Annotated in this window: 36 protein-coding genes and 3 pseudogenes; 12 read left to right on the top strand and 27 right to left on the bottom strand. The window is 69.7% G+C overall.

Translation table 11 applies throughout. From position 1 onward, the window contains the following. The first annotated feature begins 181 nt into the window (after positions 1 to 181). Positions 182 to 1612: a hypothetical protein gene (locus VG296_RS21195; protein ID WP_325568245.1), complete on the top strand. Its 1431-nt coding sequence runs from the start codon at positions 182 to 184 to the stop codon at positions 1610 to 1612. A gap of 28 nt (positions 1613 to 1640) precedes the next feature. Here the strand turns inward: VG296_RS21195 and VG296_RS21190 are convergent, their stop codons facing one another. From VG296_RS21190 to VG296_RS21145, 10 genes are all read right to left on the bottom strand, one after another. Next, complete coding sequence (locus VG296_RS21190) at positions 1641 to 2432, bottom strand: enoyl-CoA hydratase/isomerase family protein (RefSeq protein ID WP_325568243.1); 792 nt, start codon at positions 2430 to 2432, stop codon at positions 1641 to 1643. A 12-nt stretch (positions 2433 to 2444) separates the two neighbouring features. Next, positions 2445 to 4790, bottom strand: a complete 2346-nt coding sequence (locus VG296_RS21185) for a CoA transferase (RefSeq protein ID WP_325568249.1) — start codon at positions 4788 to 4790, stop codon at positions 2445 to 2447. A 298-nt stretch (positions 4791 to 5088) separates the two neighbouring features. Beyond that, complete coding sequence (locus tag VG296_RS21180; protein WP_325568241.1) at positions 5089 to 6606, bottom strand: AAA family ATPase; 1518 nt, start codon at positions 6604 to 6606, stop codon at positions 5089 to 5091. Positions 6607 to 6819: 213 nt separating this feature from the next. Next, positions 6820 to 9417 (bottom strand): discoidin domain-containing protein, encoded by a 2598-nt coding sequence (locus VG296_RS21175; protein WP_325568239.1) that lies wholly within the window; start codon positions 9415 to 9417, stop codon positions 6820 to 6822. Between the two features lie 602 nt (positions 9418 to 10019). Continuing rightward, complete coding sequence (locus tag VG296_RS21170) at positions 10020 to 11663, bottom strand: glycoside hydrolase family 13 protein (protein WP_349259650.1); 1644 nt, start codon at positions 11661 to 11663, stop codon at positions 10020 to 10022. A 152-nt stretch (positions 11664 to 11815) separates the two neighbouring features. After that, a complete protein-coding gene (locus VG296_RS21165; protein ID WP_325568235.1) occupies positions 11816 to 12709 on the bottom strand; it encodes a carbohydrate ABC transporter permease in 894 nt (297 codons plus the stop codon). Positions 12710 to 12713: 4 nt separating this feature from the next. Continuing rightward, positions 12714 to 13664, bottom strand: a complete 951-nt coding sequence (locus VG296_RS21160; protein WP_325568233.1) for a sugar ABC transporter permease — start codon at positions 13662 to 13664, stop codon at positions 12714 to 12716. Positions 13665 to 13767: 103 nt separating this feature from the next. Next, entirely contained in the window at positions 13768 to 15150 is a 1383-nt protein-coding gene (locus VG296_RS21155) for an ABC transporter substrate-binding protein (RefSeq protein WP_325568231.1), read from the bottom strand. A 222-nt stretch (positions 15151 to 15372) separates the two neighbouring features. Continuing rightward, a complete protein-coding gene (locus VG296_RS21150) occupies positions 15373 to 16383 on the bottom strand; it encodes a LacI family DNA-binding transcriptional regulator (RefSeq protein ID WP_325568229.1) in 1011 nt (336 codons plus the stop codon). A 124-nt stretch (positions 16384 to 16507) separates the two neighbouring features. Further along, on the bottom strand, positions 16508 to 16657 hold the full coding sequence (locus tag VG296_RS21145; RefSeq protein ID WP_325568227.1) for a hypothetical protein: 150 nt from the start codon (positions 16655 to 16657) through the stop codon (positions 16508 to 16510). Positions 16658 to 16804: 147 nt separating this feature from the next. Between VG296_RS21145 and VG296_RS21140 the strand changes: the two are divergent. Then, positions 16805 to 17179: pseudogene (locus VG296_RS21140) on the top strand (hypothetical protein); the annotation flags it as partial. A gap of 22 nt (positions 17180 to 17201) precedes the next feature. On the opposite strand, the gene VG296_RS21135 reads toward VG296_RS21140, so the two are convergent. The 3 genes from VG296_RS21135 to VG296_RS21125 all read right to left on the bottom strand — a co-directional run bounded on the left by VG296_RS21135 (position 17202) and on the right by VG296_RS21125 (position 18917). Next, a complete protein-coding gene (locus VG296_RS21135; RefSeq protein WP_325568225.1) occupies positions 17202 to 17948 on the bottom strand; it encodes a phosphotransferase family protein in 747 nt (248 codons plus the stop codon). Between the two features lie 160 nt (positions 17949 to 18108). Continuing rightward, positions 18109 to 18591: an SRPBCC family protein gene (locus VG296_RS21130; protein ID WP_325568223.1), complete on the bottom strand. Its 483-nt coding sequence runs from the start codon at positions 18589 to 18591 to the stop codon at positions 18109 to 18111. Continuing rightward, on the bottom strand, positions 18588 to 18917 hold the full coding sequence (locus tag VG296_RS21125; RefSeq protein WP_325568221.1) for a metalloregulator ArsR/SmtB family transcription factor: 330 nt from the start codon (positions 18915 to 18917) through the stop codon (positions 18588 to 18590). The genes VG296_RS21130 and VG296_RS21125 overlap by 4 nt, the downstream gene beginning before the upstream one ends. A gap of 183 nt (positions 18918 to 19100) precedes the next feature. Here VG296_RS21125 and VG296_RS21120 point away from each other — a divergent pair, with 183 nt between their 5' ends. The 3 genes and pseudogenes from VG296_RS21120 (at position 19101) to VG296_RS33270 (ending at position 20777) form a co-directional block, all read left to right on the top strand. Beyond that, positions 19101 to 19673 (top strand): redoxin domain-containing protein, encoded by a 573-nt coding sequence (locus tag VG296_RS21120; RefSeq protein WP_325568219.1) that lies wholly within the window; start codon positions 19101 to 19103, stop codon positions 19671 to 19673. Between the two features lie 6 nt (positions 19674 to 19679). Continuing rightward, a pseudogene (locus VG296_RS33275) lies at positions 19680 to 20178 on the top strand (MOSC domain-containing protein); the annotation flags it as partial. A 197-nt stretch (positions 20179 to 20375) separates the two neighbouring features. Continuing rightward, a complete protein-coding gene (locus tag VG296_RS33270) occupies positions 20376 to 20777 on the top strand; it encodes a 2Fe-2S iron-sulfur cluster-binding protein (protein ID WP_325568215.1) in 402 nt (133 codons plus the stop codon). A gap of 94 nt (positions 20778 to 20871) precedes the next feature. Here the strand turns inward: VG296_RS33270 and VG296_RS21105 are convergent, their stop codons facing one another. Beyond that, entirely contained in the window at positions 20872 to 21126 is a 255-nt protein-coding gene (locus tag VG296_RS21105) for a Smr/MutS family protein (protein ID WP_325568213.1), read from the bottom strand. Between the two features lie 167 nt (positions 21127 to 21293). Then, the gene (locus VG296_RS21100) at positions 21294 to 22205 is read right to left on the bottom strand and encodes a helix-turn-helix transcriptional regulator (RefSeq protein WP_325568211.1); all 912 of its coding nucleotides are present in this window, start codon (positions 22203 to 22205) and stop codon (positions 21294 to 21296) included. 179 nt (positions 22206 to 22384) lie between these two features. On the opposite strand from VG296_RS21100, the gene VG296_RS21095 reads away from it, so the two are divergent. Then, on the top strand, positions 22385 to 23326 hold the full coding sequence (locus VG296_RS21095; RefSeq protein ID WP_349259648.1) for an alpha/beta hydrolase: 942 nt from the start codon (positions 22385 to 22387) through the stop codon (positions 23324 to 23326). Positions 23327 to 23362: 36 nt separating this feature from the next. Here VG296_RS21095 and VG296_RS21090 read toward each other — a convergent pair whose 3' ends face one another. From VG296_RS21090 to glnT, 8 genes are all read right to left on the bottom strand, one after another. Then, complete coding sequence (locus VG296_RS21090) at positions 23363 to 23857, bottom strand: universal stress protein (RefSeq protein WP_325568207.1); 495 nt, start codon at positions 23855 to 23857, stop codon at positions 23363 to 23365. A gap of 39 nt (positions 23858 to 23896) precedes the next feature. Further along, a complete protein-coding gene (locus VG296_RS21085) occupies positions 23897 to 25411 on the bottom strand; it encodes an APC family permease (protein WP_325568205.1) in 1515 nt (504 codons plus the stop codon). A 176-nt stretch (positions 25412 to 25587) separates the two neighbouring features. Continuing rightward, the gene (locus tag VG296_RS21080) at positions 25588 to 26205 is read right to left on the bottom strand and encodes an XRE family transcriptional regulator (protein WP_325568203.1); all 618 of its coding nucleotides are present in this window, start codon (positions 26203 to 26205) and stop codon (positions 25588 to 25590) included. A gap of 9 nt (positions 26206 to 26214) precedes the next feature. Next, the gene (locus VG296_RS21075; protein WP_325568201.1) at positions 26215 to 27351 is read right to left on the bottom strand and encodes an FAD-dependent oxidoreductase; all 1137 of its coding nucleotides are present in this window, start codon (positions 27349 to 27351) and stop codon (positions 26215 to 26217) included. Then, on the bottom strand, positions 27348 to 28691 hold the full coding sequence (locus VG296_RS21070; RefSeq protein WP_325568199.1) for an FMN-binding glutamate synthase family protein: 1344 nt from the start codon (positions 28689 to 28691) through the stop codon (positions 27348 to 27350). Before VG296_RS21070 ends, VG296_RS21075 begins: the two co-directional genes overlap by 4 nt. A gap of 15 nt (positions 28692 to 28706) precedes the next feature. Beyond that, positions 28707 to 29417 (bottom strand): hypothetical protein, encoded by a 711-nt coding sequence (locus tag VG296_RS21065; RefSeq protein WP_325568197.1) that lies wholly within the window; start codon positions 29415 to 29417, stop codon positions 28707 to 28709. Then, positions 29405 to 30301: a hypothetical protein gene (locus VG296_RS21060; protein WP_325568195.1), complete on the bottom strand. Its 897-nt coding sequence runs from the start codon at positions 30299 to 30301 to the stop codon at positions 29405 to 29407. Before VG296_RS21060 ends, VG296_RS21065 begins: the two co-directional genes overlap by 13 nt. 28 nt (positions 30302 to 30329) lie before the next feature. Next, positions 30330 to 31658 carry a type III glutamate--ammonia ligase gene (gene glnT, locus VG296_RS21055; protein ID WP_349259647.1) on the bottom strand — a complete coding sequence of 443 codons (1329 nt, stop codon included), beginning with the start codon at positions 31656 to 31658 and terminating at the stop codon, positions 30330 to 30332. Positions 31659 to 31858: 200 nt separating this feature from the next. Here glnT and VG296_RS21050 point away from each other — a divergent pair, with 200 nt between their 5' ends. After that, the gene (locus tag VG296_RS21050; protein WP_325568191.1) at positions 31859 to 32194 is read left to right on the top strand and encodes a YnfA family protein; all 336 of its coding nucleotides are present in this window, start codon (positions 31859 to 31861) and stop codon (positions 32192 to 32194) included. On the opposite strand, the pseudogene VG296_RS21045 reads toward VG296_RS21050, so the two are convergent. From VG296_RS21045 to VG296_RS21035, 3 genes and pseudogenes are all read right to left on the bottom strand, one after another. Further along, positions 32169 to 32671 (bottom strand): annotated as a pseudogene (locus VG296_RS21045) (DUF5010 domain-containing protein). The gene VG296_RS21050 and the pseudogene VG296_RS21045 sit on opposite strands and share 26 nt — an antisense overlap. 73 nt (positions 32672 to 32744) lie before the next feature. Next, positions 32745 to 32888 (bottom strand): hypothetical protein, encoded by a 144-nt coding sequence (locus tag VG296_RS21040; RefSeq protein ID WP_325568189.1) that lies wholly within the window; start codon positions 32886 to 32888, stop codon positions 32745 to 32747. A 181-nt stretch (positions 32889 to 33069) separates the two neighbouring features. Beyond that, positions 33070 to 36999, bottom strand: a complete 3930-nt coding sequence (locus VG296_RS21035) for a glycoside hydrolase family 2 protein (RefSeq protein ID WP_325568187.1) — start codon at positions 36997 to 36999, stop codon at positions 33070 to 33072. Positions 37000 to 37268: 269 nt separating this feature from the next. Here VG296_RS21035 and VG296_RS21030 point away from each other — a divergent pair, with 269 nt between their 5' ends. After that, complete coding sequence (locus VG296_RS21030; protein ID WP_325568185.1) at positions 37269 to 38570, top strand: PucR family transcriptional regulator; 1302 nt, start codon at positions 37269 to 37271, stop codon at positions 38568 to 38570. A 110-nt stretch (positions 38571 to 38680) separates the two neighbouring features. Here VG296_RS21030 and VG296_RS21025 read toward each other — a convergent pair whose 3' ends face one another. Continuing rightward, the gene (locus tag VG296_RS21025) at positions 38681 to 39814 is read right to left on the bottom strand and encodes a lipocalin family protein (protein ID WP_325568247.1); all 1134 of its coding nucleotides are present in this window, start codon (positions 39812 to 39814) and stop codon (positions 38681 to 38683) included. A gap of 237 nt (positions 39815 to 40051) precedes the next feature. Here VG296_RS21025 and VG296_RS21020 point away from each other — a divergent pair, with 237 nt between their 5' ends. The 4 genes from VG296_RS21020 to VG296_RS21005 are packed head-to-tail and all read left to right on the top strand — an operon-like array spanning position 40052 to position 44546. Beyond that, positions 40052 to 40903, top strand: coding sequence for a fumarylacetoacetate hydrolase family protein (locus VG296_RS21020; RefSeq protein WP_325568183.1), 852 nt, complete (start codon positions 40052 to 40054; stop codon positions 40901 to 40903). 1 nt (position 40904) lies between these two features. Next, complete coding sequence (locus tag VG296_RS21015) at positions 40905 to 42794, top strand: acyl-CoA synthetase (RefSeq protein ID WP_325568181.1); 1890 nt, start codon at positions 40905 to 40907, stop codon at positions 42792 to 42794. Between the two features lies 1 nt (position 42795). Next, the gene (locus tag VG296_RS21010; RefSeq protein WP_325568179.1) at positions 42796 to 43716 is read left to right on the top strand and encodes a VOC family protein; all 921 of its coding nucleotides are present in this window, start codon (positions 42796 to 42798) and stop codon (positions 43714 to 43716) included. A gap of 32 nt (positions 43717 to 43748) precedes the next feature. Next, a complete protein-coding gene (locus VG296_RS21005) occupies positions 43749 to 44546 on the top strand; it encodes a TetR/AcrR family transcriptional regulator (RefSeq protein ID WP_325568177.1) in 798 nt (265 codons plus the stop codon). Positions 44547 to 44703: the final 157 nt, after the last annotated feature.

The following is a 44703-nucleotide window of genomic DNA, read 5'->3' as shown; positions in this document are numbered from 1 at the left end:
GACCGTCACCTCGATGAGCGCCGACTGACGCCCCGTCTCCCCGGTTTTCGTAAACACCGTGCGCGCGGTTCGCTGAGCGGACCGCGGAACGGACGCGAGCGCGACGGACGGCCGAATAATCGGGTAACCCCCGATGACCGTACCGCCCTTGATCCGGGGTTTTCCTTCTGGAGGCTATCGCATGCTCGGCGGCGACACGGCAAGAACGATCGACGACAACTCACTGACCCCGGTGCCCCGTGAAGAGCGCAAGTCCGGGACATACCTGTCCTGGCTCCCCGCGGGCGTGGCCACCTCCCTGCTCCAACTGACCATCGCGGGCGACATCACCGCGCTGGTCGGCTCGCAGTGGGGCCTGCTGGCCGGCGCGGTGGTGGGCACGCTGGTGCTGATCCTCGGCTGGCTGTTCTGCAACATCGCCTACCGGGAGGGTCTGTCGAGCACGGTGCTGCCGCGCTTCTACGGGCTCGGCCTGCGCGGCTCCGCGCTCTCCTCGGCCGCGTTCGGCATCATGATCATCGCCTTTCTCGCGAGCGAGAACGTGCTGCTCTACAACGGAACGCTGTTCGCCTTCCACTGGCACGACACCACGGGTCTACGAATCTTGATCTACGGCGTGCTCACGATCGTCTGGGTGGCGCTGAGCACCTTCGGCATCAAGCTGGTCACCCGCACCTCCTCCGCGCTCGTGATCCTGTTCATGTGCCTGCTGGCCTACATGGTCTTCCACATCTACCACGGCTCCTCGACCAGCCTCGGCGACTCGTTCACCCAGGCCAACACCGTGCTGACCGGCTCGGGTTCCTCGCGCTTCGTCACCGTCATGGGCATCCTCGGCGGCCAGGGCGGCGCGCTGATCCTGGTGAACGCGGACTACACCAGGTACGCGCGCAGCCGCAAAGCGGTCGGCGCGGTGAGCCTGTCCGGCGCCATCATGCTCGACATCGTCGGCATCGCCCTCGGCATCCTGGTGCTGACCGGCGGCAACCCGATGGTCGCGAAGTACCTGGTGCTGCACGGCACCGCCACGGCCGCGACGGCCCCCGCCCAGGCGGCGGCGCTCGCGGCGACCAACACCGGCGCCTACTTCGTCATCATCGCGGGCGCCGCCGGATTCGCGCTGATGTACGTCGCGCAGACCAAGGTCCAGGTGCTCAACACGTACTCGGGGTCACTGGCCCTGTCGAACCTCTACTACGTGCTGACCGACCGGCACCCCAACCGCTTCGTGATGATCGTGCTGTCAAACGCCATCTGCCTGGCGATGATCGCGGCGGATGTGTTCGGCAGGCTCTCCGGGCTGCTGAACGTGCTCGGGATGGTCGTGATGGCCTTCATCGCACTGGCGATCGCGGACTTCTACATCGTCGCCCGCTCCCGGGCCCGCGACACCTCCGCCGAGGTCGAAGCGGTCAACTGGGCGGGTGTCATCACCTTGATCCTCGCCTCGGGTGCCGCGTACGCGCTGTATCGCACCGGCGTGTTCCAGTACGGCTTCCTCGCCTCGGCGGTGATCGCCATCGCGTTTTACCCGCCGCTCCGGATGACGGTGTTCAAGCCGGCGGTCCGGGCCCCCGAATCACCGGCGCACGCCGCGGAGGCGATGTCGTAGCGACATCGCCTCCCGAGACCTCGCCACGTCAGCGGCCTGCGAACTTCGCAGGCCGCTTGTCGAGGAAGGCCTGCAGGCCCTCGGCGGCGTCGGCCGTCCGCGTCAGCTCGAACACGCCGCGCTCCTCGTGGGCGAGCGCGTCCTCGATCGGCAGATCGCGGCCCGCGTCGACGACCCGCTTGAGCAGGCCGACGGCCGCCGTCGGCTTTTCCGCGAGGCGACGGGCCTCGGCGGCCACCGACTCGGTGAACGCCGCCGCGTCCACGACCGCGTCGACCAGCCCGAGTTCGAGGGCGCGCGGCGGCGGAAGGATCTCGCCGTCGATGATCAGGCGGCGGGCCAGATGCGGACCGACGAGCCGCGGCAGCCGCTGGCTGCCGCCCGCTCCCGGGAACAGTCCAAGCGTGATCTCCGGGAAGCCGAAGGTGCCCGTGCTCGACAGGATCCGCACGTCGCAGGCGAGCGAAAGCTCCGCGCCGCCGCCGAGCGCGTGGCCGTTGAGCGCGGCGACCACGGGCTTCGGCGCCAGCTCGATCACCCGCTGCACGTCGATCCAGCGGCGCATCCTCGCCTGGTTCGCGTCCGAGAGATCGCGCATGACGGCGATGTCGGCGCCGGCGATGAAGAACCGCCCGGTGCCGATGATCACGATGCAGCGCACCTCGGGGTCCTCGGCCAGCGGCGGCAGCACCCTGAGGAACTCCTCGATCATCGCCGGGTCGACGGCGTTCGCCTTCGGCCGGTCCACGCGCACGGTCGCGACCGCGCCGTCCCGCGTCACCCGCAGCACCGACGGTGCCGCATCCGCATCCGCACTCATCTCAAATCCCTTTCACTCGGTGACGCCCGCGGCGGCCAGCGCCGCCAGGTCCTGCTCCGACAGGCCGAGCAGCTCGCCGAGCACGGCCGCGGTGTGCTCGCCCAGCAACGGGGCCGGACCGGTGAGCGCGCCGGGTGTGGCAGTCAGGCGCGCCACGACGCCCTCGTGCCTGACCGGCCCCGCGATCGGGTGCTCCAGCACGGGATAGAAACCGCGCGCGGCGAGCTGCTCATCGTGCTCGACCAGGTCTTGACCGGTGGCGACGAGAGCCGCGGGGATCCCGGCGGCCTGCAGCCGTCCGGCGAGCGCCGCCGGCTCCCGGTCCGCGGTCCACGCCGCGATCAGCGCGTCGATCTCGTCTTCGCGCACACGTCGTTCCGCCTGGTCCGCGTCCCGCAGTTCCGCCGTCGCGCCGATCAGCTCGGCCAGAGCGCGCCAGGCGCGGTCATCGAGCACTGAGATCGCGATCCACCGGTCCGTGCCGGCGGCGCGATACACGCCGTGCGGCACCGCGTTCGCGCAGCGGCTCGGGTGTTCGGCGGTGCGCGGATCGGGTTCGCCGGCCGGGCGTACGCTCTCCAGCAGAGCAGGACCCATCGCCGCGGCCATCGCCTCCAACTGCGACAGGTCGACATGACCGCCGGAGCCCCGTGCCAGCATGTCCAGCACGGCCAACGCCGCGGCATTGCCCGCGATCATGTCGCCGAGCCCGAAGGCGAGCCCCTGCGGCGCCCCACCGGGCTCGGCCGTCTCGTGGGTCAGTCCCGACATCGCCCCGAGCGTGTCGGCGAAGGTCACCGCGTCGCGCCACGGCCCGGCCTGTCCGACTCCGGCCATCGACACCAGGACGACGTCCGGGTTGACCGCACGCAGTGAGTCGTAGTCCATTCCCCAGCGCGCGAGCACTCCCGGGCTGAAATTCTCGATGACGACGTCGCAGCGCGGAACCAGTTCGCGCAGCAGCCGCTTGCCGTCGCCGGTGCGGAGATTGAGCGCGACGCTCCGCTTGCCGCGATTGAAGTTCAGGAAGTACCCGCTGTCGTCCGGGCCGGCGCCGGGACGCAGCCGCATCGAGGGCGCGAACCGGGTCGGGTCCTGCCGGTGCCGCGACTCGATCTTGATGACGTCCGCGCCGTGTTCGGCCAGCATCTTCGTGGCGTAGGGCCCGGCCAGCACCCAGGTCAGGTCGAGAACCCGCACCCCCGCCAGCGGCCTCGGATCGCCCGCCTTCCCCAGACGCGTCCGGCGTCCGCGCGGGCCCGGCGAACTCCAGGCCGCGGCCCGCGACACCTCGCGCAGCGCACGCAGCGTCACCGGGCGCGGAAGTCCGGGTGCCTCCCAGGCGAAGCCGACGTCCTCCGCGTCTTGTTCGTCCCCTGTCACGGTGACGAAGAACCGCCGATCGCGAAGCTGCGGATTCGTCGTCAGATCCGCGCACGAGGCGACCTCGGCCCACGGCAGCGCACGCGCCCGGCCCTGCGCGGCCAGGTCGGCCGCGGCGCGTTTGGCCGTGAACCGCGCGATCACCTCGTCCACATGGACGCGGGCCTCCCAGCGCAGAACCGGATCGCGGTATCGGGCGTCCGGCAGATCCGCTGCCTCACCCTCCTCGGCGAGCCAGGACAGCAGGTCGGTCCACATCCGATCGCTGCCCGAGTAGCCACCCGCCACGAATCCGTCGGCAGCCGGAAAGGTGCGATGCGCCACGTGCCCGTAGACCCCGCCGGTGCGCACCGGATACCGACCGGCGTGGATCCACCCGATCGCGCCCGTCTCCAGGGTCGCTGCCACCGCCTCGCACGCCGATATGTCAATGAGCTGCCCCGAGCCGGTGCGGTCACGCGCGAGTACGCCGAGCAGAGCCGCGATCGCGGCATGCATTCCGCCCGTCTGCACCGCCTGCTCGCGCGGCGGCGCCTTGGGCGCACCGTCCGGGCGTCCGCACAGCCACGCCATCCCCCCGGCGCCGGCCAGCACCAAGTCGTCCGCCAGCCACTCGCGCCGCGGACCGGTCAAACCGAACGGCGTGACCACCACGTGCACCGCGTGCGGCCAACGCGAGGAACCGTCGGCGAGCACCCCCCGGAGCGCACGGAACCGACCGCTTTCCAGAACGACGTCCGCTTCGGCAGCCAGTGCGTCGAGTGCGCTCCGATGGTCGTCATCGCGGCCTGAGTCGGTCTCCGACAGCCGGACCCGGCGCTTGCCCGCGTGCCAATGAGCCCGAGCCGCGGGATCGAGACCGGCGGCGCGGTCCACGCGCAGCACATCCGCGCCCAGCCCGACAAGCATGCGCGCCCCTTGCCACGCGAGTTCGTCCGTGAGGTCGAGTACACGTAGAGGCGCGGGATCAATCATGGTGCGCAAGCTCTCTCCTCGCATGGCATCGACGTACGGTCCGACCGCCACGAGACCCGCCGGCGCGCCCGGCCCGACACGCGGATCGGGCCGGTGGACCACGAGCGGCTCGCTGCCACGGACACGCCCTCGGGCTTGAGCACGCACCACGATCCTGCGCCCCTGCGCCGCAGCTCGACAGCCCGACGTTCCGCTCACCAGACCGCGGCGGCGTAGGCGAAGGCAGAACGACCATTCGTGTGCGCCGCATACGACGGCCGCGTCACTACCGTGAGAGCGCCGGAATCACGGCGGAGCCTCACGGGTTCGCGTAGATCTCCTCGAGCCCGGTGAGCAGGATGCGGCGTCCGGGCCGCGAGGCTTCCGCGGCCAGTTCCGGAGTGAAACCGGTCGTGCTGAACAGTCCGAGCGTCGCCCCGGTCGCATCATGGCCCGCCGCGGTCAGCAGGTCGCTCAGGTGCTCGAGGCGGCGCAGTTCGGCCAGACCCGGACGGCGCTCGCGTGACTTGGCCTCGGCGAGAAAGGCGATCGGCGCCCCGGTCGTACGCGGCCTCGCTCCCCGGGCCAGAGCGAGCACGTCGATCTCGTGGCCGGTCTTATGCTCGCGGCAGGAGACGACGGACTGGCCGACCGCTCCGACCTCGAGCCGGGCCTCGTCCTGCGCGTAGCGTGCGGTCCATTCCGCGGCCAACGCCTCGAAGTGCGGGCCGAGGATCTTCGATTCCACGGTGTGCTGCACCTCAGCCCACACGCGCTCGGCTCGACCCGCCTCCAGATCGCCGAGGTAAGGCTCGATCACCAGGTGGTGCAGACGCACGATCGGGTCGGTAATCGTGATCACCGGCCGTCGTTCGAGCAGCAGATCCTGGCGACGCTCGATGAACCCGGCAGCCTCGAGCATGCCGAGCTGGTAGTTGAGCGAGGTGGCCGGTCGGCCGAGCAGGCCGCCGATCTTCGTCGGCGAACTCTCCCCCGCGGCCACCGCGGCCAGGATGGAACCGTACGCGGCCGAGTCGCGGATCCTCGGATCCTCGTGCACCACCCGTTCAGCCTCACCGAACAGCGGCACACTCGGACGCAGCACATTCCGGGAAAGCCAGGCGCCGGCCTGCTCCACCGATTCCGGAAAGCGCGGATCGGGCGTCAGTTCCCGGTATCCCGGCGTCCCACCGATGAACGCGTTGTGCCGGAAGGCCGCCTCGATGTTCTCAATCCCCCAGTACGCGCGGGCGTGACGATAGCCGAAGGGCTTGATGCGCAGTTCCAGCGCACCCCGCCCGCGCAGCGCCTTGGTCCCCGAAAGCAGCCCGGACATCACCGAGATCGCCGAGCCGCACAAGACGAGCTTGAGCGGGGGCGCAGCCCCCACCGCGCCCGGACCGATCCGGTCGTAGAGCCCCTGCACGATCGAGGCGAGCCCGGGGCTCTCGTGCGCGAGATAGGGGAATTCGTCGATGACCAGCAGGGCAGGCGCCCGGCCCTGCGACGCGCCACGGTCGCGAGTGGCCATCAGCTCGGTCGCGGTACTCAGCGCCGACTCCCACCCGTCGAAGCCGAAGCTGCCCGCGGGCAAGCCGTACCAGGCGGCGAGCGTGTCGGCGAAGCGACCCAGCGACACACTCTCCACCTGCTCGGTCGCCAGGTGGTAGATGCCGCCGCTCGCCTCGGCCAGCCTGCGCAGCAGGTAGGACTTGCCCTGGCGGCGTCGCCCGTAGACGATGGCGATACGCAGCCCCGGCTGCGCCGAGGCGGCGAATTCGGCCAGGTCAGCCCATTCCTCGTCTCGATCGAAGACATCGAGGGGCTTGTCCGCCATCAGCACCTCCGGCTAGCTTGAACGTACTTAAGCTAAGTATAGTCATGCTAACCGAGGATCCTGCACTCTTGTTGACATTCCGCTTGCCGACTTGAGCCGATAATGGCCGCTGGCCTGGGGTTTGTCCCAGGCCAGCGGTTTGTCTCTCTGGCACACCTCACGATCCAGCGCGCCGTAGCTGCTTTTGCCGCTGTTGTTACGCGTAGACGTCTGTTACGCGTAGACGCCGAGCTCGGCCACCTGGGCTCCGTTCTGGACGTTGTTCGCGGTGAAGTTCAGCTCCACGTACCTGTCGTTGCTGCCCGACGGGAGCGTGATGCTCACATCGTTGCTGTTCGACGAGCTCCAGGTGTACGTCGCAGAGCCCACCAGCGTCGTCCAACTGCTGCCGTCGGTACTCCCCAGAACAGACAACGTCTGAGTCCTCGTCGGCCAGCCTGACGGCAGGGCGATGGTGACGCTGCCGAGTGCGTCGGAAGCGCCGAGGTCCACGGTCAAGGTCGCGGGCCAACTGCCGTCCGTGCTCTCCCAGTACGAACCCGTATTACCGTCGACCGCGTTCGACGCCGGAAAGCCGCTCGTCGCGGTGCTCGCGGTCACCGACTTGTTCAGTGCCAGGTCCGTTGAGCCGCCGCCGCTGCTACCCGTCGCGGTGCCGATCAGCTGCAGCGTCGCCGTTGTGGACTGGCTGCTTGCGACACTCAGCGTTCCGATGGTGGTGCCGGCGGCCGCCGGGGTGAAGGTCACGTCGACCATGCACCAGGACGCCGCGTCGGTCACCGCCGCAGCGTCGAGGCTCGAGCCGCAGGGATATGTCGGGTCCCGCTGCACGCTGAAGCCGCTGGAGGCGCTGATGGTGCCGAGCGTGGTGGCCGCGCTGGAGGTGTTCATGATCGCCACCTGCTGGGCCGAGGTACTCTGGCCGACGGTCGCGCCCTGGAACGTGGTCGGGCCGGGGTAGACCCACAGCGGGCTTGCCGTCGGCATCGCGCATGCGGTGGACGTGAAGCCCGAGTCGCCGCTGCCCTGGTTGAGGGTGAAGCCGGAGCCGCAGGTGAAGATCCCCGCATCGCCGACGCCGGTGGCGGTCGTTCCGCTGACCGTCGCGCTTCCGGGTGCCTGGTCCTGGAAGACGAAGGTGCCGACGTTCGTGACGGTGTTGTTCTGGATACTGACGCCGGTGACGCTGTAGCCGGTGTTCGGCGCGGTGAGTGTCGCAGAGCCCGAGTAGTGGTTCGAGTTCTGGAACATGAAGGCCTCGTACGGGCTGTCCAGGATCGTGTTGCCGGTGATGTTGATCGTCGAGCTCATATTCGCCTGCGCCGGGTAGATCCAGATCGCACCGGTGCCGTAGTCCCAGCCCGGGTCGAACTGCCCTGTTCGGACGAGTTCGTTGCCGCTGACGGTGAGGGTGCCGGAGAACGCCACGGCGCCGTAGTTCTGCGCGATCTCGATGCCGCCGCCGTATTCCACGGTGTCCTGGAGCAGGTTGTTCGTGATCTGATCACCGCTGCCGCCGCCGTAGACGCCGAGGTTGTTGGCGAGGTTCGGCGAGTCGACCGTGTTCTGGGTGACCGTGTCGGAGGTGTCGGCGTAGCTCTGCGACCACAGGGCGATGCCGTCGTCGCCGGTGTTGCGCAGGAAGTTGTTCTGGATGGTCGATCCGGTGACGGCCCCGTTGGCGGCGTCCAGGTTGATGCCGTCGGCGGTCAGGTCCTGGATGCGCATGTTCTCCGCGGTCAGGCCGGTGGCCGGCCCGAGGTCGAAGATGCCTGATTTCTCGTTCTGGATCCAGACCTGGTTGATCGTGGAATTGCTGAACCCGCCATTGAAGCCGGTGTTCGCCGAGGAACTGTTGTCCCGGGTGTCGACCTGGCCGAACAGTGCCAGATTCGAGACGTTCACGTTCGTGCTGGCCGGGTTCTGGTTGCCGCTGAACTCCACGTTCGAGCCGGTGAGCGTGGTGTACCACTCCCCCGCGCCCTCGATGGTCACGTTGTCGACGTTGAGCGGCGAGCTGACTTTGTACGTGCCCTGCGGCAGGTACAGCCCTTCGCCCGCCGAGGACGCCGCGTTGATGGCGTTCTGCAGCGCGCTCGTGGAATCGTTCGCGCCGGTCGGGTCGGCGTCGTAGGGCGCGGCGGTGGCGCTGATGTAGCCGGGAGGCTGGGCGATCGGGGCGACGGTCTCGAAGTCGGCCGTGTCGATCGCGTACCAGGGTGCGGCGTCGCCCGAGTCCACCTGGAGCTTGACGACGGTGCCTTGTGCGAGGGTCTGGGGGAAGATGTAGCGCACGTCGTTGTAGAAGTCGTGCGGCACTTCGGAGCCGGAGGTGCCTCCGGGCTCACCCACGCTCGGCGTGTTCGAGTACGGATACGCGCCGTAGAGCCAGGAGTAGTTCGAGGTCAGGCTCAGCGCGGTGCTGAGCGTCCCGCCGGCGTAGAGGTCCAGCGGCTCGGTCAGGCCGCCGCCGCTCGAGGAGTCGGGGATCGCATAGTGGATGTCGACGGCGTTCGCCGAGCTGGTGAGGGTGAACTGGACGTACTGGCCCTGCGCGGTGAGCTCGACGGCCTGGCGTCCGGTGGCCTCGGCCTGGAGGGTGCCGAGGCGGTATCCGGCCGGGAGGACGGTGCCGTTGGTGGTCGCGTTCGACGCGGCGAGGTATTCGGTGAACGGGACGGAGGCGCCGGGCGTGGTCGCGGCGTGCGCGGCCTCGGCGGTGGAGAGACTGAGCGGGGCTGCCGCAAAGAGTATTGCGGCTGTGACTGCCAGGAGCCGCTTGATACGGCTCCCGGCGCACAGTACTGACATGGTTGGGTTCCCTTCGCTGATCGCCATTGATCTTTTTCTCGGGAGTCGCCGGTCAGCCGAAGATCTCGAACTCCGAGATCTGTGCGGCGTCCCAGCCGGTGTTGCCGGTGACGGAGATCCGCAGGTAGCGCTCCTGGGTCCCCGCGGGCAGCGGGATCGTCACCGTGTCCTGACTGTTGGGGTCGAAGGTGTAATCCGTGGTGGGTACGAGTGTTGAGTAGGCGGTGCCGTCCGTGGATCCGAGGGCGGCGATGGATTCGGCGCGCGCGCCCCAGGTCGGCGGTCAGCGTCTGCGGCCAGGCCGCGCCGAACTCGACGTACGTCCCCTGGCCGGCGAGCCGTACGGCCTGTCGCCTCGGCCTGCAGTGAGCCGTATTGGAATTCGGGTGCGAGCACGGTGCCGTTCGGGTGCGCGTTCGTACTCGTCGCGGCGTTGTACTCGGTGAACGGGACCGACGCCCCGGCCCGGTCCGCGGAGCGCGCCGGGGCTGCCTGCGCGGATGCGCTGCCGGCCGCCCCGGCCGGCAGGGGAACGGCGAGGAGCGGCGCGACGAGAGCGCCGAGGAGGCGCGCGGAGCGCGAGGACGGTCTGCGCATCGCCGTCAACCGACTTTCAGCCAGGCCGCGCAGTCCGACGGCAGCAGGCCGCCGTCCGTCAGCGGCGAACTCGTGAGCAGGACAGCCTCGTGCGGGGGCAAGGCGATCGGTTCGGCGGAGAGGTTGACCACACACGCGGCCGTGTCACCGCGGCGGAAGGACAGGACCTCCTCCGCGGAATCCATCCAGCGCAGCGGATCCCGCTCGCTGCCGAAACCGGGCTCAGTGCGGCGCAGAGCCAGGGCACTGCGATAAAGCTCGAGCATCGAGTCCGGGTCGTCGAGCTGCGCCTGGACCGTGTACTCGGTCCAGGCGACGGGCTGCGTCGGAAGCCAGGGCTCCGCCTGGCGGTCCCCGGCCGTGCTGAACCCGAACGGCGGCCGCGCACCCGACCACGGCAGCGGCACCCGGCAGCCGTCGCGGCCCGGGTTCACCCCGTCGGTGCGCTCCCACATCGGATCCTGACGCAGCTCGGCCGGGATGTCCTCGACCTCCCACAGGCCGAGCTCCTCGCCCTGGTAGAGGTATGCGCCGCCGGGCAGCGCGAGGTAGAGCAGCGCCGCCGCGCGGGACCGGCGGGTGCCGAGCTCCAGGTCCACGGGACGGCCGTGGCCCCGGTCGTCGAAGTCGAAGGTGGTGTCGGCCCGGCCGTAGCGGGTGACGTGCCGGGTCACATCGTGGTTCGAGAGCACCCAGGTGGCCGGCGCGCCGACCGGCCGGTGGAAGACCACCGTCTGGTCGATCACCGCGCGCAGCGCCCGCGGATCCCAGGCGCACCGCAGGAAGGGGAAGTTGAACGCGGCGTGCATCTCCTGCGGGCGCAGATACTTCGCGAAGCGCTGCGGGTCGGCGATCCAGACCTCGCCGAACAGGACACGCGGCTCGTCGTAGGAGTCCGCGACGGCCCGCCACTCCTGGTAGATCTCGTGGATGCCGTCCCGGTCGTTGTACGGATGCGGCTCGCACGGCCCGGCGTCGGGGTCGAGGTCTGGCAGCAGCGGGTCCTTCATCAGCACCGCGGCCGAGTCGATCCGGAAGCCGTCCGCTCCGCGGTCGAACCAGAACCGCAGGGTCTTGACGAAGTCCGCGCGCACCTCGGGGTTCTCCCAGTTGAAGTCCGGCTGCTCCGGCGCGAACAGATGCAGGTACCACTGGCCGGGGGTGCCGTCGGGCTCGGTCACCCGGGTCCACGCCGGGCCGCCGAAGTAGGACTGCCAGTTGTTGGGCGGCAGGTCGCCGCCGGGGCCGCGGCCGGGCCGGAACCAGAACCATGAGCGCTGCGCGGAGCGCGGCTCGGCCCGCAGCGCCTCCTGGAAGCGCGGGTGCCGGTCGGAGCAGTGGTTGGGCACGATGTCGAGCAGGACCCTGATGCCGCGCTCGTGCGCCCCGGCGATCAGCGCGTCCATTTCGTCGAGGGTGCCGAATGAGGGTTCGATCTCGCGGTAGTCGGCGATGTCGTAGCCGGCGTCGGCCATCGGCGAGGGGAAGCAGGGGTTGAGCCAGATCGCGTTCACCCCGAGTTCGGCGAGGTAGCCGAGCTTCTCGCGGATGCCGCGCAGGTCGCCGATCCCGTCGCCGTTGCCGTCGGCGAAGCTGCGCACGTACACCTGGTAGGTGACCGCGTCACGCCACCAGGGGTCGGCGAGCAGTCCGGCCGGCGCGGCGGCCGTCGGGGCCGGCTGGGCAGGGGCGGTGAGGTGCGGAGTCAAGGCGTGGATCTCCTAGCTCTAGGCAGGGCGGTATCGCCGGACGGCGGTGCGGCGCCGCCCGTGCTCGTCGGTACGTACGGGGTTGTGCGGGCTCAGCCCTTGAGGCTGCCCGCGGTCAGGCCGGACATGATGTTGCGCTGGAAGATGAGGAAGAAGACGATCGTGGGCACGGAGGCGATGGCCAGGGCCGCGATCAGCACGTTCTGCGGCAGGCCGACCGCGAGCTGGTTGAGGCCGACGTTGACGGTCTGCGCCGAGGTGCTCGGGAGCACCAGCAGCGGCCAGAGGAAGTCCTTCCACACGTTGACCACCGCGAAGATCGAGACGACGCCCAGGATCGGCCGGGACATCGGCAGGATCACCGACCACAGCGCCCGCAGCGGGCCCGCGCCGTCGATCGACGCGGCGGCCAGCAGTTCCGCCGGGATCGAGTCGAAGAAGCGCTTGAGCAGCAGGATGTTGAAGGCGTTGCTGGCCACCGAGGGCAGCCAGATCACCCACGGCGTGTTGAGCAGGCTCCAGTGCAGGAACGGCAGGTTGTTGGCGGTCAGGTACGTCGGGAGCGCGAGCACCGTGGTCGGGATCATCATCGTCGCCAGCATGGCGAACATGATCGCGTTGCCGAATACCGGGCGCAGCTTGGAGAACGCGTACGCCGCCCCGATGTCGAAGACCAGCTGGAAGAGCAGCGCGCCGCCCGCGTACAGCGTGGTGTTCCACAGCAGCCGACCGAGGTCGCCGTCGGTCCAGGCGGTGGAGAAGTCGGACGGGTGAGGGTGCGAGGGCACGATGCTTGGCGGGACCTGGATGAGCTCCTGCGGAGACTTGAGCCCGCCGGTGACCATCCAGTAGAGCGGGAACAGGAAGGCGAGCGCGAAGAGCGCGATCATGATCGTGAGCGTGGACCAGTAGGCGGCCTTGCCGGCCGGCCGGCCGAGCTGCGCCCGGGAGATCAGGGTGCGCGAGGTGGATTCGATGGCGGCCATGGCGTCAGTCCTCCTCGACGGAACGGGCCAGCTTGAGGTAGACGGCGGCGAAGCCCATCAGGACCACCAGCAGCAGGATGCCGAGCGCCGAGGCATTGCCGTAGTTGTTGAAGTTGAAGGCGTAGTCGTAGATCTGGTAGACGACGCTGGTAGTGCCGTTCGAGCCCCCTGTGATGACGTAGGGCTCGAGGAAGACCTGCATGGTGTTGACGACTTGCAGCATCAGCATGAGCGAGAGGATCAGCCGGGTCTGCGGCACCGTGACGTGCCAGATCCGCTTGAGCACGCCGGCGCCGTCGAGCTCGGAGGCTTCATAGAGCTCCCCCGGCACGCCCTGCAGCGCGGCGAGGTAGATGAGCACCGAACCGCCCATGTTGGCCCAGGTCGAGAAGAGCACCAGGCAGAGCACGGCGAGCGAGTGCGAGCTCTGCAGCCACTGCACGTTCGGCAGGTGCAGTGCGGTGAGCACCTCGTTGAACATGCCGGAGTCGTCGGCGCGGTAGAACCACCGCCACAGGAAGGCGGCGGCCACCGGCGGCATCATCACGGGCAGGTAGACCAGCAGCCGGAAGTAGGACCTGGCGTGCCGCAGCTCATTGAGGACGACGGCGGTCAGGAACGGCACGACGAAGCCGAACAGCAGCGCGAAGAGGGTAAACAGCCCGGACGTGCGCCAGGCGGCCCAGAAGTCGGGGTCGGCCATGATGTGCCGGTAGTTCTCGAATCCGACCCATCTGGTGTCCCCGGCGAAGTTGGTCTTCTGGAAGCTCATGATCACCTCGCGGATCATGGGGTACCAGGAGAACAGCGCGAAGCAGAGGACCGCGCCGAGCATGAACAGGTAGCCGGTGCCGTGCCGCCGCAGACGGCGGCCGAGCGGAGCCTTGCGCCGGGTGCGGGCCGCGGCGCGGGCTTCGTGGGCAGTGGCCGCGGAGACGTTGATGATGGTCGCCATGGGTATCGGTCCCGTTCTTCGTCCGCCGACTCTCTCTCCTCGTGAATCCGCCGCCGTCCGCCGGGCCCGGGGTGCTGAAGAACCCGGCGGACGGCGGCAGGGCTTACTGCGTGTTCGCCAGGATGGTGTCGGCCTGGCTCGCGAAGGTGCTCAGCAGTTGCGTGATGTCCGCGTTCGGCTTCGTGAGGACGGCGAACATCGCGGCGTCGCCCTTCGCGTAGATCGCCTGCGCCTGCGGCGGCTCGATGAGCAGCTTCATCGTGGGCAGCGCGGCGACGTAGGCCGAGAAGTTGGCCGTCGGGATGTTCGCGTACTTGGCCTTGGCGGTCGCGTCCGCGTTGGCGACGGCGCCCTGCCACATGTCCGGCTCGGGCAGCCCGACCGGCTGAGCCTCGGCGGCCAGCCGCCGGTAGTCGAACTGGCCGAGGCCCGAGGTCTCGAACTCGTAGTTGATCCACTTGATGCCGGCCTGGATCTGCGCCGACGTGTCGTCCTTGTTGAACATGTAGCCGGAGCCGCCGAGGAGCGTGGCGCTCTCTCCGGGCATCGGGCCGACGGCGAGGTTCGTGTACGGGGTGTTGTACTGGCTGTGGATCGAGGTGAGGGTGCTCGGGTCGCCGACGTACATGCCGAGCTTGCCCGAGGCCATCATCTGCAGCAGGTCGTTGTACTGCAGGCCCTGGTTGGTGCCCATCACGTTGTCGGTGAAGCGCAACCTGTGCAGGTATTGGAGCACGGCCTGGCCGTCGGCGTTGTCGAAGTTCGCGGACTTGCCGTCCGGGCTGACCGCGGTGCCGCCGCGGGAGTAGAGCTCCGCGACGAAGTGCCAGCCGCCGGTGTTCTGGGCGCTGTAGTCGGCGTAGCCGATGTCCCCGCGGCCCAGCTTGGAGATCGCGATCGCGTCGGTCTCCACCTGGTCCCAGGTGGTGGGCGGCGAGTTCGGGTCCAGTCCGGCCTGCTGGAAGAGCGCCTTGTTGTAGACCAGACCGAGGCTGTAGTTGCCGGTGGGGATGCCGTACAGGTCGCCGGAGGACGAGTTTCCCTGGCGGTAGACGTTCAGCAGCGAGGACTGGATCGAGCTGTAGTCGTTGATCTGCTTCGCGTACTGCTGGATGTCCGCGGACTCCCCGGAGGAGATGACGTTGGCGGCGTCCGTGAAGTACGTGTAGAAGACGTTGTCCATCTTGCCGCTGGCGAGCTTGGCGTTGAAGGTCGCCGGGTCGTCGCAGGGGTTCGTGTCGTCGCTCTTGACGGTGATGTACGGGTAGAGCTTCTCGAAGGCCGTGACGTCCTTGACCCAGTCGGAGCGCGAGAGCGCCTTCGAGGTGGGCGGTTCGCAGCCGACTGAGATGGTCACCGGAGCGCCGGGCGTTGACCCCGCGGCTGCCGCGCTGTTCGAACTGCTCGCGCACCCGGCGGCGCTCGCCGCGACCGTGCAGGCCGCGAGAGCCGCGGCTATCGTCTTGCGTCGGTGGAAGACGTGCATACTCTGGTATTCCTCCTTAGGGCGGACCGGGCTGCGGGACCGCCCGGTCGCGGACGCGGTACGGCTTGAGGTTTCAACGAGTTTGCGGCCCGGCGGCCGCCGTGTTTCCGGCCGCCGAGGCGTAGCAGGGACAATACGAGCCCGGCCCCCACTTGTCCATGGCTCAGTGCAGAAAATAGAGAACTCGTCGTCGAAATCTTGCAGGAAGCCAAAAAAACACGACTACGCGCGGGGGCGGCGGGGGCCGGTGGAGGCCCGCACGATCAGCTCGGGCTCCAGCAGCAGTTCCTCGCCCGGCACCGCCTGCCCGTTGATCTGCGCGTCGAGGAGCTTCACGGCGGCGGCGCCCATCGCCCGCACCGGCTGGCGGATCGTGGTCAACGGGGCCTCGACCACGGACATGTAGGTCGAGTCGTCGAAGCCGACGACGGAGACGTCCCCGGGACAGGCGAACCCGCGCCGCCGGGCCGTGCGGATCGCGCCGAGGGCCAGGGCGTCGCTCGCGCACACGACCCCGGTCACTCCCTGGGCCAGCAGCCGGCCCATCGCCACGCCGCCGCCCTCCATCGAGAAGTGCACGTGCGCGACCAGCTCACGCCAAGACTGGTCTTCGGGGGAAGAGCGCACGTGGCGGACGTACGCGCCGAGCTTGCGGGCCGAGGGCACGTGCCCCTCCGGGCCCAGGATCAGCCCGATCCGCTCGTGCCCCAGGGAGGCGAGATGGGCGAGCGCCTGCTCGGCCGCCGCCTCGTCGTCCACGCTGACCCGGGCCACGTCGTCGTTCTCGTCCGCGGCGTTGACCAGGACCAGCGGGATCTCCCGCTCGCGCAGCTCCTTGCCGTACTCCGGCCCGGCGTCGGCGTAGCTGCCGCCGATGAACACGATCCCGGCCACGTCGCGGCGCAGCAGCAGCTCGATGTAGTTGGCCTCGGAAACGCCGTCCGCGGTGCGCGTGCACAGCGCCGTCATCAGGCCGAGCTTGACCAGCCCGATCGAGACCGCCTCGACCAGCGCGGGGAAGATCGGGTTCTGCAGATCGGGGACGACGAGGCCGACCAGGCCGTCTTTCGCGGTGCGGAACTTGGCCGGCCGGTTGAGGCCGAACACGTCGAGCGCGGTGAGCACCGCGGCCTTGGTCGCCGGCGCGATCCCCGGCTTGTCGCCCAACACCCGCCGCACCGTCGCCACGCTCACTCCGGCGAAAGCGGCCACATCCGCCAACCTCTTGGTCACGAACCCAGCGTACAGCGATCAATGCAAAAAGTGCCATGATCATGCAAGATCTCGGCCGAAATCCGGGGTCACCTGCCCGCTTCACCGGCCAAGGGCGGCATGGATTTGGACATGCCTCTTCCGTTCAGGATTCATCGCGGCTGATGGCCAGGGTGGCGAGGCCCGCCAGGATCCGCGGCAGGGTTCTGCCGGGGTGTTGTTCTCGCCGGTCGCTGATGCCGAGGTCAGCGCCGGGTTTGTCCGCGGCGAGTGGAGTACTGGAACCCTGCATCACGTCAGTGACGTCACCTACTCGCGGGGCGTGCCCAGCACACTCGCGTGCCGGAACTCAGATCGTCGGGACAGGTTCCGGAGTGCGGGCGAATAGGGCACTCCGGCCGATGGGAGCCACCAAGCGGCGGCGTTCAGCCACGCGCGGCAGGCGGCCTGTCGCCGACAGCGCCTGACCGCCGGTGCGCACCCGGAAGACCCCGCACTCGCCAAACTCATCGGCCGACTGACCATGGCCAGCACCGAATTCCACGCGCTATGGGCCGACCAGCGCGTCCAGGCGTGCGCTACCGCAGAATACGAACTACACCACCCCCAGATCGGCCGACTGACCGTCACCCAGCAGACGCTGCGCGCCCTGCAACAGCCCGGCCAGACCCCCATCACCCATACCACCGCACCCGACTCCGCCTCCTCTCACGCCCTGACCATGCTCGCCCAACTCGTCGGTGACGAGCCGGGGCAGAGCATTGACGCAGTGCGAGCCGCTACCTCACTAGCGGCCTCGTCCGTGACGGATCACTAGCGGCCGTCGGGCTCCGGCGGCCTCAGAGACGGGATCTCAGCACGTCGACCTCGCAGCCCGGCGAGGACGGGTCGAAGCCGTGCTCGACCAGCCAGCGGACCACCAGCAGGCTTCGCAACGACCACCACGCGCGGATCACCTCGAGGTCGACGTCGCTGCCGTAGCCGGCGACGACGTCGTCGAGGTGATCCTCGTGCCCGAGCGTCAACGTGGCGAGGTCGTACAGGGCGTCGCCCTGGCCGGCTTCGGACCAGTCGATCACGCCGGTGATCTCGTCGCCGTCGGCGAATACGTGGGCGATCTGGAGGTCGCCGTGCGTGAACGCCGGTGTCCACGGCCGGAGCGCAGCCTCGGCGACGCGGCGGTTGTGCGTCACCAGTTCGGTCGGAAGCACGCCGTTCGTGATGAGCCACTCGCATTCGCCGTCGAGCCGCGATGCGATCTCCTCGAGCCTCTGGCCGGGCCACGGCGGCAGCGGCGCGTCGTGCAGCATCCGTATGGCGGCGCCTGCAGCGGCCCATGCCGCAGGCGACGCGGTCGACGGCTCGCCGAGGCGGCCGAGCGCCGTTCCTGGGAGGGCGGCGAGCGCGAGCACGGGCGCCTTGCGCCAGAGGACTTCCGGAGTCGGGATCGGCGCCATGGCCATCGCCTCGACTTCGACGTCGGTGCGCTTCTGATCAGTGTCGATCTTTAGGAACACGTCGCCGACACGCAGGGTCGCGCGCTCGTTATGAGCGACGACGACCTCGATTTCCGCCACGTCGGCCATTGTCGCGGGATGGCCACCGATTGTCGCCGGATTAATCGCTGGGCGTCGAGGTCCTCAGAGCTCGTACGCAAGAACCACGCGTTGGCCAATGTCGGTGGCGTATGCGAAGACCTCTCGGGCCGACCCGTTCACGTCGGTGCTCGTGGTGACAGGCGGCATGTCAGCTGCCCTCGCCGAACAGGGCGCCGTACCGGGAGAGGTACAGCGGCCATCCGGCGTCGTTGCCGACGCCGTCGGCCACGGCCTGCCAGCCCGGGCCGTGCCGGTCGATGTTGCGATGCTCCAACTCCACCCGGGTGCGCCCCGGAGCCTCGGCGATGAATCGGACCTCGACCTCGCTGGTGTTCTCCAGCTCGGTCTCGATCTGCCACTGCGGGCTGATGTCCCAGCTGAACACGACGCGGTCCGGCGGCTGGTAGGCGAGGATGCGCGCCCAGCGGCACTCGCTGCCGTCGACGGCGCGGTCGTAGATGTGCCCGCCGACCCGGGGCTCGAAGACCGTCTCGGCGATCGGCGCCTTCAGCAGGTTGTGTTCCGGCGGCTTGAAGTCGCCGAACCGCTCGGTGAATACGGCGAAAGCCCGCTCGATCGGCGCCTGGACGACGATCTGCCGGCGGACCACTGTGCTCGTTGCCTGGCTCATGGCTTGTCCACTTCCTGATCTGGTTGTTCGACGAAGTCCTGGTAGTTGGCCAGCGCCCGGACCCAGAACGTCTCGAGCTGATCGCGCAGCGCGGCCACCCCGGCCGGATTGAGCCGGTAAATGCGACGGGTTCCCACCGCGCGCTCGGTGACCAGACCCGCCCCCTTGAGCACCTTCAGATGCTGCGAGACCGCAGGCCTGCTGACCGGCAGTTCGTCGGCCAGTTCACCGACCGCGCGTGGCCGCTCGGCCAGGCACGCGATGATCGCGCGCCTCGTAGGGTCGCCCAGCGCGCCCAGGGCGTCGCCGGATTGGTAAGTGTCCACGAACGGTAAGTATAGACTTACGGATAGGCGGCGGGTCAAGAGCCGGCCTCCACGAGGTGCGTCTCGACCGGATCGCCGCCCGACGGAGCCGGCCTTGTGGCGCAACCGGTGCGGCGGAGGCAGCCTGGTAGACGTGAGAGTTCCCCGACGACCCAGGGCCACGCCCGGAGACGGAGTTGCCCCATGCGTGCCGATATCGTGCCCGGTGCGGTGTTTCCCGACTACGAACTGACCGACCACGCCAAGACCCGGCGCCGCCTGAGCGAACTCCAGGGCGGTGATCCCATGATCCTGCTGCTATCCCGCGGGCACTTCTGCCCCAAGGATCACCAGCAGCATCTGCGTCTGGCGGCGCACTATCCGGAGATCGCAGTCGCGTACACGCAGATCGTCACGATCGCCACCGACAACATCTTCGAAATCAACGAGTTCCGCGCCTCGGTCGGGGCGCAGTGGACCTTTCTGTCGGACGCGGGCCGCAAGGTCCAGAAGGACCTGGACATCCAGGAGTACACCGACCCCACCCACGACCCGATGGTCCCGCACACCCTGGTGCTCAAGCCGGGTCTGGTCGTGCACAGCATCTACAACGGCTACTGGTACTGGGGCCGCCCGTCGGTCGAGGACCTTCGCCGCGACTTGCGCGAAGTGACACGCGAGATCCGCCCCGATTGGGACCCGACCCTCCCCGAACTGCGCGCCGCCTGGGATAAGGGCGACCATTCACGGCACTACCCGTACAAGCAGGGCGAGTAGACCCGGATGGCCGCGCTGGCCTCCGTGAACGTCGGGCTGCCGAAGGACGTCGCCTGGCACGGCAAGATCGTCCACACGGGTATCTGGAAGCAGCCCGTCGCCGCGCCCGTGATGGCGCGGCGGCTGAATGAATCTGGACGGCGACGGGCAGGGCGACCTCTCCGGGCACGGCGGCGAGCAGCGCGCCGTGCTGGTCTACCAATTGGATGCCTACAGCTACTGGCGGGAGCAGCTGAAGCGGGACGACTTCAGCTACGGCCAGTTCGGCGAGAACTTCACCGTGGACGGGCTCGCCGACGACGAGGTGCGCATCGGCGACCGCTACCGGATCGGCGAGGCCGTATTCGAGGTCACCCAACCGCGTGTCACGTGCTACCGCGTGGGGTTGCGGCTCGGGGAACCGCAGATGGCCGCGCTGCTCGTGTCTCACCATCGCCCGGGCTTTTATATGCGTGTTCTCACGGAGGGCCTGGTGCGCGCGGGAGATGAGAACCACCCAATCGCCGAAGAAGCGCGTGAGCTCCTCGCGCGGCTGCCGGCGGGCCGGTCGCTCATCTTCCACAGCCAACCGCGCAGCGTTGACCGGCCCCGGGTATCGACTACGCCCTGAGCGGGCGCCTCGACCTCGAGCGAATCCGCGAACTCGAACCGCCTCAGGACGCTGACGCCTACATTTGGCGACCGGCCGGGTTCATGCGGGACATGACCGCCGCCCTGGGGGGCTGCGGCCTGGCGTCCTCCAGGATCCACACCGAGGTCTTCGGAGCGATGGCCGCCACGAACCCCCCGCGTGCTGGCGGAACCGATTCGGGCACCTCACCAGCCAGCCCATGCCGCCACCGGGAACCCGGGCCCTCCGTATCCTTCGCCCGCAGCGGCCTGACCGTCCCCTGGAACCCGCGCCACGGGACGCTGCTCGAACTCGCCGAGGCATGCGACGTGCCCGTGCGCTGGTCGTGCCGCACCGGGGTCTGCCACACGTGCGAGACCGCACTGCTCGCAGGGCACGTCGACTACTCCCCCGAGCCGGTAGAACTCCCCGCCGACGGCAGTGCGCTCATCTGCTGCTCCACCCCGCCCACCGACGTGGTCCTGGACATCTGACCGCCGGCACGCGGCATCGAGGTCTTCCCCCGAATGGCTGCGGCCCGATCACGGGCCGGGAGCGCGCGTAGCGAGTGGCAGAACGCCTCGACGCTCACTTGTGCCGGAAGTGGACGAATACCCGGCCGAAGTTGTTCGAGTCCTTCTCCACCCGGTGATACAGGGCCTTGACGTCCTTGCGGTCGAGGTAGCGAAGCACGCGCTTCTTCAACTGCCCCGAGCCCTTGCCGGGAATGATCTCGACCAGCGGGGCTTTCTTCGCGACGGCTTCAGCCATGATGTCGTCAAGGGCACGATCGATCTCGATGCCCTTGTCGTAGATGTCATGCAGGTCGAGCTTCAGCTTCATCGTCCGACCTCTTCTCCATCGTCCCGTCTGTCACCGTACAGGAACGATGCCGTGATCGCCGCTGGTGAAGGTCCACCACGGCTGCTCCCAGGCTGTGGCGCGAATGTTGCCTGCGTCGCGCTGTTGCTCGCTACGGCTTCTTACGGTTCTTGCACTTTCCTCGGGGATCAGCGGTCGGGTTGGCGGTGCGCGGTTCTGTAGCTGTCGGGAATGATCCGCTCGCCGGCGTGGTCGGACCACTGAAGCAGGAAGCGCAGGGCCTGTTCGGACCCGGAGTCCGGCCGCGTGGTGTAGGCGACGAGAAACTGGTCCGGCTGCGTTGCGACGGTCAACTGCTGGACGTCCAAGGTGAGTGGCCCGGCTACGGGGTGGTTGTACGTCTTGGTCAGTTGCCGGGGTCCGCGGACCGATCGGGCGTTCCACCAGGTCTTGAAGTCCGCGTCCTTCGCGTTCAGTTCCTCGACCAGGGCGCTCAGGATCCGGTCGTCGGGGTGGCGTCCTGTCTCCATGCGCAGCACTGACACGCATTCCCGGGCAGAGCGCGCCCAATCGGCGTAGAGAGCCCGGTAAGGGCCGTGAAGGAAGGTGAGGCGGATCAGGTTGCGCTCGTCCGGGCGCAGCGCGCCGAAGTCGGTGAGCAGGGCTGCGGCCGCCCGGTTCCAAGCGAGTACTTCGTGGCGGTAGTCGAGGATCATCGCGGGGATCTCGCGCATGGCGTCGAGCAGTTCTCGCAGTTGCCGGCCGACCTGGTGCCTGGCAGGGGGCCCGGCGGGGGCCGCCTCGGTGACCTCTGCCAGGGCGAAGAGGTAAGAGCGTTCGTCAGGGGCGAGCTCCAGGGCATCCGCGAGCGCGTCCAAGACCGCCCGGGAGACCCGGCGGGTCCTGCCCTGCTCCAGGCGCACGACGTAGTCCGGGCTCACGTGCGCCAACTGGGCCAGTTCCTCGCGGCGCAGGCCCGGCACGCGGCGCAGGCGGCCGTCATCCACCAGCCCCGCCCGGCTCGGGTCGAGCGCGCCGCGGCGGGCACGCAGGAATTCGCCCAGCTCACTGCCGGGAGAGGAAACGCCGCCGACCGTCATGACTCGAGTATCCGTCCCGCCACGGCCGCGCGCCTGGTACTGGCCTGCCTAGGCAACACCCTCCCTGGTACGCCGGGGCATGGCCGACCACGCTGGTGAAGGTGATCGATGGTCAACAGCGGTCGCCGAAACCCACGACACGGCGGGCCCATCCCCCATCTGCGAGCGGAGAACACACCATGCTGACGAATGTCACATTTCCCAGCGCCGGACTGAACCTCGCCGGACACCTCTACACCCCTGAGAACGCCGGGGGGCCTTGGCCCGCGATCGTCGTGAGCCATCCCATGAGCGCCGTGAAGGAGCAGGCCGCCGGCCTGTACGCCGAACAACTGGCGCGCGCGGGGTTCGTGACGCTGGCCTTCGACGCCGCCTACCAGGGCGAGAGCGAAGGCTCGCCGCACCTGCTGGAGGATCCGGCCCACCGATCGGAGGACATCAAGGCCGCCGTCACCTTCCTGAGCCTGCGCGAGGAGGTGGACCCCGAGCGCATGGGCGCGCTCGGGATCTGCGCCTCCGGCGGCTACCTCGCCCCGGCCGCGGCGACCGATCACCGGATCAAGGCCGTCGCCACGGTCAGCGCCGTCGACACGGGCGAGTTGTTCCGCAGAGGTGTCGGGCGCACGCAGGACCCGGCGATCCTGCAGGGCATGCTCGACGCGGCCGGCGCCGCGCGTGACGAGGAAGCTCGAGGCGCCGCGCCCCGGTTGGCGCAGATCCACCCGGACACCGAGGAGCAGGCCCGAGCCCTCGGCCAGCACACGTACGACGGGTGGGAGTACTACCGGACAGCGCGTGGCGGGCACCCGCGGTCGGAGAACTTCTTCGTGCTCCGCAGCATCGACCTGATCGCACAGTTCACAGCCTTCGAAACCATCGCGCTGATCGCGCCGCGACCGCTACTGATGATCGTCGGCACCCGGGCGGCCACCGCCTACCTCAGCCAAGAAGCGATCGAGAAAGCCCGGGAGCCCAAGGAGCTCTACTGGGTCGATGGTGCGACACACGTCGACCTCTACGACAGGAAGCAGTACGTACCAACCGCGCTCACCAAACTGACCGACTTCTTCGCCAACCACCTGAATGCGCAACGCGCCTCGTCACGTAAGCAGCCGAAGTAGCCGGGCGCTCGATGACGGGGTGATCGTTGAGGGCGATCACTGGACCACGACGGCCTCACCGCGCAGGCGGCGACGCAGTTGCGCGGCGAGGCTGCCTTCAATCAGGTGTCGGAGACCGTGGGGCCCGGGCAGATCGAGGATCACGGTGGTGGTACCGACGGCACGGGCCGTGCGGGCGATGGCGCGGGCTTCGGCGCGGGTGATGGCGATCTCGCCATGGGCCGGGGCGCCGCTTGCTTCGAGGGCTGCGATGGCGGCGGCGATCGCCGCGCGGCCTTGTTCGCGCTCACGGGCGGTCGGGAGCAGTCCGGGGTGCGGGACGCCGAGGCCGCTGCCGTGGATGCGCAGCACGGTCATCACCGTGACCGGGCTGCCGTCGGCCGCCTCGACGGCACGGGCGACAGCGTCGGGCGAGGGCGCCGCAGACGTCTGGGAGACGACCAGCAGCGCACTGCTCGGCGGCGGGGCCGGACCGGTGCGGCGCGGGGCACGGCGAAGAAGGGGAATGGGGACGGACGGGCTGCGTAGCATGGCGTCGCACATCCTCTGTCGTTCTGTCTGGGCGGCGGGCTAGGCCTCGGCAGCCAACTCCGGGACCTCCGGGGCCCCGGATTCCTCGCTCGCGGTGCGCCCGAGCCTGCGGTCCGAATAGACCCGCCACCAGTAGAGCGGGAGGTAGGCCAGCAGGATCGCGAGACCGAGGAAGAACAGCCGCTCGCTGTTCTCCCCGACGACCAGCCTCGGGCTCTGCCAGCCGCCGTAGGCCCAGATGAACGCGAAGGTGATCGCGATGCCGAGAGCGACCCACTTCGACCACGTCGGCAGCCGTACCGGGCGCGGCAGGTCGGGGCGGAAGTGGCGGTGCAGGAAGTAGCCGAACAGTGCCACCGCGATCGAGGACAGGTATCCCATGTTGGAGAACACGTAGATGCGCACCGGCGAGCCGAAGAAAAGCACTGCGATCGACGCGACCGCATTGAAGGCCATCGCGCGGGCCGGCGTGCCGTGCCGGTTCACCTTCATGAACCAGCGCGGGAGCATCCCGTCGTGCGCTACCTGGTAGAGCGAGCGGGCCGAGCCGGCGATCGCGTTGAGCACGGACAGGGCGAGGGCGATGATCAGGGGGATGCCGAGCGCATACTGGACCACTTCGGCGTGGCTGCCGAAGAGGGTCGACACCACCTGGGTGTACACGGTGAGCGGGTCCACGTTGGCGGTCGCGCCGATCACGCCGACGATGACGACGGCGGTGAGCACGAACGTGAACAGGCCGTAGCCGCCTTCGATCGACATCGCTATCTTCGCGTCGCGGGTGGGCTCACGACACTCGCCGATGTAGCAGGCCGCAGCCTCCATCGCGAGCACCGACCAGGTCATCACGAACGCCCACGCGACGAAGAGCGCGAAGCCGCCGTGAACGCCGTGCGGCAGGTGGAATCCGGTGACGGCGGCGAGGTGGAATTTCGACGGGCGCGCGAGCGGGAGCAGGATGAACAGCGTCAGCGGGACCATCGAGGCGATGCCCATGACGGCGGCGAACCTGGCGCCGAACCTGATGCCGAGGTAGCAGGGCACGAACATAATGACGATCCCGATCACCGCGACGATCAGTGTCGTGAGACCCACCGGAGAGCCGATGGAGCCGAAGACCTGCAGCTGGTGCCCGGCGGGCAGATGGAAGAGCTCGACGATGTACGCGGCGGCCAGGATCATGTTGATCGGCGCGACCGGGAACCAGCCGAGCCAGTAGGCCCAGGCGGACAGCCCGCCGGCGTGCGCGGCGGTGCGCGGGCCGAGCGGCTTGAAGGTCTCGTAGGCGTAGGAGGGCAGGCCGCCGGTGCGGTGCGGCATCATCGCGGCGAGTTCCGCGAGCATCAGGCACAGCACGACGCCCATCGCGGTCAGGATGGCTATGAGCGGGATCGCGGCGGCGCCGAGCCCTTGGACGGCGGCCGGGTCGATCCCGGTGACCAGGATGGTCCCGGCAAGACCGATCGCGAAGGCGCCCTTCCAGTCGGTGTGGCGGGCCAGTTCGCCGGTGCCGATGTCAAGCTGCGAGTCGGGGGACGTGGAGATCTCGGACATGGTCTGGCGCACCTCCGGAAGGCTGCGGAAAGTTTCCTTAGAGGAGACTTCATTGCACCGGAGTGAACCGTCCGGCTGTTTCCGACTGCCGCCCGGATGGTTAACGCACTGCTACGACGGGCGCTTATCAGGCCCCGGAGTTCCAGGTCGCCCCGCGGCCGGCCGCGCCGCCCCGGCTACTGCGCCCCGTCCCCGTACGCGGTGATCGACAGGAATCTGATCGGCAGCTTGAGTAGCTGGTCGGGGCCGTGCGCGCCCTCGCCGTCGAACTGCAGCGCGTCGCCGGGGCGCATGGTGTAGCGGGCGCCGCCGTGGCCGTAGACCATCACTCCTTCGAGCATGTAGATCAGCTCGGTGCCGGAATGCTGGAAGAGCGGGAAGACCTCGCTGGACTCGGTCAGCTCGACCAGCAGCGACTCCATCCGCTTGTGCGGGCCGCGCAGGCCGCCGAGCAGGGTGTAGTCATGACCGACCCGGCTGCCCCGGCGCACGATGCGGGCGCCGTGTCCGGCCTCGACGAACACGGCCTCGCGCTCGTCGTCGAGGCCGCGGAACAGGGCGGTGACCGGCACCTCGAGGCCGCGTGCGAGCCGGGAGAGCGTGGTCAGGCTGCATGCCGTCTGCGCGTTCTCGATCTTGGAGAGCATCGCCTTGGAGATCCCGACACGCTCGGCCATGTCGCCGATGGACAGGCCGCTCGCACGGCGGTGCTCGCGGACCCGGATGGCGATGATCTTCTCGAGGGCCTGCTCGTCGTCGAGCTGCGGCTCGTCGTCCAGGGGTGCTTCGTCCATCCCCGCAGTTTATTGCCGCGGCAGGGCGAAGCGGGCGGGCGGTCCGGCGCGGCGTTCGGCGAGGTCCGCGGCGAAGGCACCGACGAGCGGGGCGAACTTGGCGCCGTGGCCGGAGCAGGGGCTGACGATGACGTAGGGGCCGTGCCGGTCGAGGATGAAATCGTCGTTCGGGGCGAGGGTGAACAGGCAGCTCGCCTCGGCGACGGGTTCGGGGGCGAGGCCGGGCAGCCGGGTGCGTACGTACTCGCATACGGAGTCGCGGGCCACGGGGTCGATCACACCGTCGCGCGTCGAGGCCGTGGTCGTCGGGCCGCCGTCGTACCGGGCGACCTTGACGGCGGGTTCCGCTCCCCCGTCGCGGCCCGACGGGAGGCCGTAGATCTGCACCGGGCCCTTGTGCACGAAAGTGGGCCACCGCGCGGCGGGGTCGCGCTGCCGGAAGTGGAAGATCTCCTTCTGGACGACGGTCAGCGGCGGGAGCACCAGCGGGCCTTCGGCGGAGACGGCGAGGTGAGGGACGAGATCGGCGAGCCACGCTCCGGCGGCGAGGACGAGAGTGTCGGCGGTGAGGTCTACGCGATCATTGATGACACGGACTCGGCCCGAGCCCAGCAGTTCCGTCCCGGTCACGCGCGTGCCACCGAGAACGACCGCGCCGAGTTCGACCGCACGTCGCACGCACGCGGCGATCGTGGCGTCGGGATCGAGCGTTCCGGCTTGTGCGTGGAAGATGACCGGACCGTCGAATCGCATGAACGGCCAGCGTTCCTGCGCCCGCTCGGGCGTCAGCACCTCGTGCTCGACCCCGGCCCTGGTCATCGCGGCGGCCAATACCCGGGGGTCGCGCACGCGCGGGTCGCCGGTGTCCACGGCCCCTGTCATGTGCAGCAGTGCGCTGCCGCTGTCGAGCTCGAGTTCACGCCAGCATTCGGCGGCGCGACCGGTGAGCTCCGCATAGAAGGGGTCCGGGTAGGCGCGGCGGAATATACGTTCACTGCCATATGAGCTTCCGTTGCGGTGACCGATCTCGAAGGCTTCGATGAGCGCCACCGAACGGCCACGGCGGGCCAGGGACCAGGCCGTCGCCGCGCCCATCAACCCGGCGCCGAGGACCGCGACCTCGACCTCGACATGCCGGGCGCTCAATATCCCGCTCCGCGCAGGCCCGGGATCCAATCCGTTCCGGCCAGCGGCACCCGCGCCATCGCGGCGGACTCCACGGTCAGCGCCACCAGATCCTCGGGCTCGAGGTGCTGCAGGTGCGCCTTGCCGCAGGCCCTCGCGATGGTCTGCGCCTCCATCGTCATCACGCGCAGCAGGTTGGCGACGCGCCGCCCGCCCTCCACCGGGTCCAGCCGCGCGGCCAGCTCAGGGTCCTGTGTCGTGATCCCGGCCGGGTCACGGCCCTCCTGGTAGTCGTCGTAGTACCCGGCGGCCGAGCCGAGTTCGGCGTACTCGGCCTGCCAGCGCGGGTGGTTGTCGCCGAGGGCGATCAGCGCCGCCGTGCCGATCGCGACCGCGTCCGCACCCAGGGCCATCGCCTTGGCCACGTCGGCGCCGTTGCGAATGCCGCCCGAGACGATCAACTGGACCTCGCGGTGCACCCCGAGCTCCTGCAGTGCCCGGACCGCCTGCGGAATAGCGGCGAGCGTGGGGATGCCGACGTGTTCGATGAACACCTCCTGGGTGGCCGCGGTCCCACCCTGCATGCCGTCCACCACGACCACGTCGGCGCCCGCGTGCACGGCGAGTTTGACGTCGTAGTACGTGCGGGTCGCACCGATCTTGATGTAGATCGGCTTCTCCCAGTCGGTGATCTCGCGCAGTTCGATGATCTTGATCGCCAGGTCGTCGGGCCCGGTCCAGTCCGGGTGCCGACAAGCGCTGCGCTGGTCGATGCCGATCGGCAGCGTACGCATGGCCGCGACCCGGTCGGTGATCTTCTGTCCGAGCAGCATGCCGCCACCGCCCGGCTTCGCGCCCTGGCCGAGCACGATCTCGATCGCATCGGCCTTACGCAGGTCGTCCGGGTTCATGCCGTAGCGTGACGGAAGGTACTGATACACCAGGTGCTTGGACTGGCCGCGCTCCTCCGGGGTCATGCCGCCGTCGCCCGTGGTGGTGGATGTGCCGACCTCGCCGGCGCCGCGGCCGAGGGCCTCCTTCGCGTTGGCCGAGAGCGCGCCGAAGCTCATGCCCGCGATGGTCACCGGGGTCTCCAGGCGCAGCGGGTGCTTGGCGTTGCGGGTGCCGAGCACGACGTCGGTGCCGCAGCGTTCGCGGTAGCCCTCCAGCGGGTAGCGCGACATGCTCGCACCGAGGAACAGCAGGTCGTCGAAGTGCGGCACGCGCCGCTTCGCTCCCCAGCCGCGGATGTCGTATACGCCGGTGGCCGCGGCGCGCTGGATGGCCGCGATGGTGGCGCGGTCGAAGGTGGCTGATTCGCGCAGGCCGGACGAGGACGGGTCGAGGGAATGGTCGGACACTGATTCCTCCGTGACTCAGTACGCGTCGGACTTGTCGGCCTGGAAGTGGTAGAGGGTTCGCGCCGAGCCGTAGCGGCGGAACGCGGCCGGATCCTCGTCGAAGCCCGCGGCGGTGATGAGTTCGGTGAGCTCCGCCACGTGCTCGGCGCGCAGCGGCTTCTCGACGCAGTCCGCTCCGAGCGAGGCGACCGAGCCCTTGACGTACAGCCGCGCCTCGTAGATCGAGTCGCCGAGCGCGTCGCCCGCGTCGCCGCACACGACGAGGCGGCCCGCCTGCGCCATGAACGCGCTCATGTGCCCGATGCTGCCGCCGACGACGATGTCGATCCCCTTCATCGAGATCCCGCAGCGGGCCGCGGCGTTGCCCTCGATCACCAGCAGGCCGCCGTGTCCGGTCGCGCCCGCCGACTGCGAGGCGTCCCCGTGCACGCGTACGAGCCCTGACATCATGTTCTCGGCGAGCCCGGGGCCGGCGTTGCCGTGCACGATGACCGTGGCCTGCTGGTTCATTCCCGCGCAGTAGTACCCGACGTGCCCCTCGATGTCGACGGACAGCTCCGCGTCGAGCCCGCAGGCGATGCTGTGCCGGCCGCGCGGGTTGTGGACTCGCCAGGACGGATGTTCGAGCCCGACCCCAGGCGTGTGCAGGGCCTGATTCAGCTCCCTGATCGAGCTGGTGGCGAGATCGACGAGCGTCGCGGCCCCCGCCTCCGTCAGCGCCGCCACAGGTAGACCTCCTCGGGTTCGGGTTCGAAGATCCGGGCGTCCTCGATGCCCGGCAGCGTGTCCAGCGCGCGGTACTCGGAGGCCATCGCGACCCACCCGTCGGCCTGCGCGATGATCGCGGGCTTGCAGGCGATCGCGTCGCGCAGCACGGCGAACGAATCCCCGGTGGTGACCAGCAGCGTGTAGAAGCCGTCGAAGCGCTCGCACAGCAGCCGCAGCGCCTTTTCGAGATCGCAGCCTTCGAGCAGGCGCTGGGCCACGAAGCGTGCCCCGACCTCCGAGTCGTTCTCGCTGTCGAAGCGCACGCCCGCGGCGCGCAGCTCGCGGCGGACCGTGGCGTGGTTGGCGAACGAGCCGTTGTGCACGAGGCACTGATCCGCGCCGACGGAGAACGGATGCGATCCGGCGGCGGTCACGGCGGACTCGGTGGCCATCCGGGCGTGCGCCACGGCCTGCCAGCCACGCACCGATGCCAGGCCGAAGGACTCGGCGAGCCGGTCCGGGCTGCCGACCCCCTTGAGCACGGCCAACTGCTCGCCGGAGCCGATCACGAGCGCGTCCGGCAGGGTCTCGGCGATCGCGGCGAGCAGCGCCGCCGGCTCGGTCGCCGCGCTGACGACCACTGTCTCGTCCGCCTGGACTGCTTCGGCGCCGTGTCCGAGCGCCTTGCCGACGAGCTCCGCGACCGCCGCCGCGGGCAGCCCGGTGTCCAGCAGCGAGACGGCGCTGTGGCCCGCCGGGGTCAGCCGGGGGTCTCCGTACACGGCCACCCCCGCCGAGTCGGGACCGCGCTCGACGACCTGCCCGAGCATTCCGGTGATCAGCTCGCCGAGCCTGGGTTCGAGGTCTGGATCGGTCAGGTGGAGACCGACGATTCCACACATGGGTGAGTTCCTTATCAGGAGTGGAAGATCAGAACGCGGTCAGGTAACGGTCGACCTCCCAGGGAGTGACCGACCCGTGCCAGGCGAAGAACTCGTCCCGCTTGATGTCGGCGAAGTAGCTGCTCACGCCCTCCCCGGCAGCGTCGAGCGCGCCGCATACGACGGGGTCCGCGGACAGCGCGTCGACCGCGTGCAGCAGCGTGGGCGGCAGTTCGACGCAGCTCTCGGCCGAGGAGCCGGGCGCACCGGGCTCCAGTTCGCGGACGATGCCGTCCAGACCCGCGGTGAGCACCGCGGCGGCGGCGAGGTACGGGTTGGCCGAGCCGTCCGCGCCGCGCAATTCGATGCGGTTTCCCTCGGGGATGCGGATGAAGTGCGTTCGGTCGTTCCCGCCGTAGCCCGCGCGGCGCGGTGACCAGGTGGCGCCGGAGCGGGTCGAGACGGCGCCGGTGCGCTTGTACGAGTTGACCGTGGGTCCGATCACGGCCTGCAGGGCGCGCGCGTGCTCGAGGATTCCGGCGATGAACGAGTAGGCGAGCGGTGCGAGCCCGAAGCCGCGCGGATCCGCGTCCCCGGCGGTCGCGGGAAACGCCGGCTCGTCGCCGCGCCAGAGCGACAGGTGCAGGTGCATGCCGGTGCCGGTCCGGTCGGTGAACGGCTTGGGCATGAACGTCGCGGTCATCCCGGCACGTTCGGCGAGCACTGACACGAGGTATCGCAGAGTGATGACACGGTCGGCCGTGGTGAGCGCATCGGCATAGGCGAAGTTCTGCTCGAACTGTCCGTTGCCGTCCTCGTGGTCGTTGGCGTAGTTGCCCCAGCCGAGTTCGTTCATGGCCTTGGAGACCGAGGTCAGGTGGTCGTACATACGCGTCACGCCGCGCGCGTCATAGCACGGCTGCTGAGCGACGTCACGCGCATCGGCGACGCTGAGCACACCGTTCTCGTCCCGCTTGAGCAGGAAGTACTCGACCTCCGCACCGACGCAGAGCGACAGGCCGCGCTCGGCGGCGGCCGCCAGCGCCCGCTTGAGGATCACGCGCGGCGCGTAGGGCCACGGCTTCCCTTCGCACCACGGATCGCAGTGCACGAGCGCGAGCCCCGGCCGGATGAAGGGCAGCGGCGTGTACGAGGCCGGGTCGGGCATGGCCATGATGTCCGGGTCGCTGGGCTGCTGCCCGATCGCGCCCACGGCGTACCCCGCGAACCCGACGCCCTCCGTCTCCAACTGCTCGACGGCCTGGGCGGGGACCAACTTCGCGCAGGGCTTGCCGGCGAGGTCGACGAAGAGGGCGAGGATGAACTCGACGGAGTCCCGGCGCACCTGATCGGCGAGGCTGGGCACGGGCTTCGGCAGTGGCGGGGTCAGATCGACGGCATCGGGGGTGATGACTGTGGACACGGGCGGCTCCCACACGCAAGAGGTTCACCGACATGAATCTATGTTGCACCACAGTAGACCGCACCACTATTGCCTACGCATTACCTCCCACCGACGGGTGTTACATCTTGGTGCGCCACCTCGACAACGCTCCCCGCTCCCGCGAGCATCGACCCGTGATCCCCGTGCGCTCCCTCGCGTTGTTCGTCCTCGCCGCGCTCTTCGAGATCGGCGGCGCCTGGCTGGTCTGGCAGGGGGTGCGCGAACACCGCGGCTGGATGTGGATCGCCGGCGGGATCCTCGCCCTCGGCACATACGGCTTCGTCGCCACGCTCCAGCCGTCCGCCGACTTCGGCCGCATTCTCGCCGCCTACGGAGGCGTCTTCGTCGCCGGTTCGCTGCTCTGGGGCTGGCTCGCCGACGGCTACCGTCCCGACCGTTTCGACCTGATCGGGGCACTGATCTGCCTAGCGGGAATGGGCGTGATCATGTACGCCCCGCGCGGGCGCTGAGCATGGTCAGGCATCCGGGACGCCGAAGCTCTAGGTGATCCGGCAGTGGCGGCGAGCACGCCGTCCTGTCGGCGGTACTTTCTAGGCGCAGTCGTCGCGCAGGTGCGGTCCCGCGAGGACGTCCTGGAGGATGGAGTGGAGCTGACTGGTAGCCGCCCTCGCCCGCCCCGGTCTTGTCGCTGATCTCGAAGGTCGGCGAGTACCCGCCGGTGCCGTGTTTGATCTGGTTCTTCTTGTCGGTCATCGACGCGGGAGTGTCGTCGAAGGCGGCGATCTTGAGCTTCCCGGCATCGCCGGCCTGGTTGATCGCGGCGACGAGCTGGGTCAGCTCGCGCGGGTCGCCGCCCTCGTTCGGCACGGCGGAGCCGGGGACGTAGCCGCGGGTGTCGACGGCGACGAAGTGACTCCCGCGGAGACCAGCTCCTCGACGTAGTTGAGCCAGAACTGGGCGGTCGTGCTGGTCGACGCCTCGTACATGGGGAGGTTGTAGATCTGGTTGCTCTGGTCGTGTACGGGCCGCCGGCCAGCGTGTTGGTCTCGAAGCCGAAGGTCACCCGAGCGCCCCGGTCTGGCTGGACGAGCGGTGCGAGAGCACGGAGCCGCCGGTGACGGTGACAGCGCTCGGCGCCGCGTCGGCGCTCTGCGCGCCGAAGGACACGGCCGCGACGACGCCGGCCAGCGGCACGGCCGCCACGAATATCAGGTTTCTGCGCTTCCCGCGCCGGGCTCAGCTGCGGGTGCGGGCGTCGGTGCGGGTGTGGGCATTACGGTACTTCCTTCTTGCGGATCGCGGATCTTGCGGATTGCGGATCTCCGGCGCATCGCGTCGCGTTCTTCGTGGGTTGAAGCCGAAACGCCGGTGGTGGGTCCGCGGCCTACTGGCCGAAGAGGTAGAGCTCGTGCAGGGACAGGTAGTTTCCGGAGGCCGAGCCGGTGTCGACCATCTTCAGGTAGCGGGTCGTCACCGACTGCAGCGGGATCGTGATCACGCCGGCGTTGCTCAGCGTCGAGGTGTCGGGAATGCTCAGCACGGTGGCATACGTGCTGCCGTCGGCGGACGTCTGGATGTCGAGCCCGCGCGGCAGGTCGCCGGCGGAGAGCGCGGAATCCCAGATGATCCGGGTCAGCGTGTGCGTGGCGCCCATGTCGAGGCCGAAATACATGCCCGGCGTCTGGAACGTGTTGCTGGACCAGCGCGTGGACTCGTTCCGGTCGTATGCCAGCGGCGCGTCGCCGTTGTTGGGACTGGCGAATCCAACCCAACCGGCGGTGGGGATCAGTCCCGAGCCGGAGCCCGCGGTGAATCCGACGCCGAGCCCGGCGGCGATACCGGCGGCCAGCGCGGTCTGCGCGGGCAGCGGTGTGGCGACGGCCCAGCCCAGCTGGTCGATCACCACCCGCCCGGAGCCGACCGCCGTCTCCCAGAGCACGCTGGTCGGGGTGAAGCCGCGGGCGCTCTCGGCCGCGATCTGGTACTTGTTCTGTTCGACGCCCTTGGTGAAGGCCGTCCAGTCGACACCGCGGCTCGCCAGCGCCGAGGTGCCGCCGCCGCCCGAGACGGTCGCGGAGACCAGGGCGGTGGCCGCGCCGAGCCAGTCCAGGTCGGCATTGGTGAGACCGTCGGCGAGAGCTGATTCGCCGGTGGTGACCGCGCCGAACTGGTGCTCGGCGTCGAGGGTGTTCAGGGTGAGTCCTGTCGGGAGCACCGCGCCGAGGGACGAGAGCGTGGCCGGGGCGAGCCCGTTGATCCAGAGCGTGCCGCCGCCCGCGACCCAGGAGTTCACCGCCGCGGCCTGCCCGGTGACCAGGCTGACGGCCTCGGCGGAGGAGGCGTCGACCAGTATCGCCGTCAGCTCGGAGAGCGTGCTCTGGTCGAGCGCGGTCACCGGCGTGGTGTCCACCGCCGCGGCCGCCAGTGTCGCGGCGGCCGGGGAGCCGGACGCGCTGACCACGCCGATCGTCGCGCCCGGCGCCGCGGGCCGGGCGGCGAGGTAGTCGAGCAGGTTGCGCAGCAGGATCGCGGCGATCGGCTCGTCGGCCGCCGCGGCGACGACCGGGAACTGGCACAGCAGATACGTGCCGGATCCGTAAGGCACCTCGGCCAGGGCGCTGGAGGCGAGGCCGGGACCGATGTCGGCGAGCGAGGTGAAGGCGCCGTACCGCGGCTTGACCATGCCGGCCTGCACGACCTGCTCGGAGGCGGTGTTCCACCAGCGCAGGTCCTGCGCGCCGACGCCCGCGAGCACCGGGTGATGCGGGGCGACCACGTGCGCGATGGTCTGCGGCGAGGTGGCGAGCAGCACGGGCCAGGGCAGCAGTTGCGGCAGCGTCTGCTGCGCCATGCTCAGCACCCTGCCACCGCCCTTCACGAACGCGATCAGCGCTGTCACCTCGTCAGTCGTGGCGGTGACGTCGGCGCCCTCGCCGAACACCAGCAGCTCGCCGCCGGTCGGCAGGCTCGACAGATCGGGGATCGTGCGAACGGTCACGCCCAGGGAGGCCAGGGCGCTGCTGGTCGCGGTCGAGCCGCCGGTCTCCAGCACCGCCGCTGACAGCGTTGTCGTGGAGGTGCGCGCGGCGACCGAGCGGGGATAGACGGTGATCGGCGCTTCATGGCTGTACTGCGGATCACCGTGGGCGTCGATGTCGATGGTCAGGCTGCCGACGGTGGTGCGGGGGACCGTCGGCAGCGCGATCTCGAAGGTGACATCCACTTTGCCGTCCGGGGGCACGCTCACCTGCTGCGAGCCGATGCGGGACGGCTCGCCCTCGAGCCGCAGCGTCCAGGACACGGAGATGGTGCGCTGCGTGCCGACCTCGTCGTAGACGGCGTAGGTGCGAGTCAGCGCGGCGCCGCCGAAGAAGTGGGTCCGGTAATCGGTGGCCAGTGCCGCGGTCGGCGGCATGGTCCGGGCCACCGCGTCGTGGATGGGGTTCGGGTCCCATTCAGGCAGATCGTGCTCGAAGCCCGGGTTGAGCGTCGCGGCCCAGCGCCCCACCTGACGCAGCGCCGGCCCGGTGGACCCCGGCAGCGGGAGCGACTCCTTCGAAGGGTCGAAGGGCAGTTGGCGCATGCCGTACCAGACGGTGTTCCAGGGCGAGAGCCCGGTGACGCCCGCATACCGGAGGCCCTCGATCTGCGCGCCGACGATCAGCGCGTGCGCCGACCACAGGCCGTCCAGGTCGGCATAGGCCGCCGGTCCGCCCACCGCGCTCACCTGCGAGGGCGTCGCGTAGTACATGGAGCTGAACTCGCCGATCAGCATCGGCTTCTTCCGGTCCCAGAAGTTCGCGCGCGGCTGGCCGGGCGCCAGCGCGTACGCCGACTCGGGTATGGCCGTGCTCCCGGTGGTGATCTCCAGCGGATAGTGCGTGCTCTCCAGGTCGCCCGCGGACTGCGGGTCCTGGTCGCCCTCGAAGTAGACGGGGCGCGTCGGATCCAGCGCACTGACGATCGGCTTGAGCGCGGCCACCTTCGCCGACCAGCTCTGCCCGAACGCGGCGAGCATCTCGTTCTCCGCGGACCACGCGAACACCGAGGGATGGTTCCGGTCGCGCAGCACGCGGGCCGTGAGGTGCTCGGCGCAGTTCGCCCAGAAGTCGTCGGCGCTCAGCGCGTAGTTGCCGGAGGAGCCGTAGATGCCGGACTCGGCGACGAGGAGCAGGCCGAGCTCGTCCGCCACGTCGTAGAACACCGGCGGGTACGGCATGGCGTGCAGTCTCAGATAGTTGACGCCCAGCGCCTTGACCATGGTGAACCAGGCCGTGGCGTAGGCGCGGCTGTTCTCGATCGAGCCCATGTAGTGCCAGGCGTCGCCGTGCAGCATCACCGGTCGGCCGTTGAGCAGAATGTCAGTGCCCTGTGTACTGATCTCGCGGAAACCGAAGCGCACGCTCGAACTGTCGGCCACCGGCTGGTTCCGGGCCGGCCGGACGGTGGCGGTGAGCTGGTAGAGGTGCGGGTCCTCCGGCCCCCACAGACGCGGGTTCGTCCACTTCTGCGCAAAAGTCACCGTGGCGGTGCCGCCCGCCGGCACCGACGCCGCCTGGCCGACGGAGCGCAGTTCGGTGCTGCCGCCGTCGGTGACTTCGTGCTCGACCCAGACCGTCGCCGGCGTGGCGCCGTCGTTCGCGAGGGTGGTGACGACGGAGATCTGACCGTTCGTCACCGACGCGGTCACGAAAGTGTCCTGGACATACGCGGCCGACCGGGTCAGCAGCCAGACGTCCTGCCAGATGCCCCAGCAGGTCTGACCCCACCAGGAGCCGTTCGGGTAGTGCCAGCCGTCGGACTGGCGCGCCGCGACCTTGCCGGAGCGGACCAGCACGTGCACCGTGTTCTCGCCGCCCCAGGCGACCAGGTCGGTGACGTCGGCCTCGAACGGGAGCAGGCCGCCGGAGTGCTTCGTCACCTGCGTGCCGTTCCAGAACACGGTGGCCTCGAAGTTCACGGCCCCGAAGCGCAGCACGATCCGGCTGCCCTGCTGCCGCGTCGGCACGGTGACGGTACGCCGGTACCAGGCGACGTCCACGCTGTCCCAGGCCGCCGGGGTCTCGAACAGGTCGTAGCCGTCCCAGGCCGTGGCGAAGTCGCCGGAGGTCATGTTCCACTCGGCGGGCACCGGAATGGACGCCCAGGTGCCGCCCGCGGGCGGCGTGCTCGGCGTCCCGGTGGCGGGCAGGAAATCCCAGGTGCCGTTGAGCGAGGCGAGCACGGTGCCGTTGGGCGGCGGGGATTGCGGCGCCGTCGCCGCGCCCGCGGACCGCGGCAGCGCGGCCAGCGCGAGCGCACCGGCTCCGCTCATGAGTACCCTGCGACGCGTCGGGTCCGACATCATCTCGCCTCCGCCATTGGACGCTGTGCACGCTGCGTGGGACGTGCGTGGTCGAGGCACCCTGACAGAGCGTCAGATTCGCGCCGATCCAAGCGGGTGCCGCCCACACCCTTCTGCCGCACCTATGCTGAAGTCAAGAGTTGAGACAAGTTCCAGTACCGATATCATCGAATCTTCACAGTGACCGTCGAGAGGACGCGTGACGTGCTTCTCCTGCGCTTCCCGGGCGCCGATCGGCCGTGACCGGACACGCGGGCTGGGTGCTGGGCTTGTCGGCCGACGGCGATGTCCCCGAGTCGTCGTGCCCGGAACTGGTCGCGGAGGCCGCGAAGTCGCTCGGCGCCGGCCCGGTCGGATGGGCGGTGCTGACCGCGGCGCGGATGACCGAGGAGATCGTCGAGAAGGTTCCCGAGCACGGTGGCGGCGCCGCGCAGGTGGAGGTGCTGCACCGCGGGGTTGAGGCGTCGATTCTGCTCGGCCTGCGCGGTCTGCTGCAGGACACGCCGCCGACCGACGACGGGATCGCCGCGGCGGCGGTCGAGGGCGCCGCCGATCTGGCGCGCCGCGGCGTGCCGCTGGATGCCGTGCTGCGCGGGGTGCGGATCGGACACGCGTTCCTGCACCGCACGCTGACCGACGTCGTCGACCGTGAGCCCGAGGCGGTTCGCACCGGCGAGGCGCACCGGCTCAGCGAGCTGCTGTTCGCCTACGCCGACGTGCAGGCCAGCCGGATCGCGGAGGAGTACCTCGCCGAACGCGCCCGGCTGCGGGCCGACCAGGAGGTCACCCGCCGACAGGTCGTCGACGAACTCCTCGCGGACCGACCGATCGAGCCGGCGGAGGCGTCACGCATCCTCGGCTATCCCGTCCACCTCTGCCATCGCGCGTTCGTGCTCTGGCGCGAGAACCCGCCGTACGGCTCCACCACCGTGCACCGGTTCTGCGACGAACTGGCCCGGGCGTGCGGCGCCGACTCGTTCCTGGTGCTGCCCGGGGATTCCGGTGAGCTGTGGGCCTGGGCGGGGTGGGAGAGCCGGCCGCCGGCAACGCTGGCGGCCGACCTGAAAGCCCGGTTGAGTCCGCCCGAGGGCGTCGGAGTCTCGATCGGTCCCGCCGAACGCGGGCCCGCCGGGATGCGCCGGAGCCTGCGGTGGGCACTGGAATGCCGCCGCGTCGCCGCCACGCTCCGACCCGGCTGGCTGTGCGACTACACCGAGGTGTGGACCTTGTCGCTGATCACCTCCGACCTCGAGCGCGCGCGCTGGTACGCCGAGGAGACGCTCGGCGCGCTGCTGGCCCCCGGCGAGCGGATCAGCGTGCTGCGGGAGACCCTCCGTGTCTACCTGGGCTGCGGGCAGAGCGGGCGGGAGGCGGCCCGAAGGCTCTTCATCGCGCGCAACACCGTGCAGTACCGGCTGCAGCGGGCCGAGGAGATCCTCGGCCGTCCGGTCGCGCAGGACCCCATGAGGCTGTGGCTCGCCCTGGAGATCGCCCGCCTCGTTCCGCCCGGCGATGAAGAGGAGACTCGCGCCGCGCGGTGAGCTCCGCGGCCTCGGCGAAAGACCGCGGCCGCCGCCCGTGGGGTCGGGCCGCGGCCGACGGATTCTTCTTCAGCGCCCGGGCGGGCAAGACCGACCGGGCGTCAGCCGATTCAGGGACCGGCGGGCGGGTTGATCTCGGTGTATCCGACTCCTGACACCGACGATCCGTTGACCGTGCCGTGGACGGACACGTCGCCCTCCCAGTAGGCGACGCCCTGCGTGGACAGCAGGTTGAGCTCCTGGTCGACCTGGTCCGGACTGATGGTCAGGGAGCCGCCCGGCACCTTCACCGTCCAGCCTGAGCCGTAGGTGATGCCGGTCGATGGACTGGTCCACGAGCCCGTCGGGGTATCGCTGAGGGCCGAGGGGTCCAGGTTCGTGGTCTTTCCGCCGGCGCCGATCTGGGTGCCGAGGGTCTGCACGATCGCGCCGGTGGAGTCGCGGATGTAGTAGAGCATGTACTGCTGCCCGTTGGTCAGCTGGACGGCGAACCAGTCCCACCCGGCGCCGCTGGCGAAGTTGAACGAGCCCCACTGGTGATCCATCCAGGAGATCCCGGCCACGTTCACCGTGACGCCGTGGTCGACGATCGTCCCGCCGGAGAGCAGGGACGTCCACGAGTAGTAGTCGGAGGTGCCCAGGGGCCCGTAGGGGATGACGCCGTTGTCGCCGTGCAGTGCGGCCGATTTCGTCGTCTGCAGTTTCAGGTCGAGCGTGTAGCCCGGGATGTCGGCGTGCAGCTTGTCCGAACCGGAGCCTCCGCTCATGGTCCAGTCGCCGGTGTGCAGGGCGAAGCTGTTGGTCGTGGTGGGTACGGGGTACGAGTCCTGCTGGTCCGCGTACTGGAACGTGCCGTTGGTGAGATCGGTGACGGCGAAGTCGCCGAAGTACACCGGTTGCGGCGCGATGGCGAGGAACTGGAACGTCACGTATTCGAACCCGTAGCAGTGCACGTGTCCCGCCGAGTCCGTTCCCCAGAGATGACCGCTGAAGTACCACCATTCCTGGGGGTCCTGGTGCGCGGCCTCGTCCTGGGGAAGCTGTACGCCGCCGGTGCTCGTAGTGGTGGCAGTGGGTGGGCTCTGCGTGGGGCCGGGCACGATCGAGCTGGTGCAGGCGCTCGCGGATTTGCTCACGGTCCGCGCGGCGGCACCGGCCGACCCGGGCGCGACGCCCAGGAGAGCCAGGGCCGCGGCCGCGCAGGCCGAGAACCACACCGCGGGACGACCGTTGCGCACTCGCATGGTAGTCACCGTCCATATTCGGATACATCGCTCCCACTATGGGAACGCTGTTGCCGTCACAGTACTGCGTGCCCGGTCGCCGTCAAGGTAGTCGGAAACCCGGTCGTCACCTCCCTCGCCCTCCTCCGCCCGCTTTGCGCGAACGGCCCAAGCGCGGCCCGGAATTGGTGCGTTCGGCCATGGCCCGCCGACCCTGCCCGCCGTTGAATGACGGCAACCGCGCTCAAGGAGGAGCCCATGCGGATCGCCAATCTCGCCGGACGCGCCGTGCTGCTGGTCCCGGGCGGAGCGATCGACATCCACAAGGCGAGCGGAGGGGCGATGGGCCCCGATCCCGGTTCGATCTTCGAACGCTGGGACGATCTACGGCCCCAGCTCACCGACCTGACGGGCGAGCCCGTCCCCTATGTGGAAACGGACCTGCTCGCGCCGGTGCCCTCGCCCCGGCAGATCTTCGCCATCGGCATCAACTACGCGGAGCACGCCGCGGAGGCCGAACTCGCCGCACCCAAGGCGTCCGGCGGGGCCCCGGTGACGTTCACCAAATTCGCCTCCTGTCTGACGGGGCCGGTCGGCCGCGTCGTCCTGCCGCAGGGCATGGTCGACTGGGAAGTGGAACTGGTGGCTGTGATCGGACGGGCCGCCCACCGGGTGCCGACCGAGAACGCGTGGGCGTACGTGGCCGGGCTGACGGTCGGCCAGGACCTGACCGAACGAATCACCCAATGGTCCGGGTCGGCCCCCCAGCAGTTCTCGCTCGGCAAGTCCTATCCGGGCTTCGGTCCGCTGGGCCCCGCCGTGGTCACCCTCGACGAGTTCGATGATCCCGCGGATCTGCGGATCGGGTGCGAGGTGAACGGGGTCTCCATGCAGGGCGCGTCCACCAGCGAGATGACTTTCGACGTTCCCGAGCTGGTGTCACGGCTCTCCGCGGTCCTTCCGCTGCTGCCCGGCGACCTCATCTTCACCGGCACGCCGGCCGGCATCGGCGCGACCCGCGTGCCGCCCGTCTTCCTCAAGGACGGCGACGAACTGGTCAGCCGCATCGAGGGCATCGGGACGCTGCGGACGACCTTCGGAGAGGGCTGATATGGCTGCCGCGGCGCACACCGCCGGCGAGCGGCCGTTGGTGCTCGCGCCCGAAGACCTCGCCGCGGTGGAGGCGATCCCGCTCGAGGAACGGGATCTGCCCGCCTCGACCTACGAACTGCTGACCCGTGCCGCCGTCCGGTACGCCGACCAACCGGCCCTTCACCTGCTCGGCGAGCGCGACGGCGGGGATTGGCGCGGCGCACCGACCTGGAGCTACCGCGAGCTGTTCGCACAGGTGGCCCGGGCCGCCAACCTGTACCACGCGCTGGGCTTGACCCCGGGTGCTCCGGTGGCGCTGATGCTGCCGAACACCGGCACCACCTACGCGGCGCTGTTCGGCGCCCAGGCGGCCGGGATCGCCAACCCGGTCAACCCGATGCTGGCCGCCGAGCACGCCGCCGCCATCCTCTCCCTCACCGAGGCGCAGATCCTCGTTGCCGCCGGACCGTCGCTGAACCCTGAGATCTGGGACCGGGCGGTGCGGGTGGCGCGGGCCCTGCCGGGGATCCGGGCGCTGGTGTCGGTGGGAGGCGGTCCCGCCGACGTTCCGGGCGTGGCCTACGCGGGGGATTTCGCACAACTCGCGCGAGATCAGGCCGCTGATCGCCTCATCGGCCCGCACCGGCCGGGACCGGCGGATCTGGCAGCGTACTTCCATACCGGCGGCACCACCGGGGCCCCGAAGGTGGTCCCGCAGACCCACGGCAACGAGGTCTACATGGCGTGGGTGCTGGGCTGCTCCGGCGGCCTGTCCGGGGACGCGGTCTCGCTGGCCGGGCTCCCGCTCTTCCACGTCAATGCCGTGCACGTCACCGGTCTCGCCGCGTTCCTGCACGGCCGTCCGGTGGTGAGCCTGGGCCCGCGCGGCTACCGGGACAAGACGCTGATGGCCGACTTCTGGCGCATCATCGAGCACTACCGGGTCACCGGATTCTCCGGCGTGCCCACGGTTTACGCCTCGCTCCCGCCGGTACCGCAAGGCGTCGACATCTCCAGCCTGCGCGGTGTGGCCGTCGGAGCTGCGCCGCTGCCGAAGACGGTCCGCGAACGCTTCGAGTCCGCGACCAAGGTGCCGATGATCGAGGGTTACGGGCTGACCGAGGCGACGTGCGCGACGGCCTCGACGCCCGCGCTGGCCCCGCGGCCCGGCTCGGTCGGGATGCGACTGCCCTACCAGCGCGTCAAGGCGGTCCAGGTCGACGGCGAGGACCGGCCCGTCGCCGACTGCCCTGCCGGGCAGAGCGGGGTGCTCGCCATCGCCGGGCCCAGCGTGTTCCCCGGCTACCTGACCCCCGGTCCGCACGGACCGGTCCCCGACCCGGCCGGCACGGTCTTCGACGGCTGGCTGCTCACCGGGGACCTGGGCCGGGTCGACGAGGACGGATACGTCTACCTGACCGGCCGGGCCAAGGACCTGATCATCCGCGGCGGCCACAACCTCGACCCCGGACCGATCGAGGAGTCCCTGCTCGGCCATCCCGACATCGCCGCGGCCGCCGTCGTCGGGGCGCCCGACGCGCATGCGGGCGAGGTGCCGGTCGCCTACGTGACCCGCGCCTCCGGGTCGCGGACCACTGAGGCCGAGCTGCGCGACTGGGCCGCCGCCCACGCTCCCGAGCCCGCGGCCGCGCCCAAGCAGGTGCACGTGATCGACGCCATTCCGCTTACCGACGTCGGCAAGGTCTTCAAGCCCGCCCTGCTCCAGGACGCCGTCCGCCGCGTGGTCGAGGCCGAACTCGAGCGCGCCGGGCTGAGCGCGCGGATCGAGACGGACTTCCGGGACGGCCGTCCGCACGCGCTCATCGAGCTCGACGGCGACGCCGACGCCGGTCCTCTGGCGGCGAACCTGGAGCGCTACTCCTTTCCCTTCACGATCAGGAAGGCCTGACATGGCCCTGCACCGGCTGACCACGATCACTATCGGCGTGCCCAATGTCGCCGAGACGGCCGCCTACTACGCCGAATTCGGGCTGAGCCGCAACGGCGAGACGTCCTTCACGACAGCCGACGGCGGCGAGCAGCTGCGGCTGACCCACTCCCCCACGCGGCGGCTCGTCGAACTCGGGATCGGCGCCGAGGATCCCGACGACCTGCACCGCATAGCCTCTCGCCTGGCGCGGCTCGGAGCCGCGCACCGCCTGGCCGACGGGCGGCTGACCGCGACCGACCCCGGCACCGGCGTGACCGTGACCATCGCCCCGAGTCCGCAGATCTCCCGCGCGGCCGAACCCGCGCCGCACTACAACGGGCCCGGGCGGACGGACCGGGTCGACGCTCGCGCGCCGGGTGTCCTGCGGGAGACGCCGGTGACGCCGCGCAAACTCGGACACGTGGTGCTCGGGTCGATCGACCAGGAGGGCAGCCAGCGGTTCTTCACCGAAGGCCTCGGCTTCAAGTCCAGCGACGAGGTGCCCGGGATCGCGGCGTTCCTGCGCTGCTCCTCGGACCACCACAATGTCCTGATCCAGCCCGCGCCCGTGCCGTACCTGCACCACACGTCCTGGGAGGTCGAGGACGTGGACGAGATCGGCCGGGGCGCGCACCACATGCTTCTGGGCCACCCGGAACGGCACGTGTGGGGGCTTGGCCGGCACCACATCGGCTCCAACTTCTTCTGGTACCTCAAGGACCCGGCCGGCAACTTCTCCGAGTACTACAGCGACCTGGACTGCATCGTGAACGACGCGATCTGGAAGCCGGAGGTCTTCGCGGACCTCCGGGCCCTCTACAACTGGGGCCCGCCGGTACCGCCGTCCTTCATCGAGCCCGAGGACCTCGGCGCCCTCATGACGGGGGCGCACAGCAGCTGACTGAACGTACCTGGAACGGGTACAGTGTTGCCGTGTCAGGAACACGGACTCAGGAGCCGGCCGACGGCGAGCAGGACCACGTCGCCCCGGGCTCCCCGGCTTGGTGGGCCGCGCGCCAGGAGCGGGCGAGGCCGGCCCGGCGCGTGCCCGTCACCCTGGAGCGCATCGTCGCCGGCGCGCTCGAACTGGTCGACCGCGACGGTCTTGGCGCGCTGAGCATGCGCAACCTGGCCGCCGAACTGGAGACCGGCACCACATCGCTCTACCGGCACGTCTCCGGGAAGGACGAGGTGCTGGTACTGGTCGCGGACTCCGTACTCGGTGGGACCGTGCCGCTTCGCGCCATGCCGGACCTGGGCTGGCGGGAGGTCCTCGAGGCGCTCGCGCGCTCCATGCGGGCGACGCTCGGCGCACATCCCAACCTCGCCCCCCTGTTCGCCACGGCGGTGCCGGTCGGCCCGAACTCGCTGCGCGGCAGGGAACTGACTCTGCACGCCCTGCGGGAGCGCGGCTTCGACGCGGCCCTGGCGGCCGATGTGCACACGGCGCTGGCGCACCAGGTGCTGGCTTCGGTGCTGCAGGAGCCGATGAACGACTTCCGCGCCGGCGGCCTCGGCCCCGCCGAGGGCATGACCCTGCGCGAGTTCTACCACTCGTTGCCGGCCGGGACGTACCCGCACCTGGTGGAACTGGCCGACGAGCTGACCTCGCGCACCGCCGACGAGGAGTTCGAGTTCGGATTGGCCTGCCTGCTCGACGGGGTGGAGTTGCGGCTGCAGAAGTCCCGGACCCGGCGGCCCCGCGCGCGGAGCGCGAAGTCGCCGGGCTGATCGCGCCTCGCCGCTACCAGGGCAGGTTCTGCCCGAGCCCGTGAATCAGATTCTTGTTGTCCTCGTTGATGTCGGCGGCGTCGTTGACGTGGCGGGACGGGGTCTCGAAGGTGGCGTACGGCTTGAGCCGCAGGACCACCCGGTCCTCCCGGGAGAC

This window comes from Actinospica sp., assembly GCF_035552695.1.
In the GTDB taxonomy this organism is placed as follows: Bacteria; Actinomycetota; Actinomycetes; order Streptomycetales; family Catenulisporaceae; genus Actinospica.
This window is presented reverse-complemented; position numbering and strand designations above follow the sequence as displayed.

Bases quoted from the DNA above. Each gene is read 5' to 3' on its own strand.
- VG296_RS21185 (WP_325568249.1), bottom strand. From the start codon at position 4,790: ATGATTGATCCCGCGCCTCTACGTGTACTCGACCTCACGGACGAACTC.
- VG296_RS21195 (WP_325568245.1), top strand. From the start codon at position 182: ATGCTCGGCGGCGACACGGCAAGAACGATCGACGACAACTCACTGACC.
- VG296_RS21190 (WP_325568243.1), bottom strand. From the start codon at position 2,432: ATGAGTGCGGATGCGGATGCGGCACCGTCGGTGCTGCGGGTGACGCGG.
- VG296_RS21095 (WP_349259648.1), top strand. From the start codon at position 22,385: ATGCTGACGAATGTCACATTTCCCAGCGCCGGACTGAACCTCGCCGGA.
- VG296_RS21155 (WP_325568231.1), bottom strand. From the start codon at position 15,150: ATGCACGTCTTCCACCGACGCAAGACGATAGCCGCGGCTCTCGCGGCC.
- VG296_RS21035 (WP_325568187.1), bottom strand. From the start codon at position 36,999: ATGAGCGGAGCCGGTGCGCTCGCGCTGGCCGCGCTGCCGCGGTCCGCG.
- VG296_RS21025 (WP_325568247.1), bottom strand. From the start codon at position 39,814: ATGCGAGTGCGCAACGGTCGTCCCGCGGTGTGGTTCTCGGCCTGCGCG.
- VG296_RS21160 (WP_325568233.1), bottom strand. From the start codon at position 13,664: ATGGCGACCATCATCAACGTCTCCGCGGCCACTGCCCACGAAGCCCGC.
- VG296_RS21175 (WP_325568239.1), bottom strand. From the start codon at position 9,417: ATGTCAGTACTGTGCGCCGGGAGCCGTATCAAGCGGCTCCTGGCAGTC.
- VG296_RS33270 (WP_325568215.1), top strand. From the start codon at position 20,376: ATGACCGCCGCCCTGGGGGGCTGCGGCCTGGCGTCCTCCAGGATCCAC.
- VG296_RS21080 (WP_325568203.1), bottom strand. From the start codon at position 26,205: ATGGACGAAGCACCCCTGGACGACGAGCCGCAGCTCGACGACGAGCAG.
- VG296_RS21100 (WP_325568211.1), bottom strand. From the start codon at position 22,205: ATGACGGTCGGCGGCGTTTCCTCTCCCGGCAGTGAGCTGGGCGAATTC.
- VG296_RS21180 (WP_325568241.1), bottom strand. From the start codon at position 6,606: ATGGCGGACAAGCCCCTCGATGTCTTCGATCGAGACGAGGAATGGGCT.
- VG296_RS21015 (WP_325568181.1), top strand. From the start codon at position 40,905: ATGGCTGCCGCGGCGCACACCGCCGGCGAGCGGCCGTTGGTGCTCGCG.
- VG296_RS21165 (WP_325568235.1), bottom strand. From the start codon at position 12,709: ATGGCCGCCATCGAATCCACCTCGCGCACCCTGATCTCCCGGGCGCAG.
- VG296_RS21060 (WP_325568195.1), bottom strand. From the start codon at position 30,301: ATGTGTGGAATCGTCGGTCTCCACCTGACCGATCCAGACCTCGAACCC.
- VG296_RS21090 (WP_325568207.1), bottom strand. From the start codon at position 23,857: ATGCTACGCAGCCCGTCCGTCCCCATTCCCCTTCTTCGCCGTGCCCCG.
- VG296_RS21105 (WP_325568213.1), bottom strand. From the start codon at position 21,126: ATGAAGCTGAAGCTCGACCTGCATGACATCTACGACAAGGGCATCGAG.
- VG296_RS21135 (WP_325568225.1), bottom strand. From the start codon at position 17,948: ATGGCCGACGTGGCGGAAATCGAGGTCGTCGTCGCTCATAACGAGCGC.
- VG296_RS21130 (WP_325568223.1), bottom strand. From the start codon at position 18,591: ATGAGCCAGGCAACGAGCACAGTGGTCCGCCGGCAGATCGTCGTCCAG.
- VG296_RS21120 (WP_325568219.1), top strand. From the start codon at position 19,101: ATGCGTGCCGATATCGTGCCCGGTGCGGTGTTTCCCGACTACGAACTG.
- VG296_RS21020 (WP_325568183.1), top strand. From the start codon at position 40,052: ATGCGGATCGCCAATCTCGCCGGACGCGCCGTGCTGCTGGTCCCGGGC.
- VG296_RS21085 (WP_325568205.1), bottom strand. From the start codon at position 25,411: ATGTCCGAGATCTCCACGTCCCCCGACTCGCAGCTTGACATCGGCACC.
- VG296_RS21010 (WP_325568179.1), top strand. From the start codon at position 42,796: ATGGCCCTGCACCGGCTGACCACGATCACTATCGGCGTGCCCAATGTC.